The organism is Paenibacillus sediminis (genome assembly GCF_017873765.1).
Lineage (GTDB): Bacteria > Bacillota > Bacilli > Paenibacillales > Paenibacillaceae > Paenibacillus_AG > Paenibacillus_AG sediminis.
Genome location: NZ_JAGGKP010000016.1, coordinates 1 through 57,209, shown reverse-complemented (window position 1 = coordinate 57,209; position 57,209 = coordinate 1). Strand labels below are relative to the sequence as shown.

Annotated in this window: 48 protein-coding genes, 17 tRNA genes and 1 rRNA gene; 8 read left to right on the top strand and 58 right to left on the bottom strand. The window is 39.6% G+C overall.

Annotation, left to right across the window (positions count from 1 at the left end; genetic code table 11):
• Positions 1-394: 394 nt before the first annotated feature.
• From J2Z20_RS16985 to J2Z20_RS16970, 4 genes are all read right to left on the bottom strand, one after another.
• A complete protein-coding gene (locus J2Z20_RS16985; RefSeq protein WP_209853090.1) occupies positions 395-724 on the bottom strand; it encodes a hypothetical protein in 330 nt (109 codons plus the stop codon).
• Positions 678-1,181, bottom strand: a complete 504-nt coding sequence (locus J2Z20_RS16980; RefSeq protein WP_209853088.1) for a hypothetical protein — start codon at positions 1,179-1,181, stop codon at positions 678-680. Before J2Z20_RS16980 ends, J2Z20_RS16985 begins: the two co-directional genes overlap by 47 nt.
• A gap of 296 nt (positions 1,182-1,477) precedes the next feature.
• Positions 1,478-3,433, bottom strand: a complete 1,956-nt coding sequence (locus J2Z20_RS16975) for a DUF5050 domain-containing protein (protein ID WP_209853086.1) — start codon at positions 3,431-3,433, stop codon at positions 1,478-1,480.
• A 120-nt stretch (positions 3,434-3,553) separates the two neighbouring features.
• Positions 3,554-8,020 carry a S8 family peptidase gene (locus J2Z20_RS16970; RefSeq protein WP_209853084.1) on the bottom strand — a complete coding sequence of 1,489 codons (4,467 nt, stop codon included), beginning with the start codon at positions 8,018-8,020 and terminating at the stop codon, positions 3,554-3,556.
• Between the two features lie 225 nt (positions 8,021-8,245).
• On the opposite strand from J2Z20_RS16970, the gene J2Z20_RS16965 reads away from it, so the two are divergent.
• The 4 genes from J2Z20_RS16965 to J2Z20_RS16950 all read left to right on the top strand — a co-directional run bounded on the left by J2Z20_RS16965 (position 8,246) and on the right by J2Z20_RS16950 (position 14,064).
• Positions 8,246-8,941 (top strand): helix-turn-helix domain-containing protein, encoded by a 696-nt coding sequence (locus tag J2Z20_RS16965; RefSeq protein ID WP_209853081.1) that lies wholly within the window; start codon positions 8,246-8,248, stop codon positions 8,939-8,941.
• Between the two features lie 41 nt (positions 8,942-8,982).
• Positions 8,983-10,209, top strand: a complete 1,227-nt coding sequence (locus J2Z20_RS16960; protein WP_209853079.1) for a hypothetical protein — start codon at positions 8,983-8,985, stop codon at positions 10,207-10,209.
• Positions 10,210-10,811: 602 nt separating this feature from the next.
• Positions 10,812-12,776, top strand: coding sequence for an McrB family protein (locus J2Z20_RS16955; protein ID WP_209853077.1), 1,965 nt, complete (start codon positions 10,812-10,814; stop codon positions 12,774-12,776).
• 34 nt (positions 12,777-12,810) lie between these two features.
• Positions 12,811-14,064 carry a 5-methylcytosine restriction system specificity protein McrC gene (locus J2Z20_RS16950; protein WP_209853076.1) on the top strand — a complete coding sequence of 418 codons (1,254 nt, stop codon included), beginning with the start codon at positions 12,811-12,813 and terminating at the stop codon, positions 14,062-14,064.
• 37 nt (positions 14,065-14,101) lie between these two features.
• Here J2Z20_RS16950 and J2Z20_RS16945 read toward each other — a convergent pair whose 3' ends face one another.
• The 10 genes from J2Z20_RS16945 to J2Z20_RS16900 form a co-directional block, all read right to left on the bottom strand.
• On the bottom strand, positions 14,102-15,037 hold the full coding sequence (locus J2Z20_RS16945) for a DNA cytosine methyltransferase (RefSeq protein ID WP_209853075.1): 936 nt from the start codon (positions 15,035-15,037) through the stop codon (positions 14,102-14,104).
• A gap of 13 nt (positions 15,038-15,050) precedes the next feature.
• Positions 15,051-15,998, bottom strand: coding sequence for a DNA cytosine methyltransferase (locus J2Z20_RS16940; protein WP_209853074.1), 948 nt, complete (start codon positions 15,996-15,998; stop codon positions 15,051-15,053).
• A 191-nt stretch (positions 15,999-16,189) separates the two neighbouring features.
• The gene (locus J2Z20_RS16935; protein WP_280921783.1) at positions 16,190-16,483 is read right to left on the bottom strand and encodes a PD-(D/E)XK nuclease family protein; all 294 of its coding nucleotides are present in this window, start codon (positions 16,481-16,483) and stop codon (positions 16,190-16,192) included.
• A 647-nt stretch (positions 16,484-17,130) separates the two neighbouring features.
• Positions 17,131-18,690 (bottom strand): TnsD family Tn7-like transposition protein, encoded by a 1,560-nt coding sequence (locus J2Z20_RS16930; protein ID WP_209853072.1) that lies wholly within the window; start codon positions 18,688-18,690, stop codon positions 17,131-17,133.
• Between the two features lie 26 nt (positions 18,691-18,716).
• A complete protein-coding gene (locus J2Z20_RS16925; RefSeq protein WP_209853070.1) occupies positions 18,717-20,336 on the bottom strand; it encodes an ATP-binding protein in 1,620 nt (539 codons plus the stop codon).
• Entirely contained in the window at positions 20,314-22,395 is a 2,082-nt protein-coding gene (locus J2Z20_RS16920; RefSeq protein ID WP_209853068.1) for a Mu transposase C-terminal domain-containing protein, read from the bottom strand. Before J2Z20_RS16920 ends, J2Z20_RS16925 begins: the two co-directional genes overlap by 23 nt.
• 52 nt (positions 22,396-22,447) lie before the next feature.
• Positions 22,448-23,296: a TnsA endonuclease C-terminal domain-containing protein gene (locus J2Z20_RS16915; RefSeq protein WP_209853066.1), complete on the bottom strand. Its 849-nt coding sequence runs from the start codon at positions 23,294-23,296 to the stop codon at positions 22,448-22,450.
• A 112-nt stretch (positions 23,297-23,408) separates the two neighbouring features.
• Positions 23,409-23,624 (bottom strand): recombinase family protein, encoded by a 216-nt coding sequence (locus tag J2Z20_RS16910; RefSeq protein WP_209853064.1) that lies wholly within the window; start codon positions 23,622-23,624, stop codon positions 23,409-23,411.
• Positions 23,625-24,009: 385 nt separating this feature from the next.
• A complete protein-coding gene (locus J2Z20_RS16905) occupies positions 24,010-24,879 on the bottom strand; it encodes a hypothetical protein (protein ID WP_209853062.1) in 870 nt (289 codons plus the stop codon).
• 1,120 nt (positions 24,880-25,999) lie between these two features.
• Positions 26,000-27,727, bottom strand: coding sequence for a DEAD/DEAH box helicase family protein (locus J2Z20_RS16900; protein WP_209853061.1), 1,728 nt, complete (start codon positions 27,725-27,727; stop codon positions 26,000-26,002).
• A gap of 559 nt (positions 27,728-28,286) precedes the next feature.
• On the opposite strand from J2Z20_RS16900, the gene J2Z20_RS16895 reads away from it, so the two are divergent.
• On the top strand, positions 28,287-29,276 hold the full coding sequence (locus J2Z20_RS16895; RefSeq protein WP_209853058.1) for a ParM/StbA family protein: 990 nt from the start codon (positions 28,287-28,289) through the stop codon (positions 29,274-29,276).
• Entirely contained in the window at positions 29,260-29,535 is a 276-nt protein-coding gene (locus J2Z20_RS16890) for a hypothetical protein (protein ID WP_209853056.1), read from the top strand. The genes J2Z20_RS16895 and J2Z20_RS16890 overlap by 17 nt, the downstream gene beginning before the upstream one ends.
• Before the next feature lie 678 nt (positions 29,536-30,213).
• On the opposite strand, the gene J2Z20_RS16885 is transcribed toward J2Z20_RS16890, so the two are convergent.
• The 9 genes from J2Z20_RS16885 to J2Z20_RS16845 form a co-directional block, all read right to left on the bottom strand.
• The gene (locus J2Z20_RS16885; RefSeq protein WP_209853054.1) at positions 30,214-30,711 is read right to left on the bottom strand and encodes a helix-turn-helix domain-containing protein; all 498 of its coding nucleotides are present in this window, start codon (positions 30,709-30,711) and stop codon (positions 30,214-30,216) included.
• Positions 30,712-31,230: 519 nt separating this feature from the next.
• Positions 31,231-31,494, bottom strand: coding sequence for a hypothetical protein (locus J2Z20_RS16880; protein WP_209853052.1), 264 nt, complete (start codon positions 31,492-31,494; stop codon positions 31,231-31,233).
• A 20-nt stretch (positions 31,495-31,514) separates the two neighbouring features.
• Positions 31,515-31,895, bottom strand: coding sequence for a hypothetical protein (locus J2Z20_RS16875; RefSeq protein WP_209853051.1), 381 nt, complete (start codon positions 31,893-31,895; stop codon positions 31,515-31,517).
• A gap of 295 nt (positions 31,896-32,190) precedes the next feature.
• A complete protein-coding gene (locus tag J2Z20_RS16870; protein WP_245252512.1) occupies positions 32,191-32,622 on the bottom strand; it encodes a YgiT-type zinc finger protein in 432 nt (143 codons plus the stop codon).
• Between the two features lie 183 nt (positions 32,623-32,805).
• On the bottom strand, positions 32,806-33,045 hold the full coding sequence (locus J2Z20_RS16865) for a MerR family transcriptional regulator (RefSeq protein WP_209853049.1): 240 nt from the start codon (positions 33,043-33,045) through the stop codon (positions 32,806-32,808).
• Between the two features lie 148 nt (positions 33,046-33,193).
• Positions 33,194-33,853 carry a Uma2 family endonuclease gene (locus tag J2Z20_RS16860; protein WP_209853048.1) on the bottom strand — a complete coding sequence of 220 codons (660 nt, stop codon included), beginning with the start codon at positions 33,851-33,853 and terminating at the stop codon, positions 33,194-33,196.
• 249 nt (positions 33,854-34,102) lie between these two features.
• Positions 34,103-34,543, bottom strand: coding sequence for a helix-turn-helix domain-containing protein (locus tag J2Z20_RS16855; protein WP_209853047.1), 441 nt, complete (start codon positions 34,541-34,543; stop codon positions 34,103-34,105).
• 44 nt (positions 34,544-34,587) lie between these two features.
• Positions 34,588-35,013, bottom strand: coding sequence for a hypothetical protein (locus tag J2Z20_RS16850; RefSeq protein WP_209853045.1), 426 nt, complete (start codon positions 35,011-35,013; stop codon positions 34,588-34,590).
• Positions 35,014-36,283: 1,270 nt separating this feature from the next.
• Positions 36,284-36,970 carry an HNH endonuclease gene (locus J2Z20_RS16845; RefSeq protein WP_245252510.1) on the bottom strand — a complete coding sequence of 229 codons (687 nt, stop codon included), beginning with the start codon at positions 36,968-36,970 and terminating at the stop codon, positions 36,284-36,286.
• 714 nt (positions 36,971-37,684) lie between these two features.
• On the opposite strand from J2Z20_RS16845, the gene J2Z20_RS16840 reads away from it, so the two are divergent.
• Complete coding sequence (locus J2Z20_RS16840) at positions 37,685-38,002, top strand: hypothetical protein (RefSeq protein ID WP_209853044.1); 318 nt, start codon at positions 37,685-37,687, stop codon at positions 38,000-38,002.
• Between the two features lie 54 nt (positions 38,003-38,056).
• On the opposite strand, the gene J2Z20_RS16835 is transcribed toward J2Z20_RS16840, so the two are convergent.
• The 10 genes from J2Z20_RS16835 to J2Z20_RS16790 form a co-directional block, all read right to left on the bottom strand.
• Entirely contained in the window at positions 38,057-38,356 is a 300-nt protein-coding gene (locus J2Z20_RS16835; RefSeq protein ID WP_209853041.1) for a hypothetical protein, read from the bottom strand.
• A gap of 19 nt (positions 38,357-38,375) precedes the next feature.
• Positions 38,376-39,161 carry a hypothetical protein gene (locus J2Z20_RS16830; protein WP_209853039.1) on the bottom strand — a complete coding sequence of 262 codons (786 nt, stop codon included), beginning with the start codon at positions 39,159-39,161 and terminating at the stop codon, positions 38,376-38,378.
• A 704-nt stretch (positions 39,162-39,865) separates the two neighbouring features.
• Positions 39,866-41,920, bottom strand: a complete 2,055-nt coding sequence (locus tag J2Z20_RS16825; RefSeq protein ID WP_209853038.1) for a TIR domain-containing protein — start codon at positions 41,918-41,920, stop codon at positions 39,866-39,868.
• A 181-nt stretch (positions 41,921-42,101) separates the two neighbouring features.
• A complete protein-coding gene (locus tag J2Z20_RS16820; protein ID WP_209853035.1) occupies positions 42,102-42,584 on the bottom strand; it encodes a TIR domain-containing protein in 483 nt (160 codons plus the stop codon).
• Between the two features lie 80 nt (positions 42,585-42,664).
• Positions 42,665-42,922, bottom strand: a complete 258-nt coding sequence (locus tag J2Z20_RS16815) for a DEAD/DEAH box helicase family protein (RefSeq protein WP_209853033.1) — start codon at positions 42,920-42,922, stop codon at positions 42,665-42,667.
• Positions 42,923-44,026: 1,104 nt separating this feature from the next.
• Positions 44,027-44,851: a TrmH family RNA methyltransferase gene (locus tag J2Z20_RS16810; protein ID WP_209853031.1), complete on the bottom strand. Its 825-nt coding sequence runs from the start codon at positions 44,849-44,851 to the stop codon at positions 44,027-44,029.
• A gap of 30 nt (positions 44,852-44,881) precedes the next feature.
• Positions 44,882-45,544 (bottom strand): potassium channel family protein, encoded by a 663-nt coding sequence (locus tag J2Z20_RS16805; protein WP_209853029.1) that lies wholly within the window; start codon positions 45,542-45,544, stop codon positions 44,882-44,884.
• 175 nt (positions 45,545-45,719) lie between these two features.
• Positions 45,720-47,303: a peptide chain release factor 3 gene (locus J2Z20_RS16800; protein WP_209853027.1), complete on the bottom strand. Its 1,584-nt coding sequence runs from the start codon at positions 47,301-47,303 to the stop codon at positions 45,720-45,722.
• A 103-nt stretch (positions 47,304-47,406) separates the two neighbouring features.
• Positions 47,407-48,957 (bottom strand): glucose-6-phosphate dehydrogenase, encoded by a 1,551-nt coding sequence (gene zwf, locus J2Z20_RS16795; protein ID WP_209853025.1) that lies wholly within the window; start codon positions 48,955-48,957, stop codon positions 47,407-47,409.
• A 150-nt stretch (positions 48,958-49,107) separates the two neighbouring features.
• The gene (locus J2Z20_RS16790) at positions 49,108-49,875 is read right to left on the bottom strand and encodes a YwmB family TATA-box binding protein (RefSeq protein WP_209853023.1); all 768 of its coding nucleotides are present in this window, start codon (positions 49,873-49,875) and stop codon (positions 49,108-49,110) included.
• Positions 49,876-50,043: 168 nt separating this feature from the next.
• Between J2Z20_RS16790 and J2Z20_RS16785 the strand changes: the two genes are divergently transcribed.
• Positions 50,044-50,409 (top strand): hypothetical protein, encoded by a 366-nt coding sequence (locus tag J2Z20_RS16785; RefSeq protein ID WP_209853021.1) that lies wholly within the window; start codon positions 50,044-50,046, stop codon positions 50,407-50,409.
• A 75-nt stretch (positions 50,410-50,484) separates the two neighbouring features.
• Here the strand turns inward: J2Z20_RS16785 and J2Z20_RS16780 are convergent, their stop codons facing one another.
• From J2Z20_RS16780 to J2Z20_RS16660, 25 genes are all read right to left on the bottom strand, one after another.
• Positions 50,485-51,135 carry a response regulator gene (locus tag J2Z20_RS16780; RefSeq protein WP_209853019.1) on the bottom strand — a complete coding sequence of 217 codons (651 nt, stop codon included), beginning with the start codon at positions 51,133-51,135 and terminating at the stop codon, positions 50,485-50,487.
• Complete coding sequence (locus J2Z20_RS16775) at positions 51,113-52,192, bottom strand: sensor histidine kinase (protein ID WP_209853018.1); 1,080 nt, start codon at positions 52,190-52,192, stop codon at positions 51,113-51,115. The genes J2Z20_RS16780 and J2Z20_RS16775 overlap by 23 nt, the downstream gene beginning before the upstream one ends.
• Before the next feature lie 20 nt (positions 52,193-52,212).
• Complete coding sequence (gene liaF / locus J2Z20_RS16770; RefSeq protein WP_209853017.1) at positions 52,213-52,860, bottom strand: cell wall-active antibiotics response protein LiaF; 648 nt, start codon at positions 52,858-52,860, stop codon at positions 52,213-52,215.
• Positions 52,861-52,994: 134 nt separating this feature from the next.
• A complete protein-coding gene (locus J2Z20_RS16765; protein ID WP_209853016.1) occupies positions 52,995-53,687 on the bottom strand; it encodes a PspA/IM30 family protein in 693 nt (230 codons plus the stop codon).
• 3 nt (positions 53,688-53,690) lie between these two features.
• The gene (locus tag J2Z20_RS16760; RefSeq protein WP_209853015.1) at positions 53,691-54,116 is read right to left on the bottom strand and encodes a PspC domain-containing protein; all 426 of its coding nucleotides are present in this window, start codon (positions 54,114-54,116) and stop codon (positions 53,691-53,693) included.
• A 6-nt stretch (positions 54,117-54,122) separates the two neighbouring features.
• Positions 54,123-54,797 (bottom strand): PspA/IM30 family protein, encoded by a 675-nt coding sequence (locus J2Z20_RS16755; protein ID WP_209853014.1) that lies wholly within the window; start codon positions 54,795-54,797, stop codon positions 54,123-54,125.
• 56 nt (positions 54,798-54,853) lie between these two features.
• Positions 54,854-55,153: a LiaF transmembrane domain-containing protein gene (locus J2Z20_RS16750; RefSeq protein ID WP_209853013.1), complete on the bottom strand. Its 300-nt coding sequence runs from the start codon at positions 55,151-55,153 to the stop codon at positions 54,854-54,856.
• 201 nt (positions 55,154-55,354) lie between these two features.
• Positions 55,355-55,434, bottom strand: a tRNA-Leu gene (locus J2Z20_RS16745).
• A 33-nt stretch (positions 55,435-55,467) separates the two neighbouring features.
• Positions 55,468-55,544 (bottom strand) — tRNA-Arg (locus J2Z20_RS16740).
• 11 nt (positions 55,545-55,555) lie between these two features.
• A tRNA-Leu gene (locus J2Z20_RS16735) sits at positions 55,556-55,641 on the bottom strand.
• An 8-nt stretch (positions 55,642-55,649) separates the two neighbouring features.
• Positions 55,650-55,723, bottom strand: a tRNA-Cys gene (locus J2Z20_RS16730).
• Positions 55,724-55,731: 8 nt separating this feature from the next.
• Positions 55,732-55,806 (bottom strand) — tRNA-Gly (locus tag J2Z20_RS16725).
• Positions 55,807-55,810: 4 nt separating this feature from the next.
• Positions 55,811-55,884 (bottom strand) — tRNA-Gln (locus J2Z20_RS16720).
• 15 nt (positions 55,885-55,899) lie between these two features.
• A tRNA-His gene (locus J2Z20_RS16715) sits at positions 55,900-55,975 on the bottom strand.
• Between the two features lie 27 nt (positions 55,976-56,002).
• Positions 56,003-56,076: transfer RNA gene (locus J2Z20_RS16710), tRNA-Trp, on the bottom strand.
• A 6-nt stretch (positions 56,077-56,082) separates the two neighbouring features.
• Positions 56,083-56,168, bottom strand: a tRNA-Tyr gene (locus J2Z20_RS16705).
• 5 nt (positions 56,169-56,173) lie between these two features.
• Positions 56,174-56,249: transfer RNA gene (locus tag J2Z20_RS16700), tRNA-Thr, on the bottom strand.
• Positions 56,250-56,271: 22 nt separating this feature from the next.
• Positions 56,272-56,347 (bottom strand) — tRNA-Phe (locus J2Z20_RS16695).
• 103 nt (positions 56,348-56,450) lie between these two features.
• Positions 56,451-56,527 (bottom strand) — tRNA-Asp (locus J2Z20_RS16690).
• A gap of 4 nt (positions 56,528-56,531) precedes the next feature.
• A tRNA-Met gene (locus tag J2Z20_RS16685) sits at positions 56,532-56,608 on the bottom strand.
• A 12-nt stretch (positions 56,609-56,620) separates the two neighbouring features.
• Positions 56,621-56,696: transfer RNA gene (locus J2Z20_RS16680), tRNA-Val, on the bottom strand.
• A 98-nt stretch (positions 56,697-56,794) separates the two neighbouring features.
• Positions 56,795-56,869, bottom strand: a tRNA-Glu gene (locus J2Z20_RS16675).
• Between the two features lie 17 nt (positions 56,870-56,886).
• Positions 56,887-56,978, bottom strand: a tRNA-Ser gene (locus tag J2Z20_RS16670).
• A 5-nt stretch (positions 56,979-56,983) separates the two neighbouring features.
• Positions 56,984-57,059, bottom strand: a tRNA-Asn gene (locus J2Z20_RS16665).
• 70 nt (positions 57,060-57,129) lie between these two features.
• A 23S ribosomal RNA gene (locus J2Z20_RS16660) occupies positions 57,130-57,209 on the bottom strand; the annotation flags it as partial.

The following is a 57,209-nucleotide window of genomic DNA, read 5'->3' as shown; positions in this document are numbered from 1 at the left end:
CGACCAATTTCCAGTCTTTAGTGAGTTGAGGACAGTTATTTCGGGTGAAGACAGTTATTTATGGGTGTGAACAGGAATTATTGTTTGGTTAAAAAGAAGAGAGGTCTACGTTGAATGCGTTGCTATTCCTTCACCTAATAATTGAGTCGAATTAGTTTTTCCAGATCTCCCCTATCCCAAAGTAAGATATTATTTTTTTTAGCCAGTTCTTTTGCACTTATAGTAAAATAAGTGTAAGTAGCGCAAAGAAGGCATACAACAAAATACAAAACCTTACGAAAGAAAGTGAAGATCTTTACGAAGTTCTACAGGCAATATTCGGGAATCATTCCCTGTGCTTGAACCCGCAACAGAAAGTAGTATAGCTAAGAGAGTGCTATATTTAGCTCCACTGTCAGGTTGCAGAACCTGTTGATTCGTCAGGATTGTTGTGGAGTGTAAGTCTCTTTGCCCAATATACAGAATCATTGTACAAATCATTGGTTCGTCTCAAGTTTGGATTCTGTTTGAAAAAGTATTTTGCAAACCATTGAACTTTCTCATCGAAAGAACCAGCATCATCAAATGGTCCTTGTGTTACTAATTTCTTAGTCCACGGCTCGACAATCCAATCTAACGTTTCTGGCTTCCAATCATTTACCGTTTCAGATGGATAGTCTGCTGGAAAATATGGATTTTCAAAAGGTTGTCCATTTATTGCATATCCGATAAAGCGCCCACTCATACTTTTCTCCTTTAATGTCACTAAACCCATAACCCTGTGTCATAAGTGAGGTTCCTTTTCCATCTCCCCAATACTTATCTTTTGATTGATAGCCAGGATCAGTTGCACCTAACTTTAAGTTCTGATTCCATTCAGGTTTAACAAGCTTGTAGTAGTCTGTGTTACTTCTGGTTGCACGATTTTCATCCATCCGATACATATCCGTATTTGTGTTGTCACGTTTTGTAATATCCTGTTCACCAATGGTGTACCATAAGAATTTGTTTCTGTACAATTGCTCCCAAACAGGTTCTCCGTTGTACTTTCCGTTATTAAAGGTAATGTACGTTGGTGGTTCATCGGGGGATCTTACTATACGCCCATTTCCATCATCTCGATGTTCTTTTACTTGAGCTTCCATTCCTCCACCTATTCCAGCTCCATCGGCAACAGTTATTAAAATAATGATTTCCAGCAAGTCCAAGTATAGATGCTAAGATGAAAGTCGCTCCCAAAATAACTTTCTTACTCTTTTTCATTTCGTCTTCTCCCTCCCTCTGTATATTTATTATCTACTTTCTCATTAATGAGAAATAGACGTAATTGGTCGAATAACGTCTGAGTTCTTTGTGCAGTATTATATGACGGACAGAGAGAAAAATTCAGATAGGAAATCAAATGAATTTGCGATGATGGAATGTGTTAAAAGGTTTTTATCGCAAAAAAAAGAAGCAATGGAAGTATAACACCCATTGCTTCATCTTTTTCTGAACATTACTTCTTGTTTCCAATCAGGAGGTAAACACTATCCTTATTGTCCACAATTTTCACTTGACGACCACCAATTGTAAATGGAGTATTTACATAAGAAGTATCCTTCCCACTATAAGCATCCTCCATTATTTTAAAGAGTTTATCTCCACTTTCGTTTCCAAAGTAAAAATGGAATAACTCTCTAGCGATATAAGGAGTTTTGTTCCCTACGTCTACATTTTTCAAACTTCCGCACCAGTAATAAAAAACAATGTTAGTGTAGTATCCACCGTAACCGTCGGACACGATTAGAGATGCTCCATCTTTTCTATTCCCGCCATAAGGATTAAAGTGAGTTCCGTTGATAAATCCAAGTTCTTTTTCAAGGATGTCTTTGTTTTTCCACCAATCCTCAGTTGCCTCAGACTTGATCTGCGGTGGAGTCCAGCCAGCAGGGGTCTTGTACTGTGGCAAGTCAAGCTTACCACCACCGCTTGATTGATCAGGAGTTGGTGTAGGTGTTGGCGTAGTTGTAGGAACATTGCTAGGCTTTTTACCTACATAGACAACATCTTTGGAATCCTGCTTAAACGTACCCGATTCATAACCAAGAACATTCTTGATAAAATCAAACGGAACATAAACATTGTTGATTACGATAACTGGTTTTGCCTGCACAGGAACCTTCGTGTCTTTTAGGGTCATCGAAGATATAGGAACCAGTTCCCCATTAACGACAGCCGTTGATTTCGTAGCGTCAACCTGAATGACAGTTCCATCTTTCTTCGTAATCAACACTGCCGTAGGCTTGCTGATGTACTTAAACGTATCTCCCATACCTGTAACGATTGGCTCAACTGGTACATAGAGTACACCGCCACGAGTAATAGGTTCACCTTGCTTTGCATCAACTGCGTTGCTGTTAACATATAATAATAAGGTTGAAGGTGCAGTTACTGGATTTTCCGCCTTATCACTGTTCGTCTCACTTTTAACTGGTTGTTTAGGGGGCGTCTTAGAGTTCAAACCCTTAATGGATACCACCTGATTCTGGGATCCATCTAATTTCATTTTATAACGATACCACTCATTATCTACTTCTGTACTATAATAAATCCATTCACCGACAATATCCAAGCTTGCATATCGGCCATTACCAAGCAGTTGCTTCATCGAACCGTCTTTTTTCGTTCTAAATATGGTTTCTGCTCCACTGCTTAAATCATAAGCTACATAGTAGAGATATTCACCAGATTCATTTACTGGAAAGCCTTGTTTAACTTGACTTTTACTAGTGCCATCAGTTTTCATCCTATATATGGTTTCAGAAGCACTAAAATACATCCACCCGTCTTGAGTGACTAACAGTTCCCCCGCCTTAGTCCCCGTAATCTTTTTACGCATGCTTCCATCAGTTTTTATTTTATAGATTGAATAGTCGGTTTGGTTTATGTAGTAAATCCAATCTCCGAAAATATTAATATCGTTAACTGACTCTGAGGTTAAACGTTTTTTCGTCTTACCATCAACACTGACTTTATATAACCGCCAATTGTCAGCTAGGTTGTGAAAATAAACCCAATCGCCCACAACAAGCAGATTATCTCCTCTTACTTTCAGATCAGTTTTCTCTGTACCATCTGTTCTAATACGAAATATCTCCCCTCCTCCTTCCATATAATACACCCAGTTTCCAACAACATTGATTGAATAAGGTGTGCGGTCTGTCAATTTTTTCACAGAAGTACCATCACTCTTCATTTTGTATAACCCAATCGGAGAGTTGTTGTGATAGCCCGAAAAATATATCCAATCGCCTTTTTGGACCATCATGCCACTGCGGTAATTTCCATTCGTGTTGCCTCTTTCTGCTTGTACAGATTTCGCATCGACAATCTCAGCGTATCTTGACCCTGGAAATAGCTGAACAAGCATGACCAGACAAATGATGACTAGCAACTTTCTTCTCTTCTTCACGTGTGCACTTCTCCTTATCCCTATTGTTTACAATTCTCAATCTTGAAGCGAGAAAAATTAAAGTTTAGGTGTAAAAAAGAGAGGGCGAGGATATAACCCCCGCCCCCTCTTACCTGATTGCTATTTTTTCGGATACGTTGGCAATGCCGATGTATCAGAAGGTGTAGCAGGACGCATCAACAGCTTGCCATCGAAGTTATCAGCAAGGTTTTTGAGGAACTGAACCGCTTCTGCACGAGTGAGTTTATCGTTTGGATGGAAACTTGCAATCGTCTTATTGCTCGGATCGCTACCGTTCGCATATCCATTCGCATACATGAATGCTACTAAATTATCACCCTTCAAGTTATAACCTCTTGTAGCGGCAACAATCTCAGCAAGTTGCAAACGAGTGATGGCTTTATTCGCATCACCGAATGTCGGGATGTTCAAGGATTTCGCAACATCGTAGTATTTCTTCGCCCAATTCTCACTGGTAACGACAGACGTTGCTTCGAACTCTGGATTGTAAATACGAATGATCATCGCCAAGAACTGTGCCTCAGTTACTTTTGCATTCGGTTTGAACGTTCCGTCATCGAAACCTTTCACAAGCCCGTTGCTTGTCGCCCAATCAATCGATTCTTTTGCCCAATGGTTTTGGACATCTTTAAAGACGATTGTTGGAGTCGGAGTTGGATCTGGCAGTTTCACGGGCTCAGTTGGTGTTGCTACTGGTGTTTCGGTTGGCATTGTTACAATCTCAACTGCATCTGTACGACCTATTACATGTATACCCGCAGATTCGTTCCCCATAGTGTCTACCGTTTTGACAACAATGCTGTAGAGTTGATCCGCTGATAAGCCGAAAAATTCATAGCTTCCTGTTGTAGTAGAACCATTGAGTACGCCATTGATGTATACATTTGCTTTTGCATAGTCAGCATCGCTTGGTTTCATGAAACTAATCGTCAGAGACGTTGTAGTTCTCGTACCAACCACAAGACCTGTTACTTCTGCTGGAGCCGTTGCATCCACCACTGGAGGAATGATGACCGCATCCGTGCGACCTGTTACAGTTGCACCTACAGATTCATTACCCGCCGTATCTACCGTTTTAACAACAATCGTGTACGCAGTGTTATCAGTCAACCCAACAACGTTATAGCTTTCACCCGTTGTAGAACCGTTCAACAAACCGTTCACATACACATTTGCTTTTGCATAGTCAGCGTCGATTGGCTTCGTGAAACCAATCGTCAAGGACGATGTAGTTCTCGTAGCAACCGCAAGACCTGTTACTTCTGCTGGAGGTGTTGTGTCCACTACTGGTGGAGCAACAACTGCATCTGTCCGACCTGTTACAGTTACACCCGCAGATTTGTTACCCGTAGTGTCTACCGTTTTCACAACAATGCTGTAGAGCTGGTCTGCTGTTAAGCCGACAACTTCATAGCTTCCTGTTGTAGTAGAGCCGTTGAGTACACCATTGATGTATACATTTGCTTTCGCATAGTCAGCATCGCTTGGTTTCGTAAAACCAATCGTCAAAGACGATGTAGTTCTCGCCGTAACCGCAAGACCTGTTACTTCTGCTGGAGCCGTTGTATCAACCACTGGTGGAATGATAACTGCATCTGTGCGACCTGTTACAGTTACACCCGTAGATTTGTTACCCGTAGTGTCTACCGTTTTGACAACAATGCTGTAGAGCTGGTCTGCTGTTAAGCCGACAATTTCATAGCTTCCTGTTGTGGTAGAGCCGTTCAGCACACCATTGATGTATACATTTGCTTTCGCATAGTCAGCATCGCTTGGTTTCGTAAAACCAATCGTCAAAGACGATGTAGTTTTCGCCATAACCGCAAGACCTGTCACTTCTGCTGGAGCCGTTGTATCAACCACTGGTGGAATGATAACTGCATCTGTGCGACCTGTTACATTTACACCTACAGATTCGTTACCCACAGTATCTACGGTTTTTACAACGATTGTGTACGCTGTATCATCCGTCAAACCAACAACATCATAGCTTTCACCCGTTGTAGAACCGTTCAACGAACCGTTTACATACACGTTGGATCTTGCGTAGTCAGCATCGCTTGGCTTCGTGAAACCAATCATCAAAGACGATGTAGTTTTCGCCGTAACCGCAAGACCTGTTACTTCCGCAGGAGCCGTTGTGTCCACTACTGGTGGAGCAACAACTGCATCGGTACGACCCGTTACAGAGACACCCGCAGATTCATTACCAGTCGTATCTACTGTTCTAACAACAATGCTGTAAAGTTGATCTGCTGTTAAGCCGACAACATCATAGCTTCCTGTTGTGGTAGATCCGTTCAGTACACCATCAACATACACGTTGGATCTTGCATAGTCAGGATCGCTTGGCTTCGTGAAACCAATCGTCAAAGACGATGTAGTTTTCCCAACAACCGCAAGACCTGTTGCTTCCGCAGGAGCCATTGTATCCACTACTGGTGGAGTAACAACTGCATCTGTGCGACCTGTTACAGTTGCACCCGCAGATTCGTTCCCCGTAGTGTCTACCGTTTTGACAACGATTGTATACGTCGTATCATCAGTCAACCCAACAACATCGTAGCTTTCACCCGTTGTAGAACCGATCAACGAACCGTTTACATACACATTGACTTTTGCATAATCAGAATCGCTTGGCTTCGTGAAACCAATCGTCAAAGACGATGTAGTTTTCGACGCAACCACAAGACCTGTTACTTCTGCTGGAGCCGTTGTATCCACCACTGGTGGAGCAACAACTGCATCGGTACGACCCGTTACAGAGACACCCACAGATTCATTACCAGCCGTATCAACCGTTTTGACAACGATTGTGTACGCCGTATCATCTGCCAAACCGACAACATCGTAATCTTCCGTTGTGGTAGAGCCGTTCAGCACACCATCAACATACACGTTAGATTTTGCGTAGTCAGCATCATTTGGCTTGATGAAACCAATCGTCAAAGACGATGTAGTTTTCGCCGCAACCGCAAGACCTGTTACTTCTGCTGGAGCCGTTGTATCCACCACTGGTGGAGCAACAACTGCATCTGTGCGACCTGTTACAGAGACACCTACAGATTCATTGCCAGCCGTATCTACCGTTTTAACAACAATGCTATAGAGCTGATCTGCTGTTAAGCCGACAACATCGTAATCTTCCGTTGTGGTAGAGCCGTTGAGCACACCATCAACATATACATTGGCTTTTGCATAGTCAGGATCGCTTGGCTTCGTGAAACCAATCGTCAAAGACGATCCAGTTTTCGCCGTAACCGCAAGACCTGTTGCTTCCGCAGGAGCCGTTGTATCCAAGTGCTTGTACGAAACAAGTCCATATCCATACCAATCATCTCGACCTGGAATACCCAAATCCTCAGCATACTTTTGCAGTTCATTACGAAGCTGATATGCATCCATGTTAGGATTCTTTTGTTTCAAAAGAGCCAAAAGACCCGAAACATGTGGTGTGGCTTGCGATGTACCACTTGCCGAAGCAAATGTATTGTTCAAGTACGTACTGACAACGTTAACTCCAGGAGCCGAAAATTCATTTTTCGACCCTGTTGCCGAGAAGTCTCCACGAACTTTGTTGTTGTCCACTGCCGCTACAGCAATAACACTTGGATATTTTGCAGGATAAAGAATTGTGTCACCCGAACCATCTGGTGTTCCGTTGTTACCACTAGCGGCGACAACAATGGAACCTTGAGCTACTGCACTATCAACTGCATCCTTAAGCAATTGAGAACCAGTTGGTGTACCAAGACTCATGTTGATGATGTCCATGTGATTTTGAATTGCCCAATCCAATCCCTCAATAATGTCTGCTAAGTTACCTTGACCGTCAGCACCCAACACTTTTACTCCGTAGAGAGAAGCATTTGGAGCTACACCGACCATGCCTGTATTATTGCGAAGTGCCGCAATTGTACCCGCAACGTGCGTTCCATGACCTTCATCATCCGCATAAGAAGATGTGTAATCTACGGCAGAATAGCCTCCCGCAATACTCAAATCCGAATGTGGAGCAATGCCTGTATCAAGAACGGCAACTTTCACACCCGCTCCACTATACCCATCAGACCAAGCGGTTGTTGCATCCATTTGTTGCAAGTCCCACTGAGAAACCTCAGAAGTGGCAGATTGAACAGTAAAATTACCGTCTTCAACTGCACTGAATTTGATGTTCTCTTCGACATGATCCACGTTTGGATCTGCCTTGATTGCTTGGATATCAGAAGCCGTTGCTGTTACTGTTATCGCTGGAACCGAACGGAATTGATGTTTAACTTTCGGATGCTTACCGTTTCTCATTTTACCAAGGGATTTACCCTTTTTCTTGAGAACTACGATATACTCCTTCTCAGACTGTGCCTCTACTACGGGCGAAACAACTGGAGTGGTTTCCGTTACAGATTGAACATTTCCATCAATTAGAGCAGGCTGTTCGACTTGAACAGATTGCTCACTTGCCGCCGCAATTTCATTTTCAGCCGCAAGAGCTGTTCCAGCATTAACGAGCATTGCAAGAGATGTAATACCTACAATCAAACTCTTTTGCACTTTTTTCTTCTTCAATTGAAATCTCCCCCCCCATGATGATAAGTCTCAAGACTTTGTTCCAGATATACCAAAGACTCATAATACATTTTAACTGCAATATTTCGACAAAAGTAGATCCTTTCAACTTCATGTATTTAGTCAATAAAGTTACTTTTTGTGCTTATATTCAAAAATTTTACTGGTAATCATTCCCTACTCGTTGTAAACTAAGGTTCATAATGTTTCACGGGAAGGTATTATATGGAAAAACGCAAGAAAGTCATAGAAGAGTCACGATGGTACTATTTCGACTTTTTAAAAAACACAGTGGAAATGCAAGCAGACAAGAAGATCAAATCAGAAGCTTTGAAGATTGCTTCCCTTATTGAGCAAATAAGAGGCACGGAAACAGAGGAAAACATCGAGGAAATTGAAAATGCCCTCATAACTGCCGAATTGCCAGAGGAACCGTATAAAAAAAAGTTCAGACGTATGATTAAACTTTTGAAAAAGCGCCTTGAACGTGCTGTCCCTGACAACTTTGGTTCTTTGATTAAGCATTTGAGAGAGAACAAGGGGTATTCACTTAAAGAGTTAGAACTAGCAACAGGAATTAGTTATTCTTATATCACTAGGATTGAAAATGGGGAAAGAAATGTCCCAAGCTATCGTATTATTGAAAAACTAGCAAAAGCGTTAGAACAGAATGTAGCTGATTTGTTGTATATCGCAGAAGGTCCAAGTAAAAATGGCCTCCAACCTGTTGAGAAGCTCCTTCTCTCTGAAGGATATTTGGTTGACGGGATTCCTGCTACGAAAGAAATAAGAGAGAGCTTAGTGGAAATTTTCCACAAAATAAATGATAGCCCTTGGAATGAACACAAGTACAAAGATTCGATCGACATTATGGAATCAATTGATCGTTTCAAAAAACTCTGTAAACATACGACGGAGTAGTTTTCAACAGAAAGAAAATGAAATACGGGGTGATTGCATTCATGAATATTGCGAATATAGCTCAACTAGCAACTCTTTGTATGAACCAAGGATTCGAACTGCCACGTTCGGGATGTTTTCATGCATCCCAGAATGTATTCACGCTGGTTGAACGTAAAACAAACATCCAGGCAATATACAAGGATATTTTTGGTTCTGAACCATTTGACGACTTTATTAGTAAAATTGATGAGAGTGTAGATGAGTACATCAATTTCAAATTCAATGATGTTCAAATCAGCCTTGAATCCGCTCAGAGAGGCTTCCGATTTTCGAATCGAACAAAACTATTTTTGAACTTTGTTATTGAAAATGAAACAGATTTGTATCAGCTCGTCGTTCCACTACATCACGAGAATTCGGAGCTATATGTATTCGGAATTCTTCCTCTGGCCGAACCAAGTCGATTTCTTGACTGGTGTGAGTTTGGGTTTATATCGAAAAGCAAAGTTTCTACTAAAGAGACTCGTGTTCATCTTCGATTTTCCTATACCTATCGCATTAAAGAAACCAAAGATATTTCACCACAGGAATACTTCTTTCTGGCACGTTTGGAAGATGTTATATTACAAGTGTTTAGCGCTATCAATCATCGTCGTCTCAAAGCAGTTCAGGGGAATTCAATTCAAATCGATCTGCTAAGAAATTGGTGCAAAATGAAAGTGGAACAATATGCTAAAAATGAAATTGACCGTATAAAGCCTACTCACAAGATAGAACTTGATGAATCTTGGAATACTTTTGAATCCTTTTCGTCCTGGGCGATGCAAAATGGGTACGAAGAAGAATTACTGATCTCTCGTAACAACGAGGATGATTCCTTCACTCCAGAAACTTGCATTTGGGATGGCGACATCAACAGTCTGGTCGAACGTTATTACTGGCATTACTTCGATAATACTTATTATTCAAAAAGCAGTTTAATCGATATGAAAGTCACAATTAAAGGTGAAAGTAAAACCTTTAGATCTTGGCAAGATAGTACAGGTATACCCTCCCATATATTTACAGGTAGGTATTTTAGTGGATTAAGAGAAGATGATTTGTTAGCCCCTGTTGAAAAAGAGGCTATCAAATTCTTAAATCAAGAAATCACAATTAACGGAATGATTCGAACCGTAAAAGAATGGGCTGAACTTGCGGGCATTACGCCAGCCACTATCATCTCTCGGCTTCAGTATGGGTGGCGTGGCGAGGATATTATTGTCCCTACAAGAAAAAAGATATAGCTTCCTTTCAAATTAAATTATCAACTATCTATTAAGGAGAGTGATTATTCTATCAACCACTCTCCCCCTTTAAAGCACCTTTTCTCTTCCTCTAAGAATATTCTTCCTGGTGATATCTTATCAAGCCAACTCTTATCATTTCGATACAGACGAGTATATAACACAGGGTGTAATTTTCGAAGTTCATAATATGCATCAAACATAGCAACGCTCCCCTCGTGTGCACCATAGGCTATGCATTAACTTGGGCTTTTTCGATACAAAACTCGTTCCAATCCAACCTAATTTCCCATACTATAACATGTCACTCCTAAAACACGCTGATGATCTATCAGAAAATTTCCGAAAAGACACGTTTTCGCCAATAATGCTTCTTCTATTCGACAAGTGATAAAAAAGTCCTTTTCTCACCAAAATGGCATGAGAGATACTTCTCGTAGTTACTCCTACATAAGTTGAGATTTCGTATTGTGACATACCTTCATTAATATATTTAAAGTAACTTAATTTAGTTTGCTTAACAACACCATAGAATATAGAATTATATTTGGAATTAACTCCAAATAGAGGTTATACGACAAAACGAAAAGGAGTAGCTTCAAATGCCATCTATAATTACAAGTGACGTACAATTGCCATTCGATCAATACAAATGGATTTTCGCTACCTTACAAGCTAAGGAGGTACTTAAATCTCCGAGAATATGGTTACGTGTTCTGAGAACTATGAATCTTTATGATGGTTTGGAATACGGTCTTACAGTTGCAGACGGTCAACAGTTCCATGCAGATTTGGAGGCACTTGGTTTAACTAATGATGTTGGTGCTCCCCTAACCTTTGTATCAGGAAACCCCCAAAGAAGTTTTCTAAGAGGCTACCAAACTTATTGGACTAACACTTGTGTTATTAAGCCACCTGCATTGATCAATAACATAATTAGTCTTACTCCACTTGGAAAATCACTTTCTACTGGAAAAATGAACTTTGAAGAATATGTTAAATACATAGTGAAGAAATTTCAACTTCCTAATATTATTACCCAATATACAAACTTGCAAGAATGGTATGACAACAACAAACAAATAAAACCATTTGCAATTATTTTGGAAGTCTTGTGTGAGTTATATACTCAAGCTGGTTTTAAGTATGCCTATTTAACAGAAAGTGAAACTGCGGTTTTGGTCTACCCCCTTTCGGGTTCTATGACAATTTCTGAAATTGCCAATGAAATTATCATGTGGAGAAATAATGATCCTTCTTTTAATATTAATTTCCTGTATTACCATGCCTTTAGTGTCGACAATGAATATAGGAGCATAAAAGAGTTTTTGCAGGTTTTATCCGCAGGTAATCTCCTGATTTCTACTCAACTGATGGTACAAAATTTTGATATAAACAGAAACAATAAATTGATTTCTGTACAAGAAGAGACTACATGCTATTTTCTTAATTGCTTTGTAGAATTAAAATGGTCTCAACTTGGAGTAGACAATAATCAAATAAATAGCATAAGAGAGTTGTGCGAACAAGCATACACCTCTGGTTATTACAGTTTCATTTCAACAAATAGCGAAAGTCAAAATAAATTAGATTTTGTGAATTATTTTAACGATCAGGTTCAAATCACATCATATCCAACTATTGCACAAAACTTTGAACCAGAAATTGATAATTTCATTGATATATTAAAGCAAAACAAACAGATCATTTTATCAGGACCCCCTGGTACTGGTAAAACGAGAACTGCACTGCAAATCACAGAAAAGTTACAACAAAATAATGAGTTGGCTCATAGAGAAATCGTACTCTTTCACCAAGCAACTTCATACGAAGATTTCATTGAAGGAATTCGACCAAACATTCATAGTCAACAACTCAATTACACTTATAAACAAGGTATTTTTAAAACCATATGCGAACGAGCTAAAACCAATCCTGGGCAATATTTTGCTGTTATTATTGATGAAATCAATAGAGGAAATATATCAAATATCTTTGGCGAGTTAATTTTTCTATTAGAACCCTCTTATAGAAAACCTGAATATGCAGTTCAATTACAATATACAAATGATTTATTCTATGTCCCAGATAATGTACTAATTATTGGGACTATGAACTCATCTGACAAATCAGCTATTGACTTAGATTTAGCATTAAGAAGACGGTTTAACATAATACATTTACCGCCTAATTCAAATGCATTGAATGACAGACTAACGACAGAACATGTTACTATTACATCAAACGATGGTACTCCAATAAACTTGGGTGATGTTCTTGATAAACTCAACAATTTTATTTTTGACAATAATGGATTAGGAAAAGATTTCGGCATAGGTCATGCGTTCTTTATGCCAATATCTGGAGTGCAATATAATTTACCTTTTTTAATGAGAACATGGAACTATAAAGTCATTCCATTATTGAATGAGTTTATTCAACTTTCCCCATCTTTCAGATCTATACTTAATGACCATGGCTTCAACATACATAATGGTGTAGTTGAACATTTTTCAAACGAAGATGTGATGCTGGAAATGATGAAACAATTAAATCAGTTGGTATAACGCTATGCTAATCAAAAATGAGATTTATTTCGGGATGAAATCCAAAAGAATATCACTCAGTTATAGAGACGAGACATTTTTGCAACAAATAAATAAAGATCGGGAACGTTGGCTTAGAGTTACACCTAATGGGAAGGAAGTATATGAGCCATTATTTAATGAAATAACTCGAAATGACTCAAGAACATGTACAATTGAACCAGGACCATATGTAGGCTTATTAAGCTTAAATGATTGCACTATTTCTTTTTTGCCACCAAAATGGCTACCAGGGTTTGAAAGCAAGCACATACACTATATGCTATACAAATCTAATCCCTTTGCACCCAAAACTACGCATCTTCCTGAATCCATCAGCGAACAGACTGTTTCTTCAGAGGGTTTTTTTGAACCATTGTATAGTATATTTGCTAATGAGTTATTAGCTTCACTTTCTAAGGGGATCTATCGAACTTACATTAAGGAAGCTGTTGATTCAAAAAAATTAAAGGGCTCTCTAAACTTCTCACGACAATTATTGATGGAACTCAAAGGTAAACCCCTTTTTGCAACAGAACTAAACAATTTCTCAAATGTAAATGAGATTAACACTCTATTTTATATCGCATGCAAAATTGTTGAGCTACACACCACAAATAACAACACTGCTATGTTAATAGAACAAGCCAAAATGCTTCTTCCGAAACAATTAGTAAGTATCAAGAACCTTAATACTCTGCAACTTGACAGAAGGGGAAATCATTTACAGTGGGCTTTGCAACTCGCTAAACTTATAGCGAATAAAGATTCATTTTCTTTTAGAGGTGAGACCTCACAATTATTTAGCCTTCTTATAAATTTATTTGATTTATTTGAAAACTATGTTAGTAGTGAACTTTACACAAGAAATCCTAACTTTTCTCACGGTTTTGAGATAAACTTGGTCGATGGTTCAAGTTCATTTATCGCAAATTCATCGTGGGATCAAAGACGTGTCTTTCCTGATATAGTTTATAACGATGGGCAGAAAAAAATGGTATTAGATACTAAGTTCAAGAAAGTGACTGCTTTCGGTCCAGATATATCAGATGTTTATCAACTATTCTTTTATGCTTCAATGTTAAATATAGACCGTGGTGTTATCATTTATCCTTCTCATAAGGACACTGCAGATATTAAGGAGTTCCCCATTTCGTTTAATTCCAAAAGTGTAAAATATATTGTGTGCTACGGACTCCCTATCGTCGGGACCGAAGCTCAACTGACGGAAGCAATTGATAAACTATACGACTACTTAAAAGCAATATAAGGAGAGGCTCTCCTCTCCTTATATTGCTTTTAATATTTTAATTTATATTACTTAATTCAATTGGAAACTGTTTTGCAATATGAAAAGCGAGCTTTGGGGGTACTGCATTACCTATTTGCCTATATCCATCAGTTTTTGATCCTTCAAAGACAAAATCCATTGGGAAACTTTGGACGATAGCCGCCTCTCTTACAGATAATCTCCTATGATTATTTGGGTGGTGAATTATAACAACACCACCTTTATCATCTCCACGGGCTGTTATCGTTGGAGCTGGGCGATCTGGATTTATCACACGATGTCCCAAATAACCATTAAAGCGTAATTTATACTTTGAATACTCATGATTAGGGATATAAGGTGCTTCTTCGGGTTCGGGTATTCCACTTAGAGCTTCTCCTATACTCACCCAGTTAGCTAGATCACTACTTTTACTCGGATCAGAATGTATGGGACGAGGAAAGTCAATTCTATGGTTTAGATCCTTCCTTACACCAATAAAGATGACACGTTCTCTAATTTGTGGAACTCCATAATCGGCGGCATTTAACACCTTATACTCTACATCGTAACCTGCAGATCGAAAATCGTTATGGATCATCTCAATTACTTTACCTTTAGCAAGACTCAAGAGACCTTTTACATTTTCCGCCACGAAATATAATGGTTGCTTTTCTTGAATAACCCTCAAAAATTCCAAATAGAGTTTATTCCTTTCATCTACTACTGAACGATTAATATTTGCTACAGAAAATCCTTGGCATGGAAATCCTCCAATCACCATATCACAATCAGGAATTTGACTTGTATGGATCTCCTTTATATCTACGTTTGTAATATGATTCCCTATATTTTTTCTGTATGTTTTAACAGCTTTTGCATTTATATCATTTGCCCAAATTATATTATGTCCTGCCTGAATAAACCCCAGGTCCATGCCTCCCGCACCAGAAAACAAAGAAACTATATTCATTTTGATCAATCCTTTACGTTAATACCGTATTAAAAAGTTCAATGTTACTAAATTGTCGAGCTATTTTTTCTGCAAATAGTGGAGGAACGGCATTACCAATTTGTCTATAGCATGATGTCTTCGATCCTAAAAACACAAAATCATCAGGAAAGGTTTGAATTACCGCAGTTTCTCTAACTGACAATCGTCTATGATTATTAGGATGATGAATTACTACAACACCACCGCCACCGTTACCACGAGCTAATATTGTAGGGGATGGTTTATCAGGGTCTACTTGTCTGTGTCCCGTAAAATTCTTATTTGAAAAAACTTTATATTCTGAAAAGACATGATTAGGAATATCACATTTTTCAGAAGGCTCTGGAATATGCGATAACGCCTGAGACATTGTTACCCACGGTTTTAATCCCGTTATTTCGGGTTTCTCAGAATGTGTAGGCTGAGGAAACATGATATTAATATCAATATCCTCTCTTATCCCAAAAAATATTACACGTTTTCTAATTTGTGGTACACCATAATCAGCACAGTTGAAAAGAGAGTATGAAACCCGATAGCCTGCTTTTCTAAAATCGTCCGCAATTAATTCAACAACCTTGCCCTTCTCTAAGCTTAATAGGCCCTTCACATTCTCAGCAACGAAAAATTTGGGTTGCTTGTCATGAATAATTCTATAGAATTCCAGATACAATTTATTTCTTTCATCTTCTTTACTACGCTTCAAATTTGCTATTGAGAAGCCCTGGCAAGGAAATCCACCAATGATAATATCGGAGTCAGGTATTGTTTCAGAATCAATCTCTCTTATATCACCTAATTTAATATGTTCACCTATATTGGTCATATATGTTTGTACTGCATCAGCATCATTATCATTTGCCCATATTATGTCATGACCTGACCTAATAAACCCAAGATCGAGACCACCACAACCCGAAAAAAGAGAAACTACCTTCATTTTGCCTCACCCACCTACAAGAACGTCTGTTCTGTATATTATAGAATATTACTTGACTATCAGCAAATCACTTCTTGTTTATAAGCATATTATAACACAAGTAGTCATTTGCCCTTAAAAGAGTTGTCAGATCGAGTCGAAAATATATTTCTAATAACAAATTATCCGATTAAGAAGTAGATTGAAAATGATCATATATGTACTGAAGAATGCCATCTCATTCGCCCCAACTCGTTACGATATTGATCCTCAGTGCCGACCTGGAATGATTCTTTTACGAACTTGGCATAAAGGGTGAGCTGTGTCCGATCATTTTCATTCCTTTTACCCGTTTTGAAATCAGTCACCACATACCTCCCACTCCCCACATCCCTATACAGCAGATCCATTACAATCCATACCTTAACGTCTCCGACCCCCATAGACCTGAACCGTTCCGCCGTAATCAACTCTGTTTCTTCCCGCCGCTGTATCAGGTCTTCCATCGTACTACAGATATTAAATTACGAACTGTTTCTGGCAGTTTCTGCTGATACTCCATTATCGGCTCAGGAGCCAATTCACCATTGTAATAAATCTCTGTAAGTTGCATTCCTGAGATATTCGATTGCTGATATTCGATCATTTATAGCGATTAGTTGCTGGATTTCATCAGCCATCTTCTTTTCCTCCCCGATCCCATTTCAGACAACAACAACAACAACTAAAAATGTAGTTCCTGTCCTGTCGCAGTAATTGCAGTGCCTTCTTCGACAATTCCAATTCTCGTTGTCCCATTAGTGGTGTCTTCTCGTCTCATACTTTGAATACTGTCTAGGTTTAGTCCGTCTTACCCTAACCATACTATCCCCCCCTCCTACTTCCGCCTGTTCTCGATAATGATCATGAGCCAATATATCAACACGCCGACACCAGCTCCGAGACAAAAAAAGTATAGTATGCCTAATCCACTATTCGAGTTTTGAATAGGTCCCATCATAACATGCTACTTCTCCTTGGATAGATTTCTTTGAATTCAGCATCAGCATGAGTTCATCAATAATTGGTCTGAAAGTGTCTGCGTAAATAAGAGAGCCTCTTTTAACAATAGGCTCTTACTCTCGTTTATGCGTCTTGTCTATTTCCAACTGATCTAACTTTTCATTTGAAGCAATTCTGGGTATTTAAGCAAAATCTCACTTACTCCACCTACACCTGCCTTGATTTTTATGCGATTTAAAAGAAGTGGTTCATTTGTTTTTTTCAGTTCTTGAATTGCCCATAAAATGCTTCGCTTTCTAAATGCTTCTGTATTCTCTAACACTTTCGCAAGATATTTCTTCGTAGCAGGCATCTTTTTGAGATGCTTTTCAAATAAACATCTTTCTCCTAACATCTCATGAATTCTCGCAATGGTCATCCGTTTTGGCTTCCCCTCATCATGCAGTATTTGCTCTATAATCGCTCTAACTTTTTGATAAATTTCTTCATCCCTCTTTTGCCAATCGTAACGCAACGATCCTGACTTTGGGGGGAGCTTATCAGGCATATTCTCCATCAAGAAAGTCCGATCATATAAATATAACCATGCATATTGGCTTGAATTGAGCTTTCGAAGCTCTAATCTCCCCAACTGCGGATGCTGACTTCGCATTTCCGTCCATGCCTCTCTCCTTTCCTTCCTCACTTGTGCTTTATATTCTGGAGTCATTGTTTTCTTCATTATTTTCCTCTTCGGCTGATCTGCTAACACTTCAGACATGATTGAAAATTTCGATTCATCAGCATAAAATACATCTTCAAGCGACAAACCAAGAAAATGTATCACGAGAAGATGGCGTATAGGATGAAACTCTTTGCCTTTTCGATGCTTCTGGAACATACTCTTTAGCCAATTAAATTCCCCCACAACTGAACTCTGAAGAATATCCAGCAGTTCGACTCCAAAGTAATCAACGAAATCCTCTCTAACACGCTTCTGATCAACCCTGCCTTTTGCAGAGACATAGCCTTTATGAGAGAGCTGACTTTTGTAACAGTGATAAAACCATTCGAGCGGACGGCTTGGATATTCACGATTAAGTATCTTCTCAATATCGTTTACGATACAACGATATTGAGCCAACATTTTTGCATCGGGGACTTCCTCAATTATGATTTCAGAACAATTTATTTGTGTTGGCACTGTTAAAGTATGTTTTGTATTACCACGCAAGGGAACTTTACTTTGACTCAGCCTAACTCCATGTTCCGCACATATCTTGACACCAGGTATCTGAAAAAGCCTTCTCCAATACATCTCACCGTACCTTTCAAGTGCAAGTCTATTACATTGGGGGCAATATTGAAAATGTGTTGCCATTTTTATTGGAGATGTCGATTGACCTGTTGCATTATAAAGATCTCTCCCATAATCAGAGAGCATCTCATCCCAAATCCAGCGGCTTTGCTTTTCATTTTTAAAAGCAGAATAAAACAAATACATCGTGTTTTGAAAAATGAGTTGCTCTTCTGTTACAGTCGAACCCGCAGGTAAGTTTGAAATCATTCGGCTGATTCCTGACTGTAATTCAAAACTGACAGTATAGTTGCTGGATCCAAAAACGTCGATTAATGTTGCTCGATGGCTGGTATTACCGCTACGAATTGCATAGCGTGAAATAACACTGTATAACATCTCGTCTTCGTATCGAATTGGAAAGCTTGTCATCATACCCTTATAATCCTTTCAAATCATAATTACACTTCAAAGTCCGTCACAATAATTCCCGCATTGCTTAAACTCTCATACACAGAAAGACCATTTTCTTTGCCTTCTTCCACGACTACTCGCAAATCATTCTTATCAACTTCTTTTGCTGATGTAGGTAATGAATGTTCTGTCGCTCCGATATGGCACTTATAAACTTCTTGGACGATTTCCTTTACGCTTTGTAAATGTGGCTTCTCTTCAAAAATTCTTTCAATATGCTCATGTGCTTTTTTATCATCGATTCCCAATAGTGCTACTCGTACTGATACATCCTGCTTCATGCGTTCCCTATTCTTGACTTGTTCTTGATGAGTATTTTGAAAAGTCTTGAGCATATTCCCTAAGTCCAATTTGGATTGCTCTGCCGCAACAAATCCGTCAATTGGTATGCTGTTAATGTCACCGTACCTCGCCATTTTAACTGGATTGCCAGACCTTAAAGCATCGAGCATAGGCTGTACCAACTTTAAGTTTTCTTTAGCGACATCTTTGATGATCCGAGGAGTCAATTCCTCAGCTCCAGACGTTATAGCTTTTATTTGACTCATCAAAAAAATCTTAACTGCTAGGTCAGTAATGCCACAACTTGCTTCATACATTGCATCTTCTAGCTCAGGAGATAATGCGGTCGGATTCCGAATCCATTGATAATCCCACATCCCCTCCAAGAAAATTCTCCAACTTTGTTCTTCTTTCTTCATTGGCAACCATACCAGATCACCTTGACCAGACCCACGTCTCGCTATGCGTAGATCGGAGAATAAAGACATCGCTCGTGGTGTCCCGATTTGAATAATTGGCAGACCAATCGAATTCGACAGTGAGACGAAAAATGACAACATTTTTTCGCCACCACCGCTTTTCGCCAGCGATAAGTTTTGGATTTCATCAACGACCAGGATTCCAAGGTGACATGAGCGAGCAATCTGGGCAACAATCGAAATAAGCGATGCAGACGATAGTTTGCCGTTCTTCCCAAAGCGATTTAAGTGATCTGTTCCCAATAGTTGATCTATTTCAGCAAAGAAATGATTAATAAGTCCTCTTATTGAGCCGTCTGGAGGGCATTCAAGTCTCAAATAATTGATTTGATAAGCACTAAGTTGATTTCCCTTATAGTCGGAATGACAAATAACTTGGGGAATCATACTCAAAATTCGCTTAATGGCACTACTTTTGCCAACTCCGCTAACTCCGATAATAGTTAGCCCTGATGGACTGTCGTATACCGATTGAGTAATTTGAGCTTTCTTAATATCCGAATGTCCTTGAACCATCTGCATTGCATACTTCGGACTTAACGGGTTTCGTGAGATATAGCCTTGCCGAATCAATCTCGATATTCTCGCTTCAAGATCAACATGAATCGGAAGAGGCTGAAAGTAGTTTTGTAGTTGTTGAATCATATGGAAGCGAAAGTGGCTATCTGCAAAGCGTTCATTTGGATCGAAATATGGGTAACTAGCTAATGACTGAATAACAGTTTCTCTTGATTTTATTTCTGGAAGTGCCTCAATTAGCGGATTATTTCGATACTGGCTAACCATTTGTTCCGAGTAAGTCGCTACTTCTGCTAATGAACCATTAGGTATCTGTATCCTGTTCATGCCCCTGTCTCTCCCTTTGCTTTTGTCTAAACAGATCAAAATCGTTGAAGTAATCTTCCGAAACAGGTGAGATTGAATCACTTTTTGAAGAAATTTGATTTACTGGCATTGAATAAGTTTCATTTTCTCTTATCAACTGTCTCTCCAGACTCCGATATTCCCTAATTCCTTGAAGTTTCTCTGCTTTTGAACTTGGCATTTGCTGAGCCTTTGTTAGCTTTTCAGCGTCTTTCACTATTGCTTCGATATGGGTAATTAAATCAATCTGAGGTTGTATTCCTTTCTCCGTATGTTCCGCCTTTTGCATGTTCTCTATTGCTTGTAAATATTCTATTTCTTCCTTTGTTCTGTCACTATATTGCGAATGTTGGCTTAGTAAATAACACGGCTCAAATCCTTTGTCTCCTACACCCCGAAGATACAATTTTCCGATTTCCCGTGGATCATAACAAACAGAAACTCGCCAAGTCTTTACCCGTGCTTTCTCCATCCAACGCTCTTTTAATGCGGTCGCACTGCCATAAAACAGACCTTGAAATTTGATCCCCATGTGGCTGACCAGAGCTTCTGCCGTAGGAAGCATGTTCAGCATGACCACATCCAATGGAACCTCACGCAATTTCCCCGAACGATATTGAACACCCCATTTCCATATTACCGATGGAATACTTTCAATATCATCAGCGATCATCATTTCTTCACGAGGATAGCTGGCAAGGAAATGATGATTATGATGGAGAACACATCTAATGATGATCTGAGTAAATTGGTAAATGTCGAGCTTGGCATCCAAACGATAATCACGAGAGCTTGGTCCTCTTTGTCTAAAATCAGGATTGATTACGCCTGGCAACATCATTTTGACTGAATCATTCGTAGTCCTAAAATGACGTTCAATAATACTTTTTAGGTCGCCACGGTAACTGGAGGTATTCTCTATCTTTACATGGAGATTTTCCACAAGAGTTTCTACCTCTTTACTGAATAACTCTCCCTTGTCACCAAGGATAGTTTCAGGAAGATGATGCGATTCCCACTCTTCAGGTTGGATCGAAATCCCATACTTTGCACAGTAACTAACTTTATCTTCACAAGAATTCGCAATTGCCATCGCCGCAGACAACCAACTCGTTTCCAGTCCTATATACATTCCAGTTACAACCCTGGAGAATACATCCATCGTATAGAACAAACATGGACGACCAATTATCCAATTCCGATTGATTCTTGACACGAGATAGATGTCGAAACTTGTGCCGTCTAATAAAAACTTACTTCCTGGACCAATGGCTTCTTTCGTCGCATTGCCAAGGACAGGTCGATGAAGCAACTCATATTTCTTCGAGCTGTATCTCGTCGAGATCTCCCGCTTAATCGTATTTTCCTTTTTGAAGAAATATTTGAATTGGGTATACGTAGGTATACGAGTCGAATCCTGAACAATTGGGATCCTGACACCATCTTCGATTTTTTGATCTTCGCTGAAATAAGCTTGAATCATCTTCTGATAAGCGAATTTGAGTGGTGCTTTTTTTGATGTATAGTAATATTTCTTGAGTGCTACTCGGAAAATCTTTTCAATTTCTTCTGAGATATTGATGCCTTCACTTTGGCTGTATTTACGGGGCCTTCCACGTTTAACTCCATTGCTGGACTTCGTTTTCCCCTTCCCTCCCCTGTTTGAGAAGTTGGGAGCAAGCCCTTGTTTCGTTTTACCATTCTTCCAGAATGTTCTCAGAATTCGTCCAACGGTTTTCTCGCTATAGCCTAAAGTATCTGAGATATTTGCAATCATCTGCTTACGTAAATGAGGGATAAATATGTCGGGTTCGTTCTGCTCTGTCGCTATCCTATCAATCACCTTCCATGACATTTCCAAGTGGTCTTTTGCTTTTTCGGATAAACGATCATTCCAAATTAAGCTGAACCAATTCTTTTGATCCACGACCAATATGCCGCCTTCCTTTATCCCAGCTTCAATATCAATTAAGGACTTCAATATGGGATAACGATCGCTATGAATATTGATGACGTAGCAATAATTCCGTTCAGCATCCATCCATAAAATACGCTCAATTTGATTTTCGTCCTCTCCATATTGGATTAACGTATTAATGACCAACAGCATTATTGAAATGTTCACTTCCTTTCGAGTTTACTCTTATGTGCTCTACGGATTTGTTCAAATCTATAGGGTTATCCATATTGATCGTGATTCTCTTGGTTGCAAGCAGATGTTTAAATAACAACAATCCTTCACCACGCTCACCTTGATGTAATTCTTCGAAAGTTTCAATTACATTACGCATTGTCCCATTCCCCCTTATAATAAGTGCCAGTAATTGATCCAGTTTAATTCCCGCTTCTTCATCTCCATACCCCCAATCGCTCAGTCGGCGAGAGGCATGTAACCATTCAATATTTTTTGCCCGTACAGCATTGATCTCCAAAGGAGTTACTAGCCCCCAGTTAACTCCTTTTGCATGCCAATACCTTCGTATTAGTTCATATCTTTCGACCACGCCTGGTTTCTCCAGTTCTCTTGCTTCTTTTATATTTCGGGCAATGTGAATTTCATTGCCTTGTCCATCCTTCATCGTAATCAGAAAAGTGTTTGTAAATATAACTGGTGTTCCAGTTTTTTGATTAACAATTTTTTTAACAAGTGTTTCATCTAAAATGTCAGTCATCTCGACAAGATCCAATAACGGAAAATGTTCACGAATGTCGATTACGGCATCAGACCATTCACAGAGGTAAAAATAACGAGTTTCATTATCCGAAAGAAAATGATGAACTCTTCCTGTCTTCCATCCACTTACTCTGGAAACACGCCCTTTACTGGAAATGCTATGTACATTCAGGAATGGCTCGAAATCGCTCCCTCGTCCTTGACCTCTTCCTTCATTAATATAGCGCTGTAATTTACGATCCGAGAAATCATAATTGAACCTGGACATATTATTTCAGCTCCCTCAGTCAATGACAAAAAAACCATTACATATAGACAATTTCAAACTTTTTTTTAAAGTCTGAATTCTCTACTGCAATGGCTTTTATGCTTATTGCTATTTAGTTTATGCTTTGTTCATACTCTTTGACTTTCCGATAAAATGTCGAACGAGAAAGTCCCAGTTTCTTAATTGCAGATGAAGCGGTAGGTCTGTTCATGTTTTGACCACTTATTTTTTCTGAAAAAAACTTTTCGACTCCTTGCTGTTGAAGAGCTTCAATTTGTCTTGCTTCATTCTGATCCTGACTCGAAACTCGGACGTACCCGATCTTCATAAATATTTCCCCCAAGAATTTCCTCGGTATTGAGACTATTCTACGCAAACTATTTCAAAATGTCTATATTTTATTTTGATATATGTGTCAGTTAATTTACGAGTTATTGGCACATCGTTTATTGATTAATTTCACTGTTCGAAAACGTAGACAAAAAGAGACACATACAGATAGACACTCAACGTCCGAACATCTCTATCCACAATATTTCGAATCTTCTTCACGATTTGAACTTGTTCTTTCATCTGTATACTCTTATTTTATTACGCACCAAGAATATACACCTTTTTTCCAGCTATTTAACTTACGCCTCCCTCATTACTTCCATTAAATATCCCCCTTAGTTTTCACTTTGTATTTTTCTGGTCTATCAACTGTACTACAATCATCCTACTTCTTTTTCCGAACTCATTTCCCGAAGAATGCTCGCTACAATTGTATCCATATCAAACTGATTAATATTTTGATCCATCGCTATAACTCTCTTGTATAAGTCGGGCATCCTGGATTCGTTGTAGGAGTGCTCCCATTCACATGTTAGAAGGAATACACGAAAGCTTCCATCTTCCATCAAGTAAAGTTCCTTCACTTTTTCGACATATCTGTGCGTCAGCATGTTGTATTTGAAGTGCAAATCTATCGTAGCTACGTGTAGTCCCTTTTCCGCAAAGTCGAAGGAATGCACCTCTTTATAAGTTGAACTTCTAAAGCTTTCGATTTTCTTGAATACAAGGTCTGGCATCGCTAACCGTATAATTCTTATTAGCTCCAGAACATTGATGTTGGAAACACTCCCCTCTGCCTGCTCCGACACCTCTTCCGACACCTCTTCTGTATCCCAGTACCACTTTTCAAACCATTCCCAAGTCTTCATAGAGTAAACTCCTACTCGATCCCGAAAAACAATCCCGCTCTGCTCACACCATTGCCAGAGAGGAATATCCGTACCTTGCATCTCATATTCATCCAACTCCTCCGACATTAAAATATCTTCTGCCTTCATTGCTTGGAAATCGATCTTCAAAAGAACCAAATATGGCATGTCCATATTGAAGTCAAAGATGGTTCCCCCTTCAACTTGTCCTGAACATAAATTCAAACTTGCAAACAGTTCATGGCATCCAGGGAAATAGTTTTCCCAAGCAGTTTTGAATAGCTGTCCAAAATGGATTCTGTTTAAAAGGCATTCTACCTTATATTCATCTAATGATTGATTTTGTTTATTCCCCTCTAGTAATGTTCCAACTGACCACATGTGTCATTCCTCCTCAAGTTTGTTTTTATATTCTCATTTTACTGATTGGCAAGCTTATTGTGGGCGAAAAACGGTTCTACCATGTCGTACTAACTGACGAACCACTTTCACCACAGCCGCTCCTAGTTAAAACATCGGAACGTCGCTTCGTTTATGTCTATATGTCACAAGGGAATTCTTTATATTATGGGTAATCTCATATTTCGCTGGGGAAAGGGCAAAAGTCGTAATGGTTGTTCGTCTTTTAAGAACGAAGAGAAAGTCGTACTGCTTCTCTTATATATAGTATTTCTAATAAAACAGTACGACTTTTAGTAAGTTTGACGATTTATCGCCATTAGTAACAGTTACATCGGCAGTTAGGGATGTAGCATTGCAAAAACATATTGGCAATTCCTCAATGTTATGCTGCTTCTTTCGGCGTGTTCAGAACTTCGCAAAGACATATCAATGTCGTTCTGAATTGGCAATTCCTCAGTGTTATGCTGCTTCTATCGTCGTGTTCAGAACTTCGCAAAGGCAGCTCACTGTCGTTCTTAGTTGGCAATTCCTGACTGTTGTGCAGCTTCTTTCGCTATGGTCAAAACTTCGCAAAGACATATCACTGTCGTTCTGAATTGGAAATTCCCGATTGTTATGCTGCTTCTTTCGGCGTGTTCAGAACTTCGCAAAGACATATCAATGTCGTTCTGAATTGGCAATTCCTCATTGTTGTACTGCTTCTATCGGTACGGTCAGAACTTGCGAAAGGCAATTCACTATCGTTCTGAATTGGCATTTTCCTCATAGTTAGACTGCTTCTATCGGTATGGTCAGAACTTGAGAAAGGCTATCCACAGTCGTTCTGAACTGGAAATTCCTTCATTGTTGTACTGCTTCTATCGTATGGTCAGAACTTGCGAAAGGTTATTCAATATCATCGTTCTGCTAAGTTGACAATGATGGTTTGCATATTGTTACGGTTAACGCAGTCTGCTGAATGGCAATCATACCAACTCTTAACAGCGATATATTAATGAAACAGTTTCACTCATTTTTGACACAAAGACTCGAACAACCTACAATCTAACAGCAGAAATGAAAAGCAAAAAGGATGCTACAGAGCACCCTTTCCATTACGTTATGCCGACACGAACTGGTCGTCACAATCATTCGTATTATCTAAAAATATTATTTTTTGCCCAGTGTTTATCATGTTGTTTGTTTTGAGAAATAACTCCTCTCTTTTTAGTAATTTAGCGAGGTTCTTTATGCTTTTTCCAAGTCGGTCACTTAACTCCTTCTTTTTAATGAAGCTTTCACCATTTCCTTTCACCTCAATAAGTATTTTTTGCAATTTAGAGCTATCTGATTCCCCTTTAACTTTATCACTATCAGTCAAAACCTCTTGCTTAACCGTGCTCATTGTCTTTTCAAAATATTTTATATTCGGCAATTGCGACAAAACAAGCTCAATTACCTCTTTGCTGTCACTAAATACATAGATTTCGGCACTCTGGCTATTATCACGGTTTATTCGCTTAATCGCTTGGTACATCTCTCCAGCAATGGCGGTTTTGCGAATGTTCTCTACTTGTTCATGTCTGTACATTTCGATATTCTCAATGATATTGTTGTCCATCGTCCTATAGTATAAGTAAGTTAGGGCGTAGGTCAGATAATCATAATTAGGTGTCTTGAGCACGACAACACAATCAAAATCACGATAATCATTGACACCAATGATACTGCCAAAGTGAGCGATCTTGATCTGACAGTTCAGATTTTTTTCAATCTCGGCAATATCATTCCCATAGTCAGAGAGATGTTGACAAATTGCGTTCCCCACCCTCTCCCTACTGTCTAATTGAGTTACAAAAAGGATACCCCTTTTGCCGCTAAATGATATTTTCACTAAGGCATCTCGTTCGAAGTTGACATCCTTCTTTAAGGCTGTTTTGGTTGTCTTAACATTTACATGATAAAACGTTTGATTTGCATAGTCGTACATCTTTTCCTGGTGCTTGACTACGAACTGATCACTTAATGCATATCGATAATCGAATCCCCCGTTCGCATCAAGAATGATATTATTCTCCAGCATAGCAAACCGATGACTTTCATCAAAGGTATGAAAACCGCCTTCATGCAAAAAACCACCATTAGTGAACAGGTGTTGGCACTTGCGAAGAATCTGCTGAACCTCTTTATGTTTCTTATCCTTTTTACCAGAGATGTTTGCCAGGGCTGATGCGATTGAACTTCGATACTCCTCATATTTACCGTTGTTCAAATCCAAGCAAATCATCTCATTTAGCCAAGATACGTCTAAGTATCGGTCTTTTAGGCTTTGAAGCATTTTCGCTATTTTTCCGATTGCAGTGAATTCTGGTTCAGAGCTATACCACAATAAGCTTGCCGCATCTTCCCTAGAAATTGTTATTTTCTCAAGAAGATCGGGATATTCATCGATGATTAACGTATGCCTATCTTTTATCAACTCTTGATGCTCTCCTTTGCAAATCTGAATGTACATGTTATGAGTAATGCACAGCACTTGATACTCAGGCAACGTCTTCTTTATATGCGTCTGCGTAGTGTTTTTCGAAGAAAATCCATATGCTATTTTCCTTTTTCCTGCATTCCGATTAATCTCTTCAACGGTTTTATCCAACAAGTCATCCTTTATAAATCGCTGTACATATAGAACCTTATTGGATGGATCGTGTTTCATTTCTTCTAGGATTTTGAACGTCTTTGTACTTTTGCCTGTGCCTGCCTCGTGATTGAATACTACGAATTGATCTTTTCTCCATTTTTCAGGATTGATAATCTGTTCTTTTAACTCCTCAAAATACTGTTCTTTCATAACTTCATCCCCTTTTCTCGTAATTTAATTGTGATGAGATCATCATATTAGGAGAATGACTACACAAAAATAGTTTTTCGGTTCTATAACGTTCGAGCCGCTATATTCGATATTTTGTTTTCAACGAGCAAAAAAGACTGATTTACTACTTCAACATGTTCATCAAAGGCTTTCTATCCAAGGGCAGACTACTCCCCTGGATTCAGAGAAAACCGTAAATGAAAAACGTTGAAATAAATAAATCAGCCTTATTGGGCTTATATATGTTGACTAAATGATGTTCAAAATGAAATGTTGCCTAAATAAAATGTAGCATCATAATATAACAAGTCCGCCTCCACCGTCAAGGTTTTTCTTGAAAATCCCTTCTCCCCCAAAACCCCAATCATTAACCTATAATCCACTCTGATAGATAAATACCCAATCTCTAATTCCCTGAAATGATGCGACACTCCCTCCCAACGTCCGACATCCTCAGACCAAAAAGATGCGACATGTCGGAATAAGTCGCCTGCTTTTGAGTATAATCTATAAAACTATCAAAAGGGGGCTAAAACAAATGAACAACAAGTTTTTCTATGCCGTGGACAGCGGCAAATCACAAACGAAGGCAGTATTTAGGGATGAGGGGGTGATTCAAAAGATCAAGTTTTCAACACGGGTAGAACAGGTAGCTGAATTTGGAGCTGAACTATCTCCAGGGTCCTATTTAGTCGAGTTCGAAGGAAAGAGCTATTTGATCGGTTCCATGCTCGACGAAAGCAGATTCAACTTTGATCTGAGTAAGAACACGGAGCAACATCGACTTTGTATTTATCTTGCTATCACCAGACTGCTACTAAAGACGAAACGATCCATCGCCTTTGCTGACATTACACTTGCGCTGAATATACCGCTTTTACTCTACAAAAACGACTCCCAGAAAAAGGCTTATCATGATTTTGTCCGCAACAATGGTGAATCAATAGGTATATCGGTCAATGGCAAAGCCTTTGTATTCCGTATCACTCAGCTCCTTCTCCTCCCAGAAGGACTAGGTAATGTCTATACGGAAACACAAATAAACGATTATCGCTCAAAGAAGGCAGTAATGATCGATGTAGGATCACTTAATGTCAATTACCTTGAGTTCAACAACCTTGTGCCTAATTACTCTAGGATGTTAACCGCCGACCTTGGCACTAACATTCTCCGATCTAAAATTGCAGATAGCTTGACCACAAAATTCGGGACTTCCGTTAGTGACAGTGATGCTGAGAGGCTTTTTTCGGATAAATATCTGATTATTAATGGAGTAAAACAGGAGGAAAGTAAGGAGATCATTGAGAGGATTATCCAAGATCACGTTAAGGAGATCTTCAATTATGCCAAAAGCAGACAGCTATCTTTAAACAATACGGCTGTCGTATTCGTCGGCGGCGGAAGTATACTACTCAGGGAGTTCCTACTAGCTCATTTCCCCGCCGTTGAATTCGTATCGGATGCTCAATTTGCAAATGCGCACAGCTTTCTGCAAATATTGGAGACAAAATATGGGCAAGCGAAATAGGCTCTCAATCTCTTTCAAACACAAATATCTACATGTTTTTGAGTATTTGCAATGTATTCCGAACAACAAAAGTGATTACATTGCAAAAGCAGTAGAAGCATACATGACGGGTAACAAAACAGCGGGATCACATGAGGAAATCAGAGAGATAGTATTAAAGGTTTTGAGGGAACAGGGAAATATGCCGTTGTTAAACCCGACTGTCCAAGCAGATTCACTGTCTGTTGAAGATGTAGAGTTGATCAATGAGTTATTCTAACACGAAATTTATACAAGGAAAACTCCGAAAACTGGGCATTACGCATCCAGCGGCGGAGTTTTCCTCTGTATTTTTCGGAGATTTACAGCTCCCTGACAATCCCACTAAATAATAATTGTTTTACACTTTCCCCAATTCAAGCTGACAATTCCTCTATACTTAACTCGCCCTAGTTAGGAATACGTCTCCACTTGCAATCGATACTGGCTTGCCTAAATACTATATGATTCGCCGCAGCAATTGACGCTTGTTCATGTATTTCAGTCATATCTCTGATTTTCTTTAACACTTCTACAATCAACACACTCGACCGTACATTTACGTTCGTATTCCAGTTTTTCTGTAGAGTTTACTCTAGCAGGATATTCTTCAATACTTTTCACAAGTAGTACACCACCACAGTCACAAATAAACATACTCATCCTGCCCTCCAACTGAAATTATTCTTATATTCATTCAACTGCTTGCAGCATAAATCCTTCTCCAGTAATTCTGTCCTGTATTACCAACAGTCGTGCCTAGGATGCTTGTTCGTTATAACTTGATCCAGCTATAACACTTCAATTGTGGGATTCTGTTTCAGATACGTTAATGCTCATGTACTGGTTCACCTCTCCGTATTTTTAAAAGAGATGGGTTGCCCCATTCTCTCCTCTCAAACTTTTATCCTCGATCTGACTACAATTTTGCAATTTTAAGCTGATCGATCAACTCGGATAATATGCACAATTCACGAACCTTAGTCTGTTCTGTCCATGTGCTAGAAATTACTTGTTCATTGATCTTCACCAGTATTTCCTTTGCGTTCCTGCTAACAGGTTGTCCATCAATCATAAAATCGTTGGAGATCATCAATTCTTGCAATGAATTCTCCGATTTCCTTTCTGTTTCTACTTCATCAAATGCCGTTTTAAGAACCTCGTGATAAGAGACCTCAAGTGCCTCGCATAATTGAAAAATCTTTATAATTGATACAGATTTTCTTTGCCCCGATTCAATCCTGAAAATGTAAGAGGAACTAACGCCACTAATTTCCTCCAATTCTTTTAACGAATAATTTCGAATTTTCCGAAAATGTTTAAGTAGCTGTCCGAAGCTGTCCGAGATCTCTATCACTTTGCCTTTCTCCGATTCTTCCTCATCCAAATGTGCCTGCTTCTGATTGTCGTCATTCATTTTGGTCGACTCCTTTTTTCTGATCTCAATTGAGAATCCTTTTTTGTTATTAACATTGTATTATAAGCAATTCTAATGCTTCTGATTACGAAACTCAGACCAAAAACCAAACCCTTATAAATGAAATTCATTTCACTACTCGTAACCAATTCCAATATTGTTTAGGTTGCAACTCTATGTAAATTTCGACCGCTTATTACCTTGATTGTTGACTAGTTACGACACTTGTTCACATAACCTTCATAACAGTTATGCACATCTTCATATATCTTTTTCCAAATAATTCTTATTAAGTTCATATGAACCTCATACATCATGCATAACCTTTCAGTAAATCTTTCAAAATAATATATGAAGTAAGTACAGCCAGGAATGGGAAAAGAAGTTGCGGAGCAAAAAAAAAGACCGATAGACGTATGTCCAACTGGTCTCTGAACTTCGTTTAAGGAAACGCCACTTTCGTTTTTCTTTCGAGGTCATCATGAACTACCCTTCCATCCGACCACATGGAGTGATTATCTAATAGTCGCCACCGTGATGTGATTCGCTCTTTTTAATCAGAATAGACAAGTAGAAATCAACTCCATTTTCCCACGATACTGAACATGAGAATGGATCTATTTTCGCCGTCATGAACATCTCAACATTGTCTCTCATTTCAGCCAGTAGGCCTGTGTCTCCTTCCAGAAATCGCTTCATATCGAGAACACGGTATTCATTAAGGTGGTCAAATTCCAGAATCAACACTAAGGATGGAAACGGATAGACTGATGTTACTTTCATTCTAAAACCCTCCATGACAATCACGGATAAAGCGGTATTCCAAGTTTCTTTCGGCGGAAAACCTCATAGGAGTTCATGTCCTTTTGCAACACCTTGATTTGGTAATCCGAAACCTCAGATTCTTGTAGATCGGGAGTAATTTCTAGCAAATCAATGAATCTTTGCTTCCATTCTTTTTTACCCGTTTCATAAAAAAGAGCGGCGATGATAGTGTCAAATACATGCTCAAGACCGAGTTCTTTTCTTCTCGCATGATAACTCCAGAACTCTTCCTTGCTCTTCATAAGCCACATGCACATGAAGCGATTCTGCCTGTAGTCATCGATGCCACCAATGATTTCCCCGATTGATTCTCCTGGGAAGATGTTCTCACGCCACCAATTCAAGTATTCATCGAACATAAGCTAACTCTCCTTATAAAGAAAAAAGCAGACCGCTCCCCGCCAAGGATAAGAGTGTCTACCTTTTCTTAAATAATTCTCTGATTTTCCTTCGAGCCGAACCGAACAGCGGTGTAATTTCGAAGCTATTGATGATGTCAGAATCGACATTGGTAGCATCATTAGCTCTACCATTTAACTTCGCCAATAACCTCTGATTTTCCTTCGAGACCGAGAAACTCATATCGGGTATCTTCATGTCTTTGCGATTCGTGTTCCTGATCTCACGATTTCTTTTTAGCGACAATATCAATCACTACTCCTTCTTCTCTATAACTTCCCTCTGTTGTCGTTGTCGATGGCATTGCATTCTTTCTCTTATCAAATCGGCATTGTCTTGAAGAAGTTGTTCCAGCTCCTCTGGAGAATAAATAGTATGCTTAGCAACCTCATCAATATTGATTCCGCTGTCGAGCATTCTTCTAACAACCATTAATACGCCAATTTCGAAAGCCTTTTCATATGCTGATGCATAATCTAAGTATCTTTGCAAATCCAATTCACTTTCATTGTTCTCGTATGCATATTTCAGTGCGTCATCAATGGGCAACTTTGGATCATACGATTCTTTGTTACATTGCGAGCAGAAGAAGTGCGGAAGGTTATGAATAACGATCTTTTTCTCATTAATGAGAAATTGATTAGAACCGATTCTGAACTCTTTTGTTTTTCCACAAATACATTCCATTAAACCATACCTCCCGTTAGTTACCTTTGACCTCATTCGCATTTACATTTGCATGGATTCTCCAAAATAAGTGAATTCAATTTCAAGGAACGGATCGCACGATAAGACATCTGTAATTCTCGAACTCCCATTTTCGGAATTTTCGTCTCAAATTTACTCTTTGGTTGCACCTCCTTCTTCACCTTAACCACAACATGTTCCCTCCCCTCCCAAAAGTCGCTCCTGATTCTTTTTATACAGTTCTTTAATCTCACTGACCGACATAACCGCACCAGTCACAAAGCATACCAGAGTCAGATCGTTGATTTGGTCTTGATTTTCACGGGTAATTCCAATGAATCTGTTTTCATCAATCCACTGTTGAATCAAACGTATGTTCAAGCCCGTTAATTTTTCCAGTTGCTCTTTTGAATATGACTGCATATCTTCCTCCTCTCTCCTATCAATGGGGAATGTATTCTTTCGTTTTACCACAAAGACAAATAAGTTCCATTAACCTATTCCTCCCCTATATTTTATTGATTAGCCCATTACAAGTTACGAATAAGCTATGAAGAAACGATAGTTCCCATTAGAAAGAAAACACTAGCTCTGGAAAATAAGACGAATCTTCAATTGCCTCATAGCTACCGTTTTTTAAAGCATATTTGAATATGGTTCGAGTGAATAGCATGTCAACCACCCAAACTTCGTTCACACCATAACCTTTGTAGATCTCCATATTATCCTCGATTTTCTCACTACTTGTAATGGAGGGATCTTCAAACAGTTCAATAATCAAACTTGGAACACCATGAATGCCATCACCCTTAATGATGTTCACCTTGCTCTTCTCTACAAACACAATGTCTGGTATAAAAACATGCTCCTTTTCATTCAATTTCAGAGAAGTACGTTGCAATACCTTTCCCCGTCTCCCTCTCTTTTTATTTAAAATATCAAATAGTTCCGATAACACTTTCAATTTTTCCTGATCATTCCTACCCTCACTTAGTTTCGGATGACGTAAAAAAAAGTCTTTCAATTCATTTCTGGATGGTATTGGAAGGAATTCGATGAATCTAAACAATCCAATGTGTTTGATTAACATGAGTATCAGTCTTCGAATCTTTTCGACTGATACATCCAAGTCACCATTATTATATTTCCATTCACCATCTTTCGGAAAACTGTCTATATACTCCTCGTATGATATTTCTTGGGGATCCCATCCAGGTATCAAATTACCCATATGCTCATCACCTCAATTTTATAAGTAAACACTGTTTCTTGCTTTTCAAGCCCGCCTATCAAAAATATCATTATTGAACAAACCTTTCTTATTTTTTTTTATTTTCAAATAAAATGTAGATAACAAGCACGACTCCTGCTCCAAGCCAAAAGAAAAACCACTTGTCACTCGAATTGCTATCTGAACCTGGTAGATCCAAAACAGAAACATATCGCCAATAATCAAACCCCAAGACAAATCACTCCATTTTCAATTGGGTAGTAATCTTTTTTTCTGCTCTTCAAAGTCTCTCCAATCGAAAAAGTCTACCGCTTCATCCAATCCATCTATATCGCTTTCACTAAGATGACGGGTTAACTGATAGAAAGTACCTTGATATTCCTCTTCAAATGAGGCAATTTGCTTATTTATATATTCTAACTTCACTTCTAAAATTCGATTTTGAAGTTGCTTATTTTGATGAATCCATTGCATTTCAAATGCAAAAGTCGGATCTTTCCACTCTTCTAAAATTGATCGTGGAACTTGTACAACCCCATTATCATCAACTGCGTTTAGACCTCGCTCGATATATTGATGAATGCGTTGTTCGCTTACACCCAATTCTTCCGCCGCTTCATTGATCGACAGCATTTCATCAAAAGTGGGTAACAAAGCTTCTATGCCTTTTTTGAGCTTTTTCTTAATCATTTCTTAATCCCCCCTACAGGTCTAAGTTTGCATTTCGGATCGCTTCAACTCATTAACGACATGTTTTTTATATCTATCACTCGATCTTTCCATACAAGTCTTATGGAACACCTTTGGACTCCAGGTAAAAAATACTTTAGCGTTTTATCTTTTTTAACATCAAATGTATGTAGGTATACACTCAGTTCCCCATCCAGTAAACACAAATCGAAGTCAATACTTTTATTAGCATTAATAGAATAGGCCATCATAAAAGTTCCTGAACAGTACCGATAGTGTAGCATTATCTCCCCGCACTCATCTCCGACGCATACTTCGTGGTTCCGTGCTTGAATCGGGATAAGTCTCCACAATTCATCAATCATTTGATCATAGATTTCGGGCGATCCACTTTCAACAACTAAGATTTTCAGTTCTGACTCAATAATCATCCAGCTACTAATATTGAACTTTTTTTGTTCAAAAGCCATTGATACTCACCCTCTTAATTGTTCAATAATTTTCTATCACCCTGAGGCAGTCTGACTTGATTTCATTAAAAGACTGCGGTTTAAACGCTTTATAGGTTCATTTACAGCATTAAATCGCTACTTCAACTATAGGCAAAAGCCTTGTGAATAATGACTTTAGGCAATAAAAAAAATCCCGTCGAGCCTAGTGGCCGACAGGATTTTTAAAAATATTCTGTTGGATTCATATCTAATTATACACATTTTTGAATCCCCCAATTTTGGTTGGATTATAATTTATCTGCTATACTTCCGTTTCGGTATTGAAATAACTTACAAATGGGCAATATTCTCAAAACGTCAACCACGGGAAACGGAAGACTTCAATCTTACTATACCAACAACTCCTGCTTATATCAACTATTGATCTGTATTTCTCATCAACTACCGTTTTTCCCTACCATGTTGACTCAAAATACTAATAATCGTTTTGCAGGTAAATACATTGTTCAGATTGAATTCCAATTCCACCAATGTTTTTCATCCCTTGATCAGATGGACCTTTCTAAAACATCACCCCTCTTTCCTATCACAATATCATCTCTGGGAACCTTCGCTGAATCTCTGAATAACAGCAATCGCATACAACAATATTCTTATCGCCCATTCCAACGAATTTCGCCTTAACCCTATACTTAACCCCTTCCTGAACTGACTCTGGCAAAAAACCCTCGCTACAGACCGCACAGGAACCCTGCAATTTCATGTAACATTCTAGGCATAGTGCCCCTACGTCATTGGTCATGTGATTGAACAACATCTCAACTTCCTTGGAGCAAAACGTACAGCATTTCATAATTTCATCCTCCAATTTGTATCGGAAATGCAAAAAAACCGCAGACCTAACCCGTTAAGGTTTTAGTCTGCGGTGCTTCCGCAATCCGATCAATATATATTTATTCATAATATACTGCATTGGGCATGATCCGACAAGGAAATTTTTACAGACCATTACTCATTCTGACTATCACTGTATCCTTACGATTACCTGGAACTTTGTAATCAATATATTTATCGATCAATTCAACAATGGAAGGATTGCCCCATCTATTCTCCTTACCGTTTGGTCCAATAAGATACGACGCCTGCACTTCGTCTTTTGTTGCTACATATCCTAGTGCCTCTTCGATTTATCAACCATTGTATTCAATTCTAAAATTTCTCGTTTGGGTTATCTTTTCTAGCTCAAGTCGTGTAACACGCAATGTCTCTTCCATTAGCATCCGCCCTATTAAAAACTCCCAGCCCAATTCAATTTAATACTCTTCTTCAGTTCCTCAATACTGATCATTGGAATCCGATGGATCATACGATGACAGTTGGAGCAAAGCATACCGATGTCCTCGACTTTCGTTTTTTCCCCTTCCCTCATCTCGGAAACTGGTTTCTTATGATGTCCTTCAATGAAGTCCTTCCCTCGCTCACCGTAAACCTTTTCGAAGTTGATTCCACATGCTTCACAGAACAACTCCCCATGTAACTTTATAAATCGCTTCTTCGCATCTTTAATGAGCTTTGGATCACGTTCTCGAACTTTATGTAATCGAAGCAATTCCTTTCCTTCTTCGTACTCCAAATCACCTCTATCATTTTGTTCTTCAGATGGTGCATCCTCAGCCAGAGTCACATCTTGTGGCTTAGATTTCTCATCACGAATTTGCTCTATGTACGTCTTTAAGTGTTTCAATGCTGAACTGTACATCCGATTTCCTTTTTTATCTCTTTTCAAAAACTCAGGATGCAAGAGAATCTTATCAATTAACATTGTATCTGTAATTTCAAACAAATCCGTCTCATTTATCCCATAGTCCTTCATTTCTGAAGAAATGGTGGGTATTGCATTTGCATATCTATTAATCGAATATTCTTTTATGGATCGATTATTTCTCAGCCAAATAACGAAGTCTTCTTTGTTCATCAACCAATCGTTCACCCCTCTATATAACATTGACGAATTACATTCATAAAACACCATCACCTTTGAATACGAAAATCTCTTATTGAGATCATAGCATATTATTTTACAGTATGGTTTTTTACAACTGTAACCAATGTCTAACCACGGAATAATTATAGAGTGATTACATCCATAATCGGTATTCATTTAGAACTAACGTATATGAACGGTATTCATTTTAGCCACAAGAGGTAGGATAGTCCTCACCTATCCCCCTGTCTTTGCACCTGTTTCTTCCATATAAACTCCTGAGTGAAATACTCTTTCGTGGTCGTGGTCATGATTATGACCGTGTTGACTAGTACACGGAATTCGTAAAAGGTTATCTTTCTGTAATAAGTATTCATTGAAAAGTGCGTGAGTTATGTAAAGATATAAGTTTTCTGTTTTGCTTTTTACACAACTTACGCACAATCACATGTAAAAACTCTAATTTTGACTAACTATTTGACACAAATTACACGAATACGGGCGATACTTTTACACAACCCACGCACTTTATCTACTTCTTTAAATCACGCACTCCTCGCCATATAAAAAGGTAGATTAACAGTTACAGTTTTTAAGAGCGATCGAAATACGTTTTTCGTGCACGAAAGACGTCTCAATATATCTTTTGAATCACTTGTACGATACATGTTATTTATCGTACACTTTGATATTATGAGACCAAGGTTGAAGGAAGGGAGATACTTACACATTTATAAAATAGCATCTTTTAATCAAATGTTACGAACTAAACGACCACCAGAGATGCAAGAAAAGTACAAAGAGAAAGTATTAATGCAAATCCTTCTAGGAAAAGAAGGGCTAAAACCTATATTGTTATCACCTAAAGAAAGAAATTCAATAAACATTGAACTTAAACAAAAAATCGAAATCTATGAGCACAAACGAAAACAAATTCTTTCACCATCAGAGATGGTATCCCTGAATGCTGAAAGAAGTGTCGTTGAGGATACCCTCAACGACATGAGAAAGAATAGAAAATGATATAGCCCAGTGGAGCAGGAGTGATTACCTAAATTCAGTTCAGCTTGCGATGTTTCAATAAATTGGACCGTTAATAAATTTAGCTTTAAAGTAAATATATACAACTCCCTCTACATTCGACTGAACCAATTTTTTCTTCATATCATTTAACCATTTGTATATTTCTTTGCCGCTCATCATTTGATCATTCAAATCGACCTTTATCCGTTCAACTCTCTCGGTTGGAATTTGTTCGAGTTGTATGGAAATAGAGTATGTATTCAAAGGGTCAAAATAATATTTGAACGGCTTCGCAATCCAGTTAATCTCTTTATACTGCATTGAAATGCTTACTTCGAATATTTCGCTTCTCATCGTAGCAATCACCTCAATGCTATCTCGTTCTATTAATCAACTCACTCAAAGTATCTTCAATCGGCTTAAACACAGTGTGTTCATTGTAGTGCAACGAATAATTTGGATGATAAGTACGATATGTATGATATGGCAAGTTTGAATGGACAACCCGTGAAAGCACATTTGCTTTGAAATCCTTTACGGGTTCAAAGCTTAAAGGCTTGCCCAATCCGCCGACACGATGGAAGGTTGCGCTCAATCGATCATCGTAATCAGGACCAGTAAAGAATACGACAATTTCAGGAGATAGAGCTGATATTTCCATATGCAAGACATTATATTCTTGCTGAAGCAAGTTTTCAATTTCGTGCGGCGGTCTCTTATTCGCATAATCAAACCGAACTAATTCCGTATGTAAAAAGCCGTCGTCACCCTCTCCAGGCGAAATAGCCTGATACAACCTCCGCATTCCTTTCCAAAACGGGGTGTGATCATATTTGCGTTGATGTCGAAGATCTTCGTACATCCATTGCAAAAAATCAACAGCATTCTCCCGCCGCACTTCTTCATCTCGATGCTTGAAGATATCTAAGGTTAATTTAAACGAATCCCAACCATTCGTCTCTTGACCTACAAACAGCACTTTTCTTTTAGCCTTCCTATATGCTGGCAATGCTTTGACCAAAAACGGATTAGACAACTGCTCTATGTCCTGGGGAGCTAATTGTTCAATTGCCGCAATCAATCGATTCCAGCATTCATAATATGCCGCTCTTAAATGAAACTCAAGGTCCGACTCCTTCTGATATGTGTTGATACTCAAACTGCATCCCTCCTCAACTTGTTCACTAATACGAAATACTACCAATAACGTTTCAGTGTTATAAACACTAAGGAAGCGATGATCATCAATGTCGATTCAACTCGAACCCATCTTTGCCTCTTCCTATATCCCTAAATGTATTTCTCTTTTTGCCTGTATAATTTTCGAAACCAGTTCAGTTCGTTCAGAAGACATTTTATAATGCTTGGAAGCTGTTACTACATTATAGAGTATCTATCGCCGCATCGACAGGGACAGAGATTGTATACATGATTTAAAATAGCTGGAGCTTTGACTTTCTTTCCAAAGCACCGAAAACGAACGAGACTCATAACATTTTAAATGGATTATTACACTTATATCGGTTTCCTCAATATTCAATTGATCAAAATTGAGTATTGCAGTATTTAAAATTTATTACCCTTTGAGAATTTGGTGAGAGGAATGGAATGAGGAAATGGCGATTTGGAAGCGGAAGATAAGATAAAGCCGAGCGAAAATTAGGGGAAAACCTGAGATTTCGCTCGGCTCAGTGGGAAACTTTATTTGCTTAGTGGTAGACTTTGTGGATCAGTGGAAAACTTTAACAGGAATGCACATTGTAGGAAATAGTTGTTAAGGGGAAGCGACTCTTTCAATATTTTACGGCAATATACCTGAGTTGGAAAAATGCTTTCCTACTCCTCGAATACAAATCATTAAAATTACTTATTTATATTTTGAATGGACATCAACCCTTTTAGTACCAAACTTATCATCTCAATTGAGTTTTTTGTATAAAACAGCCTTCTATTCTCATCTTCATTTAACCCGTTGTTTAATCCTGCAATACCTTGTTGATTAAAAAAATCGACCACTCTTTTATAACTCAATGTTTCTGTTCCATTCAGCTCAGCTAATTCATTATATTTGGAATAAAACTCTTTATACTGAGGATTCATAAATTGATATTTTTCAGATAGTTCCTCAGGATGACTTCCTAGTATGCAATCAATTATAACTTTAGATGCACCGCCCATTGAGCCAATCAAGTAAACGGGTCTCTTACTTTTTAATGCTAGGTAGGCTTCTTCGACTATTCCAGGGTAACTACCTTTGAAACCAGTTATCTTCCCACCTAGAATTATTCTAGCGTCAATATGATGATCCATTATCCTCCGCATTTCACTTAGGCTTTTAGCCCATACAAATAGGTCTTCTACCGTTTCAGCTCTGAATATTTTATTATGATCCCCACCTAAATTATTAGGCGGTGGAACTTCAACAAACCTAGCTATATCGTTTAGTTGAGCACGCAATCCCGAACTGATTTGGGTGTATATAGGATAAGCTACAAAATTGGTTATCTTATCAGATGGTCGTATTTTCTCCTTCTGATAGCCTCTTGCCAAATCAAATAATATTTGTGCAAAATTGAATTTGGGATCGTATGTTATTCCCCCCCCATAAGACAGAGATGCCCCACTAACTAAAAGGTATCTTGTAAATTCAACTAACGTGTCCTGTAAATGAATATGTTCAAATCCCAAGTCTTTTATATTTTGGCTTTCTGATATAGATAAACCGACATTAAGACCATCTAGAAACGTAAATTCATGAATTTTGTACTCATCAATTTTTTTTAATATTGGAATAAAAGTTGGTGTGATAAATTGAACATCACCCTTTGCTCTAATGATTATTTCCAACTCTTCTTCACTTAGGGGGGGATCGGGGTAAATGGCTAATTTGTTGCCTTTTTCAGTTATCTGGAGTAATGATAAAAGTTCTGGCGGGTGTGACAAGATTGCATCCTTTTCTACTTCTATAGTAAATTTTTTCGTTAAATAGAGAACAAACATATAGTGATACTTGAATCGCAATGTCTCCTTGAGTGTAAGTAAAATTATTTTCTCAAACATAACAGATTCAGTTATGGATCTGTTAAATCTTATTGTCCTAAGATTCGCCATATAAGGGAAACTTCGATCTTCACCTTCATCAAACAAATTTACTACTATAATCGGTCGGTTATTCCTTTTAGCGATTAAAACCTCTCTTCTGCACCATTCTCTTGAAGAATACTTATCAGAATGTACAACAAGTAAGACAGAGTCTCGGATATTCTCTTCAATTTCTTGTGTGAAATCATACCCTATTGCAATATCGTTTGCATCAAAAAATGTTTTCAAAGCTGTTTGACTTTGAATATGATCACTCAGTTTTTTAGCCACATCAACACCGTCTTCTTTTGCATGGCTGATAAATAATTTTAATGGAGGTGGGCTTTGCTTTAAAGCTACTACGTCAGCTATTCTATCAATATTGTAAAGTAGCCTACATAACTCATGCGTCGTGCTACTAATCAGGTAATCAATTTTATTTATTTCAATATCGTATAACCTTATGAAATTTTTATCAGGGAGTTTACTAGGAAGTTTAAAGGCATTGTTTGAAATGGCTACTGGAAATATGATGCTTTTATCATTTGTTTGACTTGCATTTTCAATTATTTCATTAAGGTATTTTACCCAATGATCGCTTATGACCATCTCGTCATTTATAAGCAATATTATTGCATTGTATTCAGCATCCCCTAGGTCTATTTCGTGAGGATTTTCACCCGTTCTATAATATACAGGAATCCCAATACCTCGTGACAGTGGATCATTAATATCGTGGTTATAATATGAGAAAAAGGAATTTGCATATATTTCCCCCTCTGTAAAGAAAGGATGCCAAACAACAAAAACATTGAGTGGATTTATAATATCGATCATTGACTCCATCCTCCCGATCCTATTATTTGTTATATTAATATTTGGATATGAATTTGTTTGACTTGTTTTTATCCTTTTAAAATATGCAGTATGCACCATCCTGTTTATCAGCAAGCCACCTCAAAAAATACTTATTATGCCAAAAAGACCACTACCTTTTTGGCATGGTCTTTCTTTACAACTAACTATTTCGTTTTCTTCTTGCACGTGAGTTGCGTACTAATTCATCCTTATCCCGATTTTTAAATGCTTCCTCAATTTTTGAATCAAGCTTTGTTGAAATATCCTTCCAATTCATTGTTACGGCGTAACCGCTGTCAATATTGTCCTGTAGCCGTGCAGGTGTATCTCCCGCTGTTGGAAGGTAAATTCCTAACAATCCATTTCGACTGCGAGTCCCATAAGGCCTAAGTGAGGAATATATTTCCCAATCAACCCACTTCCTACCTGATGTTTCACTTCCAATTAAAACAATAGTCACAGTAGAGTCCTTCAAATGACTTGTTCTGATTATACTAAGTATATAATCATCATCATCGCTATCGATCTCCTCATCAAGTGAACGATCAATAATTGTGTTGTCCTTACCATACGTTGTTCTTAAATGATCTGCTTGTGCCTGATCATTTGCATGATGATAACTAACAAAAACCTTGTGAGCCATTTTAATCCCCTCCAAATCTAGTATTATTAACCAACTCAACAATACCATAATTATCCTATTTATAAAACTTCTTTCCTCAACTACTCTATGTTCAAACTTGATACTTGGACAATGTTCTTATTTATGACTGTTCTGAGCAACCATTGTACGGCGGTAAGCGTCTTGCCGCCACCAGTTGCGATCACCACAAGTCCAGCAAACTCCTCTACTTCGCTGTCTACTATTGCTTTGTCTAAAGTCATCAGCGCTTCTTCTTGGTGGAGATAAAGTTCTATCGGATTATGGTCTATCTTCACTAGAATCGTCCCTGCGTACTTGTTACCCATCTTTGTCTTCATTTTAAATTCCTCCAATTTTCTTGTTGTATGGTTGTTACTTCACTGATCCCTTATCTTGCATCAAACACGTATTTAGCTTTCAAGGAACAAAAAAAAGACTGATTTATTTAGCGTTACATGTTAACTTACAGGAAAACCTTTTCTACTTTTGATTTTGGGTAGACTTCTCCCGTAAATCCATAGTAGAAAACTCTGTAAATATAAAATGTAAATCTAAATAAACCAGCCTTACGGCTAAACTTCAAGTAGTAAAAAATAAACAGAATATAAATTATGGACACACTACCACGTTCATAGTCCATCTGTCAATAAAACTAACTTGTTTATAGGCAATCCACCTTCCCCTCTTATCCTTTCCCCTCAAAACCTATTACTTTGTAGAAACATAATAATTACTGTCCTCACCTCCAAATCCCCTTCCTTCCTACTCCCACTTGCGCTCTCCCCTGATTTCAAGATAATAATTGTTGTCCGCCCATGTGAGGTTTAGCGGGTTTAAAACTGGAAGAAAACTGGTTCAATTGTGAACGAAAACGAATAATAATTAGTGTCCGAAAAGGAAGGGAAAGAGATGGAGTAAAGATTGGAGAAAGGAATTGAATTGAGGCGAAATCGAATGAAATTCCGCCGCTATACTCTCCCGCTTCCACTATCGCAATACCTCCATCTCTTCAAATATTCGAGGAAGATCATCGAGACCATGCTGGATTCAAAGATCGAGAAAAACGATTGGGAAGATAGCCGAGGAAAGGCCAGAGAAAAACCCGAATAATCCTTGATACTAAAGGGATTACGGTGATTATGATTGGAGGAAACATCGAGAAAAACATGCTTGATATGATTGATTTGGAGCGGGATCAGAAGCGGCTGGAATGCCTTGGAGTGAGTAATCAAGTAAACGTTTGAGGGAAAATCGAGGAGATTTGAGGGGAAAAATTCGAGTAAAAGCTTGATTGGGATTGGATTTTGATTGGAGGAAAAAATCGAGAAATGGCTGGAGAAGGTCTTAAAAAGCAGAGAAAAGACTGGAGGTTAGATCGGAGGTAATGCCGACCAATTTCCAGTCTTTAGTGAGTTGAGGACAGTTATTTCGGGTGAAGACAGTTATTTATGGGTGTGAACAGGAATTATTGTTTGGTTAAAAAAACGCTGGCGAACCGCCTCATATAACAGCACGGAGGCTGCCATCGCCACATTTAGCGATTCCGCTTGTCCACGCATTGGAATGATAATGTCATCATCCACTAAAGTTCTTACTTCAGCTGAAACGCCTTGACCCTCGCTCCCAAGCAGTAGCCACGCTGACTTCTTCGTAAAATCATATTCGAAGCAATTGGAAGTTGCCTGCAAACTTGTACTGATGATGCGAGCTCCTGCTTCCTTAGCCTTAGGCAATAATTCTAACAAATCGGCCTCAACCACTGGCAAATGGAATAGTGACCCCATCGTGGATCGAATACTTTTTGGGTTGTAAATGTCTGCGCACCCTTTACCCAGAATAACACCATTCGCGCCAGCGGCATCGGCTGTTCTAATAATCGTGCCTACATTGCCTGGATCCTGTACCCCGTCCAATACGATAACGAGAGCATCCTTTTGACGCAGTAACTGGTTTGAATGATTTCGCTCTTTATGTACAACGGCGAATACCGGCTGCGGTGTCTTCGTATCACTGCATTTCGCTATGACTGCCGCAGAAACGGCTATCCACTCAACATCTGTCCTCGCAGCAGCATCCTGTGCCAATTGTGAGGGGATACCTTTCTCTATATCGTATGCTACACATTCAATATGCACCTGCGCACGCAGCGCTTCCTGCACCAAATGAATGCCTTCTACTAAATATTTGCTTTGCTTATCGCGATATTTTTTTTCAAGAAGCTGTGCCCATTCCTTCACCCGGGCATTTTGAGGTGATAAAATCTCCATACATGTTCCATCCTATCGGCAGACTTTCATTTATTTAGAATAAGCCATTTCTAGCTTTTGCAAGTTCCCTTTCTCTCCTACAATAATAAGAACGTCCTCTTTTTCTAGACGATCGTCAGGCGATGGAGAAATGTTCATTTTCGTACCTTTTTTGATCGCCATGACGTTGCAACCAAATTGAGCTCGTATACTGAGTTCTTTCATGTTTTTGCCGACCATAGCATCGGTGACTCTCATCTCCACAATACTGTAGTCTTCTGACAACTCTATATAGTCCAAAATATTCGGTGATGTTAGATGGTGCGCAACCCGAAGTCCCATATCGCGTTCAGGGAAGATGACCTTATCAGCACCGATTTTTTGAAGCACTTTACCATGAAGTTCATTTTGAGCTTTAACGACAATGAGCGGCACTCCCAAATCTTTTAGTATTAAAGTTGTTAAAATGCTCGCTTGTATATCTTCACCAATAGCGACAACTACGACATCAAAATTACGAATTCCTAATGCTCGAAGGGCATCTTCATCAGTAGAATCAGCAGACACAGCATGGGTTACAATGCTTGATATTTCTTGCGTCCGTTGTTCATCGGAATCAATTGCCAAGACTTCATATCCCATTTCACTTAGTGATCTAGCTACACTTGAACCAAAACGTCCTATGCCGATAACAGCAAATTGTTTATTGTTCATCCTTTTCACCCTTCTGATGTAAAAGTCTAATGATGATTATATCACACTGATTTCCAAACTTAAATTTTCCAAGCTTGAGCTTACCAAACTTGCATTTACTGAATCGATGACGGGAACATTATAAACAAAAAACTCCCTCTTAGATTAACCATCACGGAGGGAGTTAATGATAAGATTACGGAGCTGTCTCTAAAAACTTAGCTGTTGGATTTTTCTCCATTGCCGTTCTCATCGCATATTCGTTTTCAAACAGCACGACATAATTGCCTTTTTTATCTTTGACAAGTGTTGAGTTTATACGGAATTTACTTGGATCAATCTTGTCGTCCACAATCCAGCGGGCAAATTGGTACGGCATCCGCTGCAGCTGAACGTCAACACCATATTCACCTTTCATACGATACTCAAATACTTCAAACTGCAATTGACCGACAACGCCCAGAATTGTATCATCAAAGCTAACCGTCTGGAATACCTGAATTGTCCCTTCTTCAGTAAGCTGATCGATCCCCTTCTGATACTGCTTATGCTTCAGCGCATTTTTAACAGTCACTTTCGCGAAAATTTCAGGTGAGAATGTCGGAAGTTCATCGAACACAACTTCACTGCCTTGACTAAGCGAATCCCCAATCCGGAAAATACCTGGATCAAATAGACCAATAATATCGCCTGGATATGCTTCTTCAACAATATCACGGTCCTGAGCAAGAAACTGCTGCGGCTGAGACAGTTTGATTTCTTTACCGGTACGAACATGTTTTACGGACATGCCGCGTTCGAATTTGCCTGACACAATACGTAAGAATGCAATTCGATCACGGTGAGCAGGGTTCATGTTCGCTTGAATTTTGAACACATATCCCGTGAACTTCTCATTCGTTGGTTCTACTTCACCTGCTGTGCTATGGCGGGGAGCTGGCTTCGGTGCAAGCTCAAGGAAGTTCTCTAGGAAAGTCTGCACTCCGAAGTTATTCACCGCACTGCCGAAAAATACAGGCGTTAACTCGCCCTTCCTAACTTTCTCAAAATCAAATGGATCACCCGCTACATCTAGCAGTTCAATATCTTGGCAGAGCTGCTCATGTAAATATTCGCCTGCCATTTCACGAATGATCGGATCTTTATAGTCCGATACCTTTTGCACTTGAATGGTGGAATGGTCATCCCCTTGGAACAACTCCACTTGTTTTTTCATACGATCATATACACCGCACAGCTCACGGCCTGAGCCAATCGGCCAGTTCATAGGTACGGAACGGATGCCGAGCACCTGTTCAATCTCTTCCATCAATTCAAATGGATTTCGACCTTCGCGGTCCAATTTATTAATAAATGTAAAAATCGGAATACCACGCTGAGCACACACTTGAAACAGCTTTTTCGTCTGTGCTTCGACACCTTTGGCCACGTCAATCAACATGACGGCACTATCGGCTGCTGTCAGCGTCCGATACGTATCCTCACTGAAATCTTGGTGACCAGGTGTATCCAAAATATTTATACGGTGTCCCTTATAATCAAACTGCATTACAGAAGAAGTAACTGAGATTCCGCGCTGCTTCTCAATTTCCATCCAGTCACTCGTTGCATGCTTACTTGCTTTTCGAGCTTTAACAGAGCCTGCAAGACGAATGGCACCTCCGAACAGGAGAAGCTTCTCGGTTAGTGTTGTTTTACCCGCGTCCGGGTGAGAGATAATTGCAAATGTTCTGCGCTTATCTACTTCTTGCTGCAGCACTTGCTCTAACGCTTTGCTCATTTCCATTTTCCCTTCATGTCTAAAGTCATACTTATTATTGTACCACACCTTTACACAAAATCATCCCCATGCAATAAAAGCATGAGGATGTATTTATGACGATTTATATACTTACTTCCCATACCACATCATCTTCTTCTTGTCCGTTTACTGGCCACCAGTGAAAACCATCCTGTTCTAGCAGCTTATGGGCTTCCTTCGGCCCCCAAGACCCTGCAGGATATTGGCGTAGATCGCCAGCCCCCTGTTTCCATACCTCAGCAATATAATCTACAAAAGACCAGGCTGCAGCTACTTCATCCCAGCGAGTAAAGTAGGTAGAATCACCGCGGGCAGCGTCATGAATAAGACGTTCATAGGCTTCAGGTGAATTAATGCCAATTAAGCAGCTTTGACAGAAATCCATTGCGAACGGGTGGATATCAGATTCCGTACCGGGTCTCTTCGCATTCAGTTTTACATATATACCTTCCATTGGATTCACGCGAATAACGAGTAAATTCGGTTCCAAATTATGCTTTTGCCCTAAATAAACCGTCGCTGGCATCGACTTAAATTCGATAACGACTTCCGTCGTTTTCACGGGGAGATGCTTGCCTGTACGAATGTAGAATGGAACTCCTGCCCAGCGGAAATTATCGACAAATACGCGTGCCGCGAAATAGGTCTCTGTATTTGAATTCGGGTTCACCTTATCTTCTTCACGATATCCAGGCAACTTCTTGCCTCTAAGAGAACCTGCCACATATTGACCGCGCACCACATTGTCCCGAACTTCCTCTGCAGAGCGAAATGGACGAAGCGAACGAAGCACTTTCACCTTCTCATCTCGAACATCTTCCGCATGCAGGCGGGAAGGCGGCTCCATCGCAATCATCGTCAAGAGCTGCAGCATATGATTTTGTCCCATATCGCGAAGTGCACCTGCATGATCATAATACCCGCCTCGATCTTCTACACCTACGGTTTCACTAAGCGTAATTTGAACGTTCGCGATATGTTTGTTGTTCCACAAAGGCTCAAAGAATGCATTCGCAAAGCGAATGACTTCTATATTTTGTACCATTTCTTTTCCAAGGTAGTGGTCAATGCGAAAGATTTCTTCTTCTTCAAACACTTGCCGAATTTGTTTGTTCAACTGTTCAGCCGATTCCAGGTCGTAGCCAAATGGCTTCTCAATAACAAGCCGATGCCATCCTTTCGAATCAAGCATACCGCCTTTTTGGAGATTTGAAGATACACTGCCGAATAGTTCAGGCGCAAGTGCAAGATAAAACAACCGATTGCCTGGAATATTAAAACGTTCTTCAAGCGATTCCGTCTGCTGTCTCAATTCGCGGAAACCGTTAACATCGTTAATATCGAGTGACTTATATTCAAAATGCTCTATAAACCTGGCCCATTCATTCTCGTCTTTTATTTTGTATCGACAAAATTGCTGAATCGATTGATAAAGATCGTCACGAAACTCTTCATTCGTTCGAGGCCGCCTTGCCACACCGACTACTGCAAAATCCTCGGATAATTTACCTTCGTGATACAAGCTATAAATGGCTGGAAAAAGCTTGCGACGTGCTAAATCTCCAGTTGCTCCAAATAGGTGGAACACGGCGCCTGGCGTTTGCAATACTTCAAGATTTTGATTATCAATCATGGCTCTCATCCTTCTATATAGTATAGTCTACTTATAAAAAAGACATCATTAATAAGCCCATATCCCACGATGTGATGACATTTTAACATATTCATTAAAACTATTCCATTATTTTCATTTTAATTATAAAAATTACATCATTCTTTCATTTTAATATTCAATCGTGATGAGCGGCATGCCGATTGTAATCCGAACTGTATGCGTACCTTCAATTTGATGAGCGGCAATTTGCAGGCTCACATTATGTTGTCCACTTTTTACTCGAATAGGCAGAGAGGAAGAATCGTATGAACGGCTTATTGTTGAAATATCGCTGTATGACTCTTTCTTTTTCAGCCTAACGGATGTTTCAAGGGTCTGTTCTACTTTATCGATACTCTCCTCCACATCTTCTCCATTAACCATTCCTTGGATCGCCCCGTTCCATTCGGCAGATACGCCTAACTCTGTTAATTTCTCACCTAGGCCATGCTGCAATGAATAAAGTTGATTTACAGAATTGATATCGTTCGATGCCTCGATTTGGATGACCGTATAATAATGATGCGAAGTCTGTTCTACAATAGAAAAATGTACTTGAGCCCCTTCCTGTTCATCAGAGCTTGTAAAAACATCCCGGTTCTGAACCGACGTGTGCTTGGCCTTAGGCAGTCCGAGCTCCATAGTCATTTTAGAAGCTGCCTCGTCCAGTGATAATTTCGTATTGTCCCAATAGCCATGCCACTTAACGATGACTTTCATCGGTTCGTTCGGTTCGCCTGATACCGCTTTTCCAAACGAAAGCAACTTATTTAGACTCTCATTTGCCAGGTCCACTGTGTTGCCGCTTGAAAAATCACTCTTTACCTGAAAACCAAACAATACGGCAATTAGAACAGTGAGCAGAATGGCTGCTTTATATTTTCCAATCCGAATCATCTTATACGATCCTCCTCCTATGAAACTTTAAATGATCAAATAACTTAATAAGGTTGCTCTACACATTAGTCCTTAAAACTATTCGTCAACTAGGTAGATGACCATACACATGGGCATAGGCATGAATACAATGAAAATAAATTAAAGTACCTGGGAGGTTGATTTGTGATGATTCCGATTTACCCCATAAATGAAGAGACGATTTCACCGCATTACGGCCAAATGGTTTGCGTCATTCTCCATGATGGCTCCAGATATGTAGGACAATTAACCAAAAGCAACAACGGGCAGATTATACTAAATGGAGAGCTGACTGATTCGGGTGTTCCCCCCAAAACATTAGATAAAGTAAAACATTACAAGAAGCGAAGCTCGACATCCAAAGTCCAAAAAACAGATAAGGTAGCGAATATAAGCACTCTAGCTCCACCGCCTTACTATCCTGATTATGCAACTGGGCATATTCGTTATGGATACGGAGGAGCTATTACGTTAAATTTAGATCAAATTGCGCTATTTTTTCTCGTCGTATAAAAAATCTTCAACCGCTTAAACTAAAAACCCGGAAGGTATATTTATTTACCATCCGGGTTTAACTTTGATGCAATGTCATTCTGCTAGACCATTCTTGTATGCATATATCGCTGCTTGAGTTCGGTCTTCGACACCAAGCTTAGTAAATATATTCGTCACGTGAAACTTGACCGTCTTAATACCAATGATTAGTTCATCTGCTATTTCTTGATTCGATTTACCTTGAGCGAGCAGACGGAGCACTTCCATTTCTCGTTCGGTTAATTGCTCATGAGGCAATGTCTCTGTCTTCGTCTGACGGAACTTACTCATCATTTTGGAAGCAACTTGAGATTCCAATACTGGCTCGCCTCGAACAGCAGCTCGAATCGCGTCGGCAATTTCAGAAGCACGTGACGTTTTGAGTAAATAACTGAAGGCTCCTGCTTCGATAACGGGATACATCTTCTCATCGTCTAAGTAGCTTGTGAGAACAATCACCTTGCTGCTTGGCTGTAATTTTAGCAATTGCCTAGTTGTTTCTATGCCGTCTATGCCTTCCATCACTAAATCCATAAGTACGACATCTGGCTTGTACTCCCCAGCAAGCCGGATTCCGTCCGCTCCATTACTAGCCTCGCCGACCACTTCAATATCTTCCTCAGTTCCGAGTACGGCCGCTAGACCAATTCGTACCATCTCATGGTCATCTACGATGAGAACTTTAATTTGTGTTTCTGTCTCCATCCTGTTCACCACGCCCACTTTCTTCATTAACTACAGGTACTGTGATCTCAATCCGTGTTCCTTTCTCTGGAGCAGTAATGATATGAATCGTACCTCCAATTTCATTAACCCGTTCTTGCATGGTACTAAGACCATAAGAAGCCTGCTTCTTATGATCGAGCTCAAAACCCACTCCATTATCACTTAGTGTTACTCGTATCGTATCTAATCTCTTCTGAATGCGAATTTCCATTTTATCCGCTTTGGAGTGACGCAGTGTATTTGAGAGTGCTTCTTGGATAATCCGAAACAAATGATTTTCAATCCCTTTTACGAGCTTAATATCTTCATCCATTTCTAAAATGATATCCATTGGCACTTTAGCCTTTAACTCTTTTACGAGCTCAGCAAGACCTTGTGACAACTGTTTTCCTTCTAAATAGACGGGCCTCAAATGGAGTAACAACGCACGCATTTCTGATTGAGCTACTGATGCCATCTCCTCAATGAGTTCCACTTGACGCTGTGCTTTATCAAAATCTTTCTCAAGCGTTCGTCCTACGGCCGTAGCTGTCATGGAAATAGCAAAAAGCTGCTGTGACACTGCATCATGCAGTTCCCTTGCCAGTCGCTGCCTCTCCTCCACAATTGCTGACACCCTGGCCTTATCCGCTAACTGTGCGTTGTGTGTGGACAATCTTTGAAGCGAGGTCACTTGCTCTTCCCACTTTTTACTGATTCGATCAAGCTGCTCACCGAGAACACCCATTTCATCCTCACCTAGTGAAGGAACGGGGTCAGATAAGTTTCCTTTTTCCCACAGCAAGAGGGTTCCCCGAATCAGTTGTATTTTCCTCTTCACACGAAAGCTTTGATAAAATCCAAACAGTGCACCGAGGCCTAGAGGGATTACAATGATAGCGACTACAGCCTTTAACCAGTTATCCCATGTCATGACAGGATTTAGAAAGCCATATGTATTTAAACCGTATAAAACGACAATTAACAAAATAAAGGATAAGAGAACCCCTTCACCCATGCTGCGAACAACCATGTTCGTCCGCTTCTTCGTTTTCATGTGCGATCGTCCTCCTATCCTTAAGATATACGAACAGATATATCTCCTACCATGTAAGAGATCACGACTTTTACTTTTTGTTCAGCAGTATCATAGTTCGGTGATTTCCAGTTCAGTCTATTCATCATACTTGTCTCTCGGTCCTGTCCAAACTTAATTCGGCCAAACAAGACCAATGCATCCACTTCTACCCCGTAATGAACGGGCAATGTCAGATCAATATCTCCGAACATGCCTTCCAGCAATAAAAGGTTCTCTTGTTCCTCTGCAATCGCTAAAGACAAATCGATATCTACTTCTCCTAATACGTGCCACATGCCCGTACTGCGCAAAATCCATGGATGATCGTCCAAATCAACATGCGTCATGAAATTTTGCGTCTTTATTAGACCTTTTCGAGATTGGATTTGCGTCGTCTTCGCGTAGAACAATCCAAGCGAAATAAGTGCAATCGCAATGATCATAATAAGATGATCGAGCAGCAGCAATCCAGCTCCAACGGACAGAAGTGTATATCCTTTGCGTACTTGCTCATGTTTTATTTTATAAATACCATATAAGATAAAAAAGAAGGCGGCGATGGTCATAAAGCTAATCCATTTTCCGAAAAGGATAAAAGCACCTACTGCAATGAGTAAAATGGCAAAAAAACGATTTCGCTTCTCCATGCCGCACCTCCTTAGATGAATGAAAGGATGGAAAAGCCATACGGTATATATTCTATACCTATATGGCTTAACCTTTTATAGAATATCACATTGTCCTAAAACTGAATAGGTGTTGTTTCGAAGGGGTGAGCTGCTTATTCTGATTTCGCACTTTCGTTCATTTTGGATTTCAGTGCATTCAGCTGTTCCTCTACCTTCAGCTGCTTCTCAGCATCCGCTGGGGCCGTATACGCTGAACTTGCACCAGTAGAACGATAAACCGAACGAACAATGTCAGCTTCTGCTTCCATCTGCATTATTTTTTCTTCAATTCGGTTGAAGCCAAGTGATGCGCCGCCGCCCTCAATCGAATTCAGGCTGTTTATTTGTGACATTTGTTTTTTCGCCTTAGCCATTTGTGCACGTGAGATCAACTCATTGCGTTTATTACGCATTTTATAGAACTCATCTTTCATTTCATGGAGCTGCTGTTGCAGATCACTTGCTTGCGCTTTGGATTGAGCGTGCAAATCTCGATATTCCACTTGCTTTTGATCATAATGGATTTTCTCTTCCAAAAGTTTACGAGCTATTTCCTCTTGGCCATTCAGCAGTGCTGTTTCTGCTTGCTTCTCCCGCTGTGCAGATAATCTTACAGCTTCATCCAGACGTTGATTCATACGGCGTTCGTTCGCCATTTGTTTAGCAACTGTTACCTCTGCTTCATGAATCTCTGCCTCCATATCTCGCAAATATTGATTCAACATAACAACCGGATCTTCTACCTTATCCAGCAGATCATTTACAGATGCTCTTGTCATATCTTTAATTCTTTTGAATACTCCCATTGTTTACACTTCTCCCTTCTCATAGTTGGAAAGCTTTTTGCGAAGCTCCTCCACTTCTTTTTTCAATGCCTTCTTCTCAATATCTTCCATCATAGCGTCTAGATTTGAACTTCCTGTATGTTTGCTCCCATTGTTATAAGAGTTAGTCCCTGCCGTTGATCCAAATGTAGAAGAGTAGTTCGAACCAAAATCATTGTAACCAGGATAACCAGGTTTTCTAGGCCCGAAAGAATCAAATGGATAATTTGGCTCCTTCGGAATAATGAGAGATGCAACAAAGTAAATAAATAATGTTGTTCCTCCTGAAAACGGGATACTAAGTACGAATAGTACTCGCAAAAGGGTAGAATCTATACCTAACACTTCGGATAGACCACCGCAAAGTCCCGTCAGTACTCTATCCCGAGTGGAACGATACAATTTGCTCATGCTGCGTTACTCCTTTCCGCTTTGATTCAGCTTTTGCTTCAAACGGGCTAGCTCTTGATCTAAAGTTGATTGGAGCACCGTTCCTGCATAATTCATAATATCTTGCCCCGCACGCCGCAAATCACGCAAGCTCCGGGATTCATGCTCTAAATCAGATACTCGGTCCTCAATGCGACTGAATATTTTAGGAATATCAGATGTACCGTAACTTCCCATACGTTCATTCATGCGCTGCTGGAGTCTAAGAGTCTCCATTCGGGCATAGTAATATTGACGTTTGCTGTATACAAGAGCGTAGTCTGATTTCAGAACGTTTAACTGTTCTTCTAAATCACGTAAAGACTGCTCATTTTGCTCATACAAATCGGAATATTGCTCTACTTTTTCTTCATATAACAGTTTTTCTTGCAGCGCCATTTTGGCTAAGTTCTCTTCACCAGCTTTCAGAGCGAGAAGCGCTTGTTCTTCACGTTTTGTTCTCATCGTCTGAGCTTGATCCAGCTGTGCTTTTAACTGTTTTGTGTGTGATGCACATTGCCGATAAAGTCGTTCGGCCTCATCTATTTCCTGCCGCGTTGACATTAGAAACTGATCGATTAATCGAACAGGATCCTGACTTTGTTCCAATCGTTCATTTAGTGTTGCTACTGTAATATCTCTCATGCGTCGAAACACACCCACTGTTTAGCCCCTCCTAACCAATAATCATTCTTGTTATTTCAACTTTATGTTTGCAATTAATACTGCCTGCAATTGTCTTTTAAAACGGAGAATCCGTAAATAATCAACCCGATAGCCAAGAGAGGTACGATAACCCAAACAAGTTTTGACATTAATGATAGAACCCCTATTATGAGGACAATCCATCCAATCAATGCTTTACCGTTCCGAATTCCGTAATACCCCAAAGCGATCATAATCAGCGCCATCGCAATTCCAATGAGTCCGCTGAACAATGGTGTGAATTTTCCTAAAAGGATTAGTACACCTAAGACAATCATTAGAGCTGCAAAACCACCAGATCTGCTTGCTCTCATCCATTCTCACCGCCCTTCGTCATTTCAACCTTATGTCCTTATTGTAGGCCCTATCCAATCATTTCAAAACGGACCGCAGACGGTTTTTGAACCTAGACTTAGGTCGAGGAGGTCATAAGACTTAAGCAAGAACAAAGTTGATCGTTAATAGACAAAAAAAAGAAGACCTTCAAGATTTCTCTTGAAAGTCTTCTTTATTGATGCCGGTGAAGGGACTCGAACCCCCACGGTTTCCCTCACGATTTTGAGTCGCGCGCGTCTGCCAATTCCGCCACACCGGCAAGCAACCAAACAAATTGGTTATAAGATTAAAATGGCGTGCCCTAAGAGATTCGAACTCCTGACCTTTTGATTCGTAGTCAAACGCTCTATCCAGCTGAGCTAAGGGCACATAAACATACATGCGGAAGACCAGACTTGAACTGGTACGGTAGTCACCTACCGCAGGATTTTAAGTCCTGTGCGTCTGCCGATTCCGCCACTCCCGCGAAATTCATGGAGGCGCCACCCAGATTCGAACTGGGGATAAAGCTTTTGCAGAGCTGTGCCTTACCACTTGGCTATGGCGCCAAAAAATATGGAGCGGACGACGGGAATCGAACCCGCGACCCTCGCCTTGGCAAGGCGATGCTCTACCGCTGAGCCACGTCCGCAAAATGGCTGGGGATACAGGATTCGAACCTATGATGACGGAGTCAAAGTCCGTTGCCTTACCGCTTGGCTAATCCCCAACGTGATTTATATTATGGGGCGATCGATGGGACTTGAACCCACGAATGCCGGAGCCACAATCCGGTGCGTTAACCCCTTCGCCACGACCGCCACATTATTAAGTTATAAATATTCTATTGGCAGGGGCAGCAGGAATTGAACCCACACCAGCGGTTTTGGAGACCGCTGTTCTACCTTTAAACTATGCCCCTATATACTGGTGGAGGATGATGGATTCGAACCACCGAACTCGTCAGAGAACAGATTTACAGTCTGCTGCGTTTGGCCACTTCGCTAATCCTCCACAAATGGTGCCGGCGAGAGGACTTGAACCCCCAACCTACTGATTACAAGTCAGTTGCTCTACCAATTGAGCTACACCGGCATGTTATGCAATTGTTACTTGATGGTGGCTCGGGACGGAATCGAACCGCCGACACGAGGATTTTCAGTCCTCTGCTCTACCGACTGAGCTACCGAGCCATAAGGTAAGTTTTGTTTGAAGTTACTTCACTTAACCCGCAGTCTACGGTGTTATCAGTGAGCAAACTAGGTGAAAAATCCTCATCTCTATAAAAGAGAGTAATGGCGGAACCGACGGGATTCGAACCCGCGATCTCCTGCGTGACAGGCAGGCATGTTAGGCCTCTACACCACGGTTCCACATTGGTTGCGGGGGCAGGATTTGAACCTGCGGCCTTCGGGTTATGAGCCCGACGAGCTACCGAGCTGCTCCACCCCGCGTCAGTATTCTTATGGTGGAGACTGAGGGGATCGAACCCCCGACCCTCTGCTTGTAAGGCAGATGCTCTCCCAGCTGAGCTAAGTCTCCATAAACACAATTTAAATTTTACCAAAATACATCCGATGAAATCAAGTTATAATTATTACCAGTTGTTTTAGGGATCTAATCCCTTATAAAAATGTAAATGGTGACCCGTAGGGGATTCGAACCCCTGTTACCTCCGTGAAAGGGAGGTGTCTTAACCCCTTGACCAACGGGCCATGCTATATAAGATTAGTGGCGGAGAGAGAGGGATTCGAACCCTCGAGACGCTTTTGACGCCTACACGATTTCCAATCGTGCTCCTTCGGCCAACTCGGACACCTCTCCATAGATGGCTCCCCGAACAGGACTCGAACCTGTGACAACTCGATTAACAGTCGAGTGCTCTACCAACTGAGCTATCAGGGAACATTCAATTAAATTCAGGTATCAATCCCTGAAAACTAGTACCGAAATGTGAATCTGCGTTTCATTCTATTAGGATAAGCCCTCGACCGATTAGTATTGGTCAGCTCCATGCATTGCTGCACTTCCACCTCCAACCTATCAACCTCGTCG

Bases quoted from the DNA above. Each gene is read 5' to 3' on its own strand.
- J2Z20_RS16860 (WP_209853048.1), bottom strand. From the start codon at position 33,853: ATGGGTAATTTGATACCTGGATGGGATCCCCAAGAAATATCATACGAG.
- J2Z20_RS16760 (WP_209853015.1), bottom strand. From the start codon at position 54,116: ATGAGCAAATTGTATCGTTCCACTCGGGATAGAGTACTGACGGGACTT.
- J2Z20_RS16800 (WP_209853027.1), bottom strand. From the start codon at position 47,303: ATGAGCAAAGCGTTAGAGCAAGTGCTGCAGCAAGAAGTAGATAAGCGC.
- J2Z20_RS16820 (WP_209853035.1), bottom strand. From the start codon at position 42,584: ATGGCTCACAAGGTTTTTGTTAGTTATCATCATGCAAATGATCAGGCA.
- J2Z20_RS16890 (WP_209853056.1), top strand. From the start codon at position 29,260: ATGGGCAAGCGAAATAGGCTCTCAATCTCTTTCAAACACAAATATCTA.
- J2Z20_RS16900 (WP_209853061.1), bottom strand. From the start codon at position 27,727: ATGAAAGAACAGTATTTTGAGGAGTTAAAAGAACAGATTATCAATCCT.
- J2Z20_RS16880 (WP_209853052.1), bottom strand. From the start codon at position 31,494: ATGAAAGTAACATCAGTCTATCCGTTTCCATCCTTAGTGTTGATTCTG.
- J2Z20_RS16985 (WP_209853090.1), bottom strand. From the start codon at position 724: ATGAGTGGGCGCTTTATCGGATATGCAATAAATGGACAACCTTTTGAA.
- J2Z20_RS16885 (WP_209853054.1), bottom strand. From the start codon at position 30,711: ATGAATGACGACAATCAGAAGCAGGCACATTTGGATGAGGAAGAATCG.
- J2Z20_RS16785 (WP_209853021.1), top strand. From the start codon at position 50,044: ATGATTCCGATTTACCCCATAAATGAAGAGACGATTTCACCGCATTAC.
- J2Z20_RS16750 (WP_209853013.1), bottom strand. From the start codon at position 55,153: ATGAGAGCAAGCAGATCTGGTGGTTTTGCAGCTCTAATGATTGTCTTA.
- J2Z20_RS16775 (WP_209853018.1), bottom strand. From the start codon at position 52,192: ATGAAAACGAAGAAGCGGACGAACATGGTTGTTCGCAGCATGGGTGAA.
- J2Z20_RS16950 (WP_209853076.1), top strand. From the start codon at position 12,811: ATGAAATCCAAAAGAATATCACTCAGTTATAGAGACGAGACATTTTTG.
- J2Z20_RS16790 (WP_209853023.1), bottom strand. From the start codon at position 49,875: ATGATTCGGATTGGAAAATATAAAGCAGCCATTCTGCTCACTGTTCTA.
- J2Z20_RS16865 (WP_209853049.1), bottom strand. From the start codon at position 33,045: ATGCAGTCATATTCAAAAGAGCAACTGGAAAAATTAACGGGCTTGAAC.
- J2Z20_RS16920 (WP_209853068.1), bottom strand. From the start codon at position 22,395: ATGGATGCTGAACGGAATTATTGCTACGTCATCAATATTCATAGCGAT.
- J2Z20_RS16815 (WP_209853033.1), bottom strand. From the start codon at position 42,922: ATGAAGACAAAGATGGGTAACAAGTACGCAGGGACGATTCTAGTGAAG.
- J2Z20_RS16960 (WP_209853079.1), top strand. From the start codon at position 8,983: ATGAATATTGCGAATATAGCTCAACTAGCAACTCTTTGTATGAACCAA.
- J2Z20_RS16940 (WP_209853074.1), bottom strand. From the start codon at position 15,998: ATGAAGGTAGTTTCTCTTTTTTCGGGTTGTGGTGGTCTCGATCTTGGG.
- zwf (WP_209853025.1), bottom strand. From the start codon at position 48,957: ATGATTGATAATCAAAATCTTGAAGTATTGCAAACGCCAGGCGCCGTG.
- J2Z20_RS16805 (WP_209853029.1), bottom strand. From the start codon at position 45,544: ATGAACAATAAACAATTTGCTGTTATCGGCATAGGACGTTTTGGTTCA.
- J2Z20_RS16965 (WP_209853081.1), top strand. From the start codon at position 8,246: ATGGAAAAACGCAAGAAAGTCATAGAAGAGTCACGATGGTACTATTTC.
- J2Z20_RS16935 (WP_280921783.1), bottom strand. From the start codon at position 16,483: ATGGAAGACCTGATACAGCGGCGGGAAGAAACAGAGTTGATTACGGCG.
- J2Z20_RS16870 (WP_245252512.1), bottom strand. From the start codon at position 32,622: ATGGAATGTATTTGTGGAAAAACAAAAGAGTTCAGAATCGGTTCTAAT.
- J2Z20_RS16810 (WP_209853031.1), bottom strand. From the start codon at position 44,851: ATGGAGATTTTATCACCTCAAAATGCCCGGGTGAAGGAATGGGCACAG.
- J2Z20_RS16780 (WP_209853019.1), bottom strand. From the start codon at position 51,135: ATGGAGACAGAAACACAAATTAAAGTTCTCATCGTAGATGACCATGAG.
- J2Z20_RS16915 (WP_209853066.1), bottom strand. From the start codon at position 23,296: ATGTCCAGGTTCAATTATGATTTCTCGGATCGTAAATTACAGCGCTAT.
- J2Z20_RS16855 (WP_209853047.1), bottom strand. From the start codon at position 34,543: ATGATTAAGAAAAAGCTCAAAAAAGGCATAGAAGCTTTGTTACCCACT.
- J2Z20_RS16845 (WP_245252510.1), bottom strand. From the start codon at position 36,970: ATGAACAAAGAAGACTTCGTTATTTGGCTGAGAAATAATCGATCCATA.
- J2Z20_RS16930 (WP_209853072.1), bottom strand. From the start codon at position 18,690: ATGATGACAAGCTTTCCAATTCGATACGAAGACGAGATGTTATACAGT.
- J2Z20_RS16945 (WP_209853075.1), bottom strand. From the start codon at position 15,037: ATGAATATAGTTTCTTTGTTTTCTGGTGCGGGAGGCATGGACCTGGGG.
- J2Z20_RS16850 (WP_209853045.1), bottom strand. From the start codon at position 35,013: ATGGCTTTTGAACAAAAAAAGTTCAATATTAGTAGCTGGATGATTATT.
- J2Z20_RS16765 (WP_209853016.1), bottom strand. From the start codon at position 53,687: ATGGGAGTATTCAAAAGAATTAAAGATATGACAAGAGCATCTGTAAAT.
- J2Z20_RS16895 (WP_209853058.1), top strand. From the start codon at position 28,287: ATGAACAACAAGTTTTTCTATGCCGTGGACAGCGGCAAATCACAAACG.
- J2Z20_RS16835 (WP_209853041.1), bottom strand. From the start codon at position 38,356: ATGAGAAGCGAAATATTCGAAGTAAGCATTTCAATGCAGTATAAAGAG.
- J2Z20_RS16910 (WP_209853064.1), bottom strand. From the start codon at position 23,624: ATGAAGATCGGGTACGTCCGAGTTTCGAGTCAGGATCAGAATGAAGCA.
- J2Z20_RS16905 (WP_209853062.1), bottom strand. From the start codon at position 24,879: ATGTGGTCAGTTGGAACATTACTAGAGGGGAATAAACAAAATCAATCA.
- liaF (WP_209853017.1), bottom strand. From the start codon at position 52,860: ATGGAGAAGCGAAATCGTTTTTTTGCCATTTTACTCATTGCAGTAGGT.
- J2Z20_RS16875 (WP_209853051.1), bottom strand. From the start codon at position 31,895: ATGTTCGATGAATACTTGAATTGGTGGCGTGAGAACATCTTCCCAGGA.
- J2Z20_RS16825 (WP_209853038.1), bottom strand. From the start codon at position 41,920: ATGATCGATATTATAAATCCACTCAATGTTTTTGTTGTTTGGCATCCT.
- J2Z20_RS16955 (WP_209853077.1), top strand. From the start codon at position 10,812: ATGCCATCTATAATTACAAGTGACGTACAATTGCCATTCGATCAATAC.
- J2Z20_RS16925 (WP_209853070.1), bottom strand. From the start codon at position 20,336: ATGAACAGGATACAGATACCTAATGGTTCATTAGCAGAAGTAGCGACT.